At 73.6% G+C, this 56,777-nt stretch carries 51 protein-coding genes (1 of these 51 only partly in view); 18 read left to right on the top strand and 33 right to left on the bottom strand.

Translation table 11 applies throughout. The annotated features are described in order from the left end of the window. Window positions 1–78 precede the first annotated feature (78 nt). The 4 genes from Cch01nite_RS06250 (at window position 79) to acnA (ending at window position 6,576) form a co-directional block, all read left to right on the top strand. Window positions 79–2,082 carry an APC family permease gene (locus tag Cch01nite_RS06250; RefSeq protein WP_203749963.1) on the top strand — a complete coding sequence of 668 codons (2,004 nt, stop codon included), beginning with the start codon at window positions 79–81 and terminating at the stop codon, window positions 2,080–2,082. Then, the gene (locus Cch01nite_RS06245) at window positions 2,072–3,331 is read left to right on the top strand and encodes a class I SAM-dependent RNA methyltransferase (protein ID WP_239069972.1); all 1,260 of its coding nucleotides are present in this window, start codon (window positions 2,072–2,074) and stop codon (window positions 3,329–3,331) included. Before Cch01nite_RS06250 ends, Cch01nite_RS06245 begins: the two co-directional genes overlap by 11 nt. 100 nt (window positions 3,332–3,431) lie before the next feature. Continuing rightward, on the top strand, window positions 3,432–3,608 hold the full coding sequence (locus tag Cch01nite_RS06240) for a translation initiation factor 2 (RefSeq protein ID WP_203749961.1): 177 nt from the start codon (window positions 3,432–3,434) through the stop codon (window positions 3,606–3,608). 220 nt (window positions 3,609–3,828) lie between these two features. Further along, on the top strand, window positions 3,829–6,576 hold the full coding sequence (gene acnA, locus Cch01nite_RS06235) for an aconitate hydratase AcnA (RefSeq protein WP_203749959.1): 2,748 nt from the start codon (window positions 3,829–3,831) through the stop codon (window positions 6,574–6,576). Window positions 6,577–6,648: 72 nt separating this feature from the next. On the opposite strand, the gene Cch01nite_RS06230 is transcribed toward acnA, so the two are convergent. From Cch01nite_RS06230 to Cch01nite_RS06205, 6 genes are read right to left on the bottom strand one after another with little or no spacing between them, the layout of a single operon-like run. Next, window positions 6,649–7,557, bottom strand: coding sequence for an arginase family protein (locus Cch01nite_RS06230; protein ID WP_203749957.1), 909 nt, complete (start codon window positions 7,555–7,557; stop codon window positions 6,649–6,651). Window positions 7,558–7,611: 54 nt separating this feature from the next. After that, window positions 7,612–8,058 (bottom strand): DUF1801 domain-containing protein, encoded by a 447-nt coding sequence (locus Cch01nite_RS06225; RefSeq protein WP_203749955.1) that lies wholly within the window; start codon window positions 8,056–8,058, stop codon window positions 7,612–7,614. A gap of 22 nt (window positions 8,059–8,080) precedes the next feature. Beyond that, a complete protein-coding gene (locus tag Cch01nite_RS06220) occupies window positions 8,081–8,965 on the bottom strand; it encodes an aminoglycoside phosphotransferase family protein (RefSeq protein ID WP_203749953.1) in 885 nt (294 codons plus the stop codon). 8 nt (window positions 8,966–8,973) lie between these two features. Further along, on the bottom strand, window positions 8,974–9,585 hold the full coding sequence (locus Cch01nite_RS06215) for an NUDIX hydrolase (RefSeq protein ID WP_203750135.1): 612 nt from the start codon (window positions 9,583–9,585) through the stop codon (window positions 8,974–8,976). A gap of 59 nt (window positions 9,586–9,644) precedes the next feature. Continuing rightward, complete coding sequence (locus tag Cch01nite_RS06210) at window positions 9,645–10,337, bottom strand: type 1 glutamine amidotransferase (protein WP_203749951.1); 693 nt, start codon at window positions 10,335–10,337, stop codon at window positions 9,645–9,647. A gap of 5 nt (window positions 10,338–10,342) precedes the next feature. Further along, on the bottom strand, window positions 10,343–11,797 hold the full coding sequence (locus Cch01nite_RS06205) for a GuaB1 family IMP dehydrogenase-related protein (RefSeq protein ID WP_203749949.1): 1,455 nt from the start codon (window positions 11,795–11,797) through the stop codon (window positions 10,343–10,345). 218 nt (window positions 11,798–12,015) lie between these two features. On the opposite strand from Cch01nite_RS06205, the gene dxs reads away from it, so the two are divergent. From dxs to pflA, 3 genes are all read left to right on the top strand, one after another. Beyond that, on the top strand, window positions 12,016–13,893 hold the full coding sequence (gene dxs / locus Cch01nite_RS06200; RefSeq protein ID WP_203749947.1) for a 1-deoxy-D-xylulose-5-phosphate synthase: 1,878 nt from the start codon (window positions 12,016–12,018) through the stop codon (window positions 13,891–13,893). Between the two features lie 126 nt (window positions 13,894–14,019). Next, entirely contained in the window at window positions 14,020–16,293 is a 2,274-nt protein-coding gene (pflB, locus tag Cch01nite_RS06195; protein WP_203749945.1) for a formate C-acetyltransferase, read from the top strand. 51 nt (window positions 16,294–16,344) lie between these two features. Further along, window positions 16,345–17,241 (top strand): pyruvate formate-lyase-activating protein, encoded by an 897-nt coding sequence (pflA, locus tag Cch01nite_RS06190; protein WP_203749943.1) that lies wholly within the window; start codon window positions 16,345–16,347, stop codon window positions 17,239–17,241. A 23-nt stretch (window positions 17,242–17,264) separates the two neighbouring features. Here the strand turns inward: pflA and Cch01nite_RS06185 are convergent, their stop codons facing one another. Together Cch01nite_RS06185 and Cch01nite_RS06180 are read right to left on the bottom strand one after the other, a co-directional pair. Further along, window positions 17,265–17,927 carry a maleylpyruvate isomerase N-terminal domain-containing protein gene (locus Cch01nite_RS06185; protein WP_203749940.1) on the bottom strand — a complete coding sequence of 221 codons (663 nt, stop codon included), beginning with the start codon at window positions 17,925–17,927 and terminating at the stop codon, window positions 17,265–17,267. 66 nt (window positions 17,928–17,993) lie between these two features. Beyond that, window positions 17,994–18,428: a MarR family winged helix-turn-helix transcriptional regulator gene (locus Cch01nite_RS06180; protein ID WP_203749937.1), complete on the bottom strand. Its 435-nt coding sequence runs from the start codon at window positions 18,426–18,428 to the stop codon at window positions 17,994–17,996. Between the two features lie 81 nt (window positions 18,429–18,509). Here Cch01nite_RS06180 and Cch01nite_RS06175 point away from each other — a divergent pair, with 81 nt between their 5' ends. Then, entirely contained in the window at window positions 18,510–18,938 is a 429-nt protein-coding gene (locus Cch01nite_RS06175; protein WP_203749932.1) for a nuclear transport factor 2 family protein, read from the top strand. A gap of 112 nt (window positions 18,939–19,050) precedes the next feature. Then, entirely contained in the window at window positions 19,051–19,422 is a 372-nt protein-coding gene (locus Cch01nite_RS06170) for a DUF4180 domain-containing protein (protein ID WP_203749929.1), read from the top strand. A 57-nt stretch (window positions 19,423–19,479) separates the two neighbouring features. Here the strand turns inward: Cch01nite_RS06170 and Cch01nite_RS06165 are convergent, their stop codons facing one another. The 5 genes from Cch01nite_RS06165 to Cch01nite_RS06145 form a co-directional block, all read right to left on the bottom strand. Then, window positions 19,480–21,618, bottom strand: coding sequence for a 3-hydroxyacyl-CoA dehydrogenase NAD-binding domain-containing protein (locus tag Cch01nite_RS06165; RefSeq protein ID WP_203749926.1), 2,139 nt, complete (start codon window positions 21,616–21,618; stop codon window positions 19,480–19,482). Next, complete coding sequence (locus tag Cch01nite_RS06160; protein ID WP_203749923.1) at window positions 21,615–22,877, bottom strand: thiolase family protein; 1,263 nt, start codon at window positions 22,875–22,877, stop codon at window positions 21,615–21,617. The genes Cch01nite_RS06165 and Cch01nite_RS06160 overlap by 4 nt, the downstream gene beginning before the upstream one ends. A gap of 155 nt (window positions 22,878–23,032) precedes the next feature. Further along, window positions 23,033–24,343 (bottom strand): HRDC domain-containing protein, encoded by a 1,311-nt coding sequence (locus tag Cch01nite_RS06155; RefSeq protein ID WP_203749920.1) that lies wholly within the window; start codon window positions 24,341–24,343, stop codon window positions 23,033–23,035. 67 nt (window positions 24,344–24,410) lie between these two features. Beyond that, window positions 24,411–24,929, bottom strand: a complete 519-nt coding sequence (locus tag Cch01nite_RS22905; protein WP_275407171.1) for a LuxR C-terminal-related transcriptional regulator — start codon at window positions 24,927–24,929, stop codon at window positions 24,411–24,413. Between the two features lie 124 nt (window positions 24,930–25,053). After that, window positions 25,054–25,638, bottom strand: coding sequence for a DUF3000 domain-containing protein (locus Cch01nite_RS06145; protein ID WP_203749917.1), 585 nt, complete (start codon window positions 25,636–25,638; stop codon window positions 25,054–25,056). A gap of 169 nt (window positions 25,639–25,807) precedes the next feature. On the opposite strand from Cch01nite_RS06145, the gene gnd reads away from it, so the two are divergent. Both gnd and Cch01nite_RS06135 read left to right on the top strand, forming a co-directional pair. Then, window positions 25,808–27,259 carry an NADP-dependent phosphogluconate dehydrogenase gene (gene gnd / locus Cch01nite_RS06140; protein ID WP_203749914.1) on the top strand — a complete coding sequence of 484 codons (1,452 nt, stop codon included), beginning with the start codon at window positions 25,808–25,810 and terminating at the stop codon, window positions 27,257–27,259. Next, window positions 27,256–28,482, top strand: coding sequence for a carboxylate--amine ligase (locus tag Cch01nite_RS06135; protein ID WP_203749911.1), 1,227 nt, complete (start codon window positions 27,256–27,258; stop codon window positions 28,480–28,482). The genes gnd and Cch01nite_RS06135 overlap by 4 nt, the downstream gene beginning before the upstream one ends. 45 nt (window positions 28,483–28,527) lie before the next feature. Here Cch01nite_RS06135 and Cch01nite_RS06130 read toward each other — a convergent pair whose 3' ends face one another. From Cch01nite_RS06130 to Cch01nite_RS06095, 8 genes are all read right to left on the bottom strand, one after another. After that, complete coding sequence (locus Cch01nite_RS06130) at window positions 28,528–29,013, bottom strand: hypothetical protein (protein WP_203749908.1); 486 nt, start codon at window positions 29,011–29,013, stop codon at window positions 28,528–28,530. Beyond that, window positions 29,010–29,819: a dihydrofolate reductase family protein gene (locus Cch01nite_RS06125; RefSeq protein WP_239069964.1), complete on the bottom strand. Its 810-nt coding sequence runs from the start codon at window positions 29,817–29,819 to the stop codon at window positions 29,010–29,012. Before Cch01nite_RS06125 ends, Cch01nite_RS06130 begins: the two co-directional genes overlap by 4 nt. Before the next feature lie 71 nt (window positions 29,820–29,890). Then, window positions 29,891–31,111 carry a uroporphyrinogen-III C-methyltransferase gene (cobA, locus tag Cch01nite_RS06120; RefSeq protein WP_203749904.1) on the bottom strand — a complete coding sequence of 407 codons (1,221 nt, stop codon included), beginning with the start codon at window positions 31,109–31,111 and terminating at the stop codon, window positions 29,891–29,893. Beyond that, on the bottom strand, window positions 31,108–32,547 hold the full coding sequence (locus Cch01nite_RS06115) for a sulfate adenylyltransferase subunit 1 (protein WP_239069958.1): 1,440 nt from the start codon (window positions 32,545–32,547) through the stop codon (window positions 31,108–31,110). Before Cch01nite_RS06115 ends, cobA begins: the two co-directional genes overlap by 4 nt. Next, a complete protein-coding gene (gene cysD / locus Cch01nite_RS06110; RefSeq protein WP_203749902.1) occupies window positions 32,547–33,467 on the bottom strand; it encodes a sulfate adenylyltransferase subunit CysD in 921 nt (306 codons plus the stop codon). Before cysD ends, Cch01nite_RS06115 begins: the two co-directional genes overlap by 1 nt. Beyond that, window positions 33,464–34,159 carry a phosphoadenylyl-sulfate reductase gene (locus tag Cch01nite_RS06105; RefSeq protein WP_203749900.1) on the bottom strand — a complete coding sequence of 232 codons (696 nt, stop codon included), beginning with the start codon at window positions 34,157–34,159 and terminating at the stop codon, window positions 33,464–33,466. Before Cch01nite_RS06105 ends, cysD begins: the two co-directional genes overlap by 4 nt. Next, window positions 34,156–34,308 (bottom strand): hypothetical protein, encoded by a 153-nt coding sequence (locus Cch01nite_RS06100; RefSeq protein WP_203749898.1) that lies wholly within the window; start codon window positions 34,306–34,308, stop codon window positions 34,156–34,158. Before Cch01nite_RS06100 ends, Cch01nite_RS06105 begins: the two co-directional genes overlap by 4 nt. Further along, window positions 34,305–35,963 carry a nitrite/sulfite reductase gene (locus Cch01nite_RS06095; RefSeq protein WP_203749895.1) on the bottom strand — a complete coding sequence of 553 codons (1,659 nt, stop codon included), beginning with the start codon at window positions 35,961–35,963 and terminating at the stop codon, window positions 34,305–34,307. Before Cch01nite_RS06095 ends, Cch01nite_RS06100 begins: the two co-directional genes overlap by 4 nt. Before the next feature lie 458 nt (window positions 35,964–36,421). Here Cch01nite_RS06095 and zapE point away from each other — a divergent pair, with 458 nt between their 5' ends. Then, window positions 36,422–37,432, top strand: a complete 1,011-nt coding sequence (gene zapE, locus Cch01nite_RS06090; protein ID WP_203750126.1) for a cell division protein ZapE — start codon at window positions 36,422–36,424, stop codon at window positions 37,430–37,432. A gap of 40 nt (window positions 37,433–37,472) precedes the next feature. On the opposite strand, the gene treZ is transcribed toward zapE, so the two are convergent. From treZ to glgX, 3 genes are read right to left on the bottom strand one after another with little or no spacing between them, the layout of a single operon-like run. Continuing rightward, the gene (treZ, locus tag Cch01nite_RS06085; protein WP_203749893.1) at window positions 37,473–39,251 is read right to left on the bottom strand and encodes a malto-oligosyltrehalose trehalohydrolase; all 1,779 of its coding nucleotides are present in this window, start codon (window positions 39,249–39,251) and stop codon (window positions 37,473–37,475) included. Next, entirely contained in the window at window positions 39,248–41,758 is a 2,511-nt protein-coding gene (gene treY / locus Cch01nite_RS06080; RefSeq protein ID WP_203749891.1) for a malto-oligosyltrehalose synthase, read from the bottom strand. The genes treZ and treY overlap by 4 nt, the downstream gene beginning before the upstream one ends. Further along, window positions 41,755–44,007 carry a glycogen debranching protein GlgX gene (gene glgX, locus Cch01nite_RS06075; RefSeq protein ID WP_203749890.1) on the bottom strand — a complete coding sequence of 751 codons (2,253 nt, stop codon included), beginning with the start codon at window positions 44,005–44,007 and terminating at the stop codon, window positions 41,755–41,757. The genes treY and glgX overlap by 4 nt, the downstream gene beginning before the upstream one ends. Before the next feature lie 218 nt (window positions 44,008–44,225). On the opposite strand from glgX, the gene Cch01nite_RS06070 reads away from it, so the two are divergent. Beyond that, on the top strand, window positions 44,226–45,455 hold the full coding sequence (locus Cch01nite_RS06070) for an NAD(P)/FAD-dependent oxidoreductase (protein ID WP_203749888.1): 1,230 nt from the start codon (window positions 44,226–44,228) through the stop codon (window positions 45,453–45,455). Window positions 45,456–45,656: 201 nt separating this feature from the next. Here Cch01nite_RS06070 and Cch01nite_RS06065 read toward each other — a convergent pair whose 3' ends face one another. Both Cch01nite_RS06065 and Cch01nite_RS06060 read right to left on the bottom strand, forming a co-directional pair. Then, window positions 45,657–46,778, bottom strand: a complete 1,122-nt coding sequence (locus Cch01nite_RS06065; RefSeq protein WP_203749886.1) for a carboxylate-amine ligase — start codon at window positions 46,776–46,778, stop codon at window positions 45,657–45,659. Window positions 46,779–46,782: 4 nt separating this feature from the next. Next, window positions 46,783–47,670 (bottom strand): hypothetical protein, encoded by an 888-nt coding sequence (locus Cch01nite_RS06060; protein ID WP_203749884.1) that lies wholly within the window; start codon window positions 47,668–47,670, stop codon window positions 46,783–46,785. A 106-nt stretch (window positions 47,671–47,776) separates the two neighbouring features. Between Cch01nite_RS06060 and Cch01nite_RS06055 the strand changes: the two genes are divergently transcribed. From Cch01nite_RS06055 to Cch01nite_RS06040, 4 genes are read left to right on the top strand one after another with little or no spacing between them, the layout of a single operon-like run. Continuing rightward, on the top strand, window positions 47,777–48,988 hold the full coding sequence (locus Cch01nite_RS06055; protein ID WP_203749882.1) for a putative hexosyltransferase: 1,212 nt from the start codon (window positions 47,777–47,779) through the stop codon (window positions 48,986–48,988). Further along, window positions 48,985–49,749 carry a glycosyltransferase family 2 protein gene (locus Cch01nite_RS06050; RefSeq protein ID WP_239069954.1) on the top strand — a complete coding sequence of 255 codons (765 nt, stop codon included), beginning with the start codon at window positions 48,985–48,987 and terminating at the stop codon, window positions 49,747–49,749. The genes Cch01nite_RS06055 and Cch01nite_RS06050 overlap by 4 nt, the downstream gene beginning before the upstream one ends. Further along, a complete protein-coding gene (locus tag Cch01nite_RS06045; RefSeq protein ID WP_203749880.1) occupies window positions 49,746–50,597 on the top strand; it encodes a ChbG/HpnK family deacetylase in 852 nt (283 codons plus the stop codon). Before Cch01nite_RS06050 ends, Cch01nite_RS06045 begins: the two co-directional genes overlap by 4 nt. Beyond that, complete coding sequence (locus Cch01nite_RS06040; protein ID WP_203749877.1) at window positions 50,594–51,265, top strand: class I SAM-dependent methyltransferase; 672 nt, start codon at window positions 50,594–50,596, stop codon at window positions 51,263–51,265. Before Cch01nite_RS06045 ends, Cch01nite_RS06040 begins: the two co-directional genes overlap by 4 nt. 98 nt (window positions 51,266–51,363) lie before the next feature. On the opposite strand, the gene Cch01nite_RS06035 is transcribed toward Cch01nite_RS06040, so the two are convergent. Both Cch01nite_RS06035 and Cch01nite_RS06030 read right to left on the bottom strand, forming a co-directional pair. Next, entirely contained in the window at window positions 51,364–51,870 is a 507-nt protein-coding gene (locus tag Cch01nite_RS06035) for a Rieske (2Fe-2S) protein (protein ID WP_203749874.1), read from the bottom strand. Window positions 51,871–51,884: 14 nt separating this feature from the next. Then, window positions 51,885–52,460 (bottom strand): DUF6529 family protein, encoded by a 576-nt coding sequence (locus tag Cch01nite_RS06030; protein WP_203749871.1) that lies wholly within the window; start codon window positions 52,458–52,460, stop codon window positions 51,885–51,887. A 256-nt stretch (window positions 52,461–52,716) separates the two neighbouring features. Here Cch01nite_RS06030 and Cch01nite_RS06025 point away from each other — a divergent pair, with 256 nt between their 5' ends. Next, on the top strand, window positions 52,717–53,541 hold the full coding sequence (locus Cch01nite_RS06025) for a phosphatase PAP2 family protein (protein ID WP_203749868.1): 825 nt from the start codon (window positions 52,717–52,719) through the stop codon (window positions 53,539–53,541). A 10-nt stretch (window positions 53,542–53,551) separates the two neighbouring features. On the opposite strand, the gene Cch01nite_RS06020 is transcribed toward Cch01nite_RS06025, so the two are convergent. The 5 genes in view from Cch01nite_RS06020 to Cch01nite_RS06000 are tightly spaced (each overlapping or abutting the next) and all read right to left on the bottom strand, a layout consistent with a single transcriptional unit that may run on beyond the window. Next, on the bottom strand, window positions 53,552–54,448 hold the full coding sequence (locus Cch01nite_RS06020; protein ID WP_203749866.1) for a prenyltransferase: 897 nt from the start codon (window positions 54,446–54,448) through the stop codon (window positions 53,552–53,554). Next, complete coding sequence (locus Cch01nite_RS06015; protein WP_203749863.1) at window positions 54,445–54,771, bottom strand: lycopene cyclase domain-containing protein; 327 nt, start codon at window positions 54,769–54,771, stop codon at window positions 54,445–54,447. Before Cch01nite_RS06015 ends, Cch01nite_RS06020 begins: the two co-directional genes overlap by 4 nt. Continuing rightward, window positions 54,768–55,094, bottom strand: coding sequence for a lycopene cyclase domain-containing protein (locus tag Cch01nite_RS06010; RefSeq protein WP_203749861.1), 327 nt, complete (start codon window positions 55,092–55,094; stop codon window positions 54,768–54,770). The genes Cch01nite_RS06015 and Cch01nite_RS06010 overlap by 4 nt, the downstream gene beginning before the upstream one ends. Beyond that, on the bottom strand, window positions 55,091–56,683 hold the full coding sequence (gene crtI / locus Cch01nite_RS06005; RefSeq protein ID WP_203749859.1) for a phytoene desaturase family protein: 1,593 nt from the start codon (window positions 56,681–56,683) through the stop codon (window positions 55,091–55,093). The genes Cch01nite_RS06010 and crtI overlap by 4 nt, the downstream gene beginning before the upstream one ends. Beyond that, a protein-coding gene (locus Cch01nite_RS06000; RefSeq protein ID WP_203749857.1) for a phytoene/squalene synthase family protein crosses the window boundary here: on the bottom strand, window positions 56,680–56,777 show its 3' portion. 814 nt of this gene lie beyond the right edge of the window; only the last 98 of its 912 coding nucleotides appear in the window; the start codon falls outside the window, past its right edge; it ends in the stop codon at window positions 56,680–56,682. The genes crtI and Cch01nite_RS06000 overlap by 4 nt, the downstream gene beginning before the upstream one ends.

Here is a 56,777-nt window from a genome sequence, read left to right as displayed (position 1 = left end):
CAGAGCCGCACAGCCCCGGCGCGGCGTTCGTGGTCGCAGTGGTGCTCGGGGGCCTCCGGCGGCCTAGCATCAGTCATCGTGTCGGACCTCTCGGATGCCGCCAAGCGCTTGCTCCTCGGACGCCCCGTCCGCAGCGACCGGCTCGGCCACACCCTCTTGCCCAAGCGCATCGCCCTGCCGGTGTTCGCGTCGGACGCCTTGTCGTCCGTGGCGTACGCGCCCGACGAGATCCTGCTGACGCTCTCGCTCGCCGGCATGTCGGCGCTCGTGATCTCCCCGTGGGTCGGTCTCGGGGTCGTCGTCGTGATGCTCACCGTCGTGGCGTCCTACCGGCAGAACGTGCACGCGTACCCCTCGGGCGGCGGCGACTACGAGGTCGCGACGGTGAACCTCGGGCCGAACGCGGGCGTGACGGTGGCGAGCGCGCTGCTCGTCGACTACATCCTCACGGTCGCGGTGTCGATCTCGTCGGGCGCGCAGTACGCCGCGACGGCGCTGCCGGCCCTGCGGGGGCACGAGGCGGCGTTCGCGATCGCCCTGGTGGTCGTCATCACGCTCGCGAACCTGCGCGGCGTCAAGGAGTCGGGCAGCGCGTTCGCGATCCCGGTGTACCTGTTCATGCTCGCGATCGGCTCGGTCGCGGTCGTGGGCGGGGTGAGGTTCTTCCTGGGGACGCTGCCGATGGCGGCCAGCTCGCAGTTCGACCTCGCGACCGAGCCCGGGTTCTCCGACGGTCTCGCGGGGCTCGCGGGCTTCTTCCTCATCCTGCGCGCGTTCGCCTCGGGGTGTGCCGCGCTCACCGGTGTCGAGGCGATCAGCAACGGTGTGCCCGCGTTCAAGAAGCCGAAGTCGAAGAACGCGGCGACGACCCTGGCGCTGCTGGGCGGGCTCTCGATCACGATGATCATGTCGATCCTGCTGCTCGCACGCGCCACCGGGGTGGTGTTCGCCGACGACGAGGCCAACCAGCTGCTGCTGAACGGCGTGCCGGTCGGGGACTCGTACGTGCAGAACCCGGTGATCTCGCAGCTCGCCGAGACGGTGTTCCAGGGGTTCACCCCCGCGATCGTGTTCGTCTCGGTCGTCACCGGGTTCATCCTCGTGCTCGCCGCGAACACGGCGTTCAACGGGTTCCCGGTGCTCGGCTCGATCCTCGCCCGCGACGGATACCTGCCGCGCCAGCTCCACACCCGCGGCGACCGGCTGGCGTACTCCAACGGCATCGTGACCCTGGCGCTCGTCGCGATCGGCCTGATCTGGGCGTTCGACGCGGAGGTCACCCGGCTCATCCAGCTGTACATCGTCGGCGTGTTCGTGTCGTTCACGCTGAGCCAGCTCGGCATGGTGCGGCACTGGGGCCGCCTCCTGCGGACCGAGCCCAGCCCGGCCCGGCGTGCGCAGATGAAGCGGTCGCGCGTCATCAACACGATCGGGCTCGCGATGACCGCGACCGTGCTCGTCATCGTGCTGATCACCAAGTTCACGCACGGCGCGTACATCGCGATCATCGCGATGATCCTCGTGTTCGCGCTCATGAAGGGCATCCACCGGCACTACACGCACGTGCGGGCCGAGCTCGCGCTCGGTGACGACGCGGAGGCCACGCGCGCGCTGCCGTCGCGGGTGCACGCGATCGTGCTCGTCTCGCACCTGCACCGGCCGACGATGCGGGCGCTCGCGTACGCCCGTGCGTCGCGCCCGCACTACATCGAGGCCGTGACGGTGGGCGTGGACCCGGACGACGTCGAGCGGCTGCGCGAGCAGTGGGAGGCGATGAACCTCCCGGTGCCGCTCAAGGTGCTCGACTCGCCGTTCCGGGAGATCACCCGGCCGGTGCTCACGTACGTGCGCTCGATCCGCCGGGACAGCCCGCGCGACCTCGTCGTGGTGTACATCCCGGAGTACGTCGTGGGGCACTGGTGGGAGCAGCTCCTGCACAACCAGAGCGCCCTGCGGCTCAAGGGCCGGCTGCTGTTCACGCCCGGGGTCGTCGTCGCGTCGGTGCCGTGGCAGCTGGCGTCCTCCGAGGGGCAGACGGGGCTCGAGGACCCCATCCGGGGTACCGTTCCGCGTGGCTACTGACGCGATCGTCCCTGACCTGGTCGAGCTGGAGGTCGGGCCCGTCGCGCACGGCGGGCACTGCGTCGCCCGGCACGAGGGGCGCGTGGTGTTCGTCCGGCACACGCTGCCCGGCGAGCGGGTGCGGGCGCGGCTGACCGACGCGGGCGAGACGTCGAAGTTCTGGCGGGCCGACGCGGTCGAGGTGCTCGAGGCGTCGCCCGACCGGGTCCCGTCGGCGTGGCCCGAGGCCGGTCCCGGTGGTGTCGGTGGCGGGGAGCTCGCCCACGTGTCGCTGCCTGCGCAGCGGGCGTGGAAGGCGGCGGTGGTCGAGGAGCAGCTGCGCCGGCTCGCGAAGCTCGACCGTGCGGTCGAGGTGCGGCCCGCCCCGGGTGACGACGAGCGCGGCGGGCTGCGGTGGCGTACCCGCATCGACCTCGTCGCCGACGCGGAGGGCCGTGCGGCGATGCGGGGGTTCCGGTCGCACGAGCTGCACGCGCTGACGTCGATGCCGCTCGCGTCGGAGGCCATCGAGGAGCTCGACCTGTTCGGGCGCCGGTGGACCGCGGGCGCCGCGATCGAGGCGGTCGCTCCCGCCGACGGTGAGCCGCCCCTGGTGCTCGTCGACGGCGCACCGTTCGACCTGCGTCGCGGCAAGCCGGACCCGCGTCCCAACGCCCGGGTGGCGGTCCGTGAGCGCCTGCAGCTCGGGGAGCGCACGTACGACTACCGTGTGGCCGCCGCCGGTTTCTGGCAGGTGCACCGTGAGGCGCCTGCCGTGCTGGTCGGCGCGGTGCTCGCCGGGGTCGGTGACGTCGAGGGATCGGCGGTGCTGGACCTGTACTCCGGCGCGGGGCTGTTCACCGTCCCGCTCGCGGACGCCGTGGGGGAGTCGGGCGAGGTCATCTCGATCGAGGGCGACGCGCGGGCCGTGCGGGACGCGCGGCGCAACCTGCACGACCGGCCGCACGTCGAGCTGCACGCGGGGGACGTCGCGCGGGTCCTCACGGGCCGGCAGGACGCGGACTCCGACGTGGTGCACGCCGACGTCGTGGTGCTCGACCCGCCGCGCACGGGTGCCGGGCGACGGGTGGTCGAGGGGATCACGGCGCTGCGGCCCGAGCGTGTCGTCTACGTCGCGTGCGACCCCGCCGCCCTGGCGCGTGACATCGCGCTGCTCGGGGACGCCGGCTACGGGCTGGCCGACCTGCGGGCGTTCGACCTGTTCCCCATGACCCACCACGTCGAGGCGGTCGCGGTCCTCACCCGGTGACGTCCTGCCGACGCCGTCGGAGCGCGCGACGGGCGAGGCCCGCCGGACTACCGTGGAACGCGGAGCCGGACCGCGGCGGCCGGCGGAGAAGGAGCTGACGGTGAGCGAGCACGACGCGGCGCACCGGCTGGCCGAGGCGAGCCGGCTGGCGACGCAGGAGCTGCACAAGCAGGGCACGCCGGAGTACGACGCGCGGGCGCACCAGCGAGCCGTGGAGGCGGAGCGCAAAGCGCTGGACGCTCTCCAGAAGGAGAAGGACGGCAGCGGCTCCGCCTGACGGGCAGGACGTCGACCCCCGAGCCTCAGGGTGGCGTCGGGGGTCGATCTGCGCCACGACGTGGGCAGAGGTGCGGCGAAGCGCCTCCAGCATGTATCTTGACGTCGAGATAGTTTGCGACTGCCGCCGACGTAGGCTGGACGGTCGCACAGCCCCGCCGTCCGGGTGACCCCCATCCCCGGCAGCACCACCGGCACACTCGCCAGCGAAGGAGCCCCACGTGAGCAGCGTCGACAGCTTCGGTTCGAAGGGAACGCTCGAGGTCGGTGACGCCTCGTACGAGGTGTACCGCCTCTCCGCGGTCCCCGGGCTGGAGCGCCTCCCGTTCAGCCTCAAGGTGCTCGCCGAGAACCTGCTGCGCACCGAGGACGGCGCCAACATCACCGCCGACCACGTGCGCGCGCTCGCCGGGTGGGACCCGGACGCGCAGCCCGACACCGAGATCCAGTTCACGCCGGCGCGCGTGATCATGCAGGACTTCACCGGTGTGCCCTGCGTCGTCGACCTCGCCACCATGCGTGAGGCCGTCGTCGACCTCGGCGGCGACCCGACCCGGATCAACCCCCTCTCGCCGGCCGAGCTGGTCATCGACCACTCGGTGCAGATCGACGTCGCCGGCCGCGCCGACGCCTTCGAGCGGAACGTCGCCCTCGAGTACGAGCGCAACCGCGAGCGCTACCAGTTCCTGCGCTGGGGCCAGACGGCGTTCGACGACTTCAAGGTCGTCCCGCCCGGCACCGGCATCGTGCACCAGGTCAACATCGAGTACCTGGCCCGCGGGGTCATGGTCCGCGACGGCAAGGCCTACCCGGACACCTGCGTCGGCACCGACTCGCACACCACGATGGTCAACGGCCTGGGCGTGCTCGGCTGGGGCGTCGGCGGCATCGAGGCCGAGGCGGCCATGCTCGGCCAGCCCGTGTCGATGCTCATCCCGCGCGTCGTCGGCTTCAAGCTCACGGGCGTGATCCCGCTCGGTGTGACGGCCACAGACATCGTGCTCACGATCACGCAGAAGCTGCGCCAGCACGGCGTCGTCGGCAAGTTCGTCGAGTTCTACGGCGAGGGCGTCGCGGCCGTGCCGCTCGCCAACCGCGCCACGATCGGCAACATGAGCCCCGAGTTCGGCTCGACGGCCGCCATCTTCCCGATCGACTCCGTGACGATCGAGTACCTGCGCCTGACCGGCCGCTCCGAGGACCAGCTCGCGCTCGTCGAGGCGTACGCCAAGGAGCAGGGCATGTGGCTCGACCCGACGCTCGACTCGTACGTCGAGCCGGTGTTCTCGGAGTACCTCGAGCTCGACCTGTCCACCGTCGTGCCGTCCATCGCCGGCCCGAAGCGTCCGCAGGACCGCATCGAGCTGTCGCGGGCCAAGGAGCAGTTCCAGCGCGACCTGCCCACGTACGCGCCGGAGGCGGCCAACGGGGTCGACGAGGCCGAGGAGGAGTCGTTCCCGGCGTCCGACTCGCCCGCGATCACGTCGTCGGCGACCCGCGTCTACCCGACGACGGACTCCGAGGGTCGCCAGTTCGACCTGTTCCACGGCGCGGTCGCGATCGCGTCGATCACGAGCTGCACCAACACGTCGAACCCGTCGGTGATGATCGCCGCGGCGCTCGTCGCGAAGAAGGCCGTCGAGAAGGGCCTCACCGCCAAGCCGTGGGTCAAGACGTCGATGGCGCCCGGCTCGCAGGTCGTCACGAACTACTACGAGAAGGCCGGCCTGTGGCCGTACCTCGAGAAGCTCGGCTTCCACCTGGTCGGCTACGGCTGCGCGACGTGCATCGGCAACTCGGGCCCGCTCGACGAGAAGGTCTCGGAGACCATCCAGGAGCACGACCTGGCCGTCGCGGCGGTCCTGTCGGGCAACCGGAACTTCGAGGGTCGCATCAACCCCGACATCAAGATGAACTACCTGGCGTCCCCGCCCCTGGTCATCGCGTACGCGCTGGCCGGGACGATGGACTTCGACTTCGAGTCCGACCCGCTGGGCCGCGACGAGGCCGGGCACCCCATCTTCCTCAAGGACATCTGGCCGACGCCCGACGAGGTCCAGACGACCATCGACGCGTCGATCGACCGCGCGATGTTCACGAAGGACTACGCCGACGTGTTCACGGGCGACGAGCGGTGGCGTTCGCTGCCCACGCCGCAGGGCGACACGTTCGAGTGGGACCCCGAGTCGACCTACGTCCGCAAGCCCCCGTACTTCGAGGGCATCCAGGCGGCGCCGGCTCCGGTCGTCGACTTCCACGGCGCCCGCGTGCTGGCCAAGCTGGGCGACTCGGTCACGACCGACCACATCAGCCCGGCCGGCTCGATCAAGGCCGACAGCCCGGCCGGCCTGTACCTCGCCGAGCACGGTGTCGAGCGTCGTGACTACAACTCCTACGGCTCGCGCCGCGGGAACCACGAGGTCATGATCCGCGGCACGTTCGCCAACATCCGCCTGCGCAACCAGCTGGTGCCGGGCGTCGAGGGCGGGTTCACGAAGAACCTGCTCACGGGCGAGCAGACGTCGATCTACGACGCCGCGCAGGCCTACCAGGCGGCCGGCATCCCGCTGGTCGTGCTGGGCGGCAAGGAGTACGGCTCGGGCTCGTCGCGCGACTGGGCCGCCAAGGGCACCAGCCTGCTGGGCGTCAAGGCCGTCATCACGGAGAGCTTCGAGCGGATCCACCGCTCGAACCTCATCGGGATGGGCGTGCTGCCGCTGCAGTTCCCGGAGGGCGAGTCGGCCGACTCGCTCGGTCTCGACGGCACGGAGACGTTCGACATCACCGGTGTCACGGCGCTGAACGAGGGCACGACGCCGCGCACGCTCGCCGTGAAGGCGACGAAGGAGGACGGCACCGTCGTCGAGTTCGACGCCGTCCTGCGCATCGACACCCCCGGCGAGGCGGACTACTACCGCAACGGCGGCATCCTGCAGTACGTCCTGCGGCAGGTCGCCGGCGTCGCCTGACGTCCGGACCACGTGACACGCGCCCGGACCCCGACGGGGTCCGGGCGCGTTCGCGTCTGCCACGAACGACGGTCAGCCCTCCTGGGGGGTCTCCTCGTCGGCGAACGCGTGCGCGAGCAGCCGGACGAGCGTGCGCAGGTGCGTCCCGGCGGCGTCGTCCCGGTCGGGGTTGGCCTCGACGAGGACCAGGCCGCCGAACCCGGGGGAGCGGACCAGCCCTCGCAGCAGCGTCGCGAGATCGTCGGGCGCGAGCCCACGGCCGTAGGTCGGGATGTCGGCGAGGGGGAGCCGCAGGAAGTCGAGGACGTCGACGTCCAGATGGACGACGAAGCCGTCGTCCCCCTGAACCGTCGCCACCGCGTGCGCTGCCGCCGCGGAGGGGTCGGTCTCGACAACGGAGGCGGGCAGCCGCAGCGCCGGGACCTGCCCGTGCACGTCCTCCTCGTCGTCCGAGAAGCCCACGAACGCCAGCCGGTCGGGCGTGAGCAGCGGGCGGCGCGGACCGATCCCGGCGAGCGCGTCGTGCGCCCCGGGAAGGTCGAGCAGGTGCGCGACACCCATCGAGTCGGCGATCGGCTCGTCCGGGTGGTCGGCCGGCAGGTGGAGGTCCTGACCGCCGTCGACGTAAACGAGCCCGACGTCCTGACCGGCGTCCGCGAACGCTGCGAGGACGGCGAGGGTCACCGTGCACTCGCCGCCCAGGACGAGGGGTCGGTGCGCGTGCGCGAGGACGCCACGGACCGCGGCACGGGCCTCCTGCAGGACCTCGGCGACCCGTTCGGCGTCGTGCGGCGACTCGTCGCGCGGCGGGTCGTGACGCCAGCGCGCCACCGGCGTGTCGCCGTGGTCGACGAGCGGGACGCCGAGGGCGTCGGCGAGCCCGGCGGCGCGCAGGGCGGCCGGTGCCCGCTCGAGACCGGGGGCGTGCGCGGCGACGCTCGACGGGATGCCGACGAGCCCGAGCGGGGTGCCGGGAGCCATCTGGTCACTGTAGGGACGGGCTCCGACACGGTCAGGCGTCGCGACCGTGGTCGATCAGACGGAGGGGCCCGACAGGCGCCTGCCGAAGTCGCCGACCGTCAACGCCGCGTAGGACGCGCGCAGGATCGCCTCGAGCACGCCCAGGTCCACGTCGTCGAGGTCCTTGACGTACAGGCAGCCCCTGCCGGTCGTGTGCGGTCCGAGCCGTTCGAGCAGGTCCGCGTGCGTGTCGACCCCGTCGTTCAGGTACACCGTGGTCGCAGCCTTCCGGGGGGAGAAGCCGGCGGCGGCCATGTCGCCCTCGCGCCCGGTCGCGTACCGGTAGTGGTACGTGCCGAACCCGATGATCGAGGGGCCCCACAGCGTCGGCGCCTCACCGGTGACGCGCGAGAGCAGCTCGATCAACGTCCGTGCGTCACGCCGGCGCACGGGATGGGGCACGGCGTCGACGAACGCGTCGACGTCCGCGTCGGTGGGGCGGGTCTTCGGCTCGTCGGCCATGGCGCCAGTATCAGCGGCCCGGTCAGTCCTCGGCCAGAGCCTGCGCGAGGCCGTGACGGCCCATCGCGGCGAGCTCCGGGTACTCGTCGGGGTGCGCGAGCAACGACACCGACATCGACAGCGCCCAGGCCTGCGCCCGGCGCCACATCGCGTCGTCCCAGCCGCACCCCGCGTCCACGCGCGCCCGGAACCGGGCCCGGGCGTCGGCGTCGAACGTCAGCCACGCGGTGCTGAGGTCGCAGGCCGGGTCACCGGAGGTGAGGTCGCCGAAGTCGATGACCGCCCGCAGCGCGCCGTCGTGGACGAGCAGGTTCGCGGGATGCGGGTCGCCGTGCAGCCACAACGGCTGCCCGTCCCAGGTGGGTGCCGCGGCCAGTGCGTCGAACCGGGCCAGCACGCGCTCGGCACGACGGGGCACCACCGTGCGGGCCCGGTGCTCGACGGCCTGGCGGCGGGTCGCGAGCGGCACTCCCCGGAACGGGTTCCGGGGAGCGTCCACCGGGGCGGGCCGGTGCAGCGCGACGAACACGTCCGCGAGCTGCTCCGCCCAGGCGCCGCGTTCCTCGACGGGGGTCACGCCCGCGGAGACGGAGTCGAACCACGGCACGACGCTCCACGGCCACGGGTACCCGGCACCGGCGACCCCCACCCGGACGGGGACGGGCACGTCGACGGGGAGGTGCGGCGCGAGCACCGGCAGCCACTGCTGCTCGTGGATCACGAGCGGCACCGCGGACTCCCGCACGGGGAACCGGAGCGCCAGGTGGTCTCCGAGCCGCCACAGGGCGTTGTCCCATCCGGTCCCGACCCACCGCAGGGGCAGGTCGGCCAGGTCCGGGTGCTGCCGGCGCAGCAGGGTACGGGCGAGGTCCTCGGTGACGGTGACCTCGATCTTCGGGTGCGGCACGACGCTCCTCAGGTGCGGGGATCGACGAGCCTACGGGTGTCCCACGGCTCCGCCCAGCCGAGCGCGTCGAACATCCGGGACAGCACGATGGCGGTGAACCCCCACACCAGCACGTCGTCGACGACGAACGCCGGGGTGCGGACGCGACGGTCACCGCGCTCTTGCTCGACGCTCGCGCGGTTCGCCGGGTCCAGCAGGTCGGCGACCGGCACGCGGAACACGTCGACCGTCTCGCGGTGGTCGACGGCGGCGACCTGCGACGGCCGGGTCCACCACGCGGGCACGGGCGTGACGAGGTAGTTGCTCACCGGGAGGGCCAGCGGCGCGAGCGCGCCCAGCACCTCGACCCCGCTCGGGTCGAGACCGGTCTCCTCGACCGCCTCCCGCAGCGCCGCACCGGCGGCGTCGGCGTCCGTCGCGTCGATGCCTCCGCCCGGGAACGCGACCTGTCCGGCGTGGTGGCCGAGGGTCGCCGAGCGGCGCTGCAGCAGGACGTCGAGGTCGCGCGCCACCGCCGGGTGCGCCGCGTCCGCCGGCCGGTCGTCGAGGTGCCCGAACAGGACGAGCACGGCGGCGGGGCGGGCCGTGCCTGGGTCAGGCAGGACCCGGGCCGGGTCCATGCGCCAGTCGATCCCGCGCCCGCACAGGTCGACGAGCTCGGCCCGGGCGCCGGAACCGGTCACCCGCGGGCCCGGACCGACTCGCCGAACGTCGCGAACGCCTTCTCGGCGGCGGGGACGAGGGTCGGCAGGTGGGTCGCGCCGTCGGCCCGGACGACCTCGATCTCGTCCGCGTCGAGGTCGTCGGCCATGTCCCGGGTCGCGAGCCAGAGGTCGAGCATCCCCACGTCGACCTCGGGGTGGAACTGCAGACCGAGCGCGCTCCCGGCGCGGAACGCCTGGACGGGAGTTGCGGCCGTCGAGGCCAGAAGCGTCGCCCCGACCGGCAGCCCGACGGAGTCGGAGTGCCAGTGCAGCACGGTCGGCCGGACCCCGAGCGCGCCGAGCACGGGGTCGTCGGCGACGACGTCGACCGGTCCGAACCCGATCTCGGTGCCGGTGCGACGGTGCAGGTGCGCGCCCAGCGCGAGGCCCAGCAGCTGCATCCCGAGGCACACGGCGAGCACGGGGACGTCGGCGTCGACGGCCGCCGCGAGGAGCCGGCGCTCCGCGGCGAGGCCGGGGTGGCCGCGGTCGTCGTCGGCGTCCATCTGGCCGCCCATGACGACGATGCCCGACAGGGCGTCGAGCGCGGGCAGCCGCGGGTCGGCCACGTCCAGCACGGTCCGGACCTGCACCGGAGCGTCGAGCGCGGGCGCGATCCGGCCCGGCCCCTCGTGCGGGGCGTGCGTCAGCACCAGGACGGGACGCATGCCGCTCACCAGCCGTCGGGCAGGGGGCGCCCCTCCTCGTAGCCGGCGGCCGACTGGATGCCGACGTTCGCGCGCTCGTGGAGCTCGTCGAGCGTCGTGGCACCCACGTACGTGGCCGCCGAGCGGACCCCGGCGGTGATGTGGTCGATGAGGTCCTCGACGCCCGGGCGACGCGGGTCGAGGAACATCCGCGACGAGGAGATGCCCTCCTCGTACAGCGCCTTGCGGGCCCGGTCGAACGCCGAGCCGCCGCGCGTACGGGCGGCGACGGCACGGGCGGACGCCATGCCGAAGCTCTCCTTGTAGAGGCGGCCGTTGCCGTCCTCGTGCAGGTCGCCGGGGGACTCGTGCGTGCCCGCGAACCACGAGCCGACCATCACCTGGGAGGCACCGGCGGCCAGGGCGAGCGCGACGTCGCGCGGGTGCCGGACGCCGCCGTCGGCCCACACGTGCTTGCCGAGCCGGCGCGCCTCGGCGGCGCACTCGAGCACGGCCGAGAACTGCGGACGACCCACGGCGGTCATCATGCGCGTCGTGCACATCGCGCCTGGGCCGACGCCGACCTTGACGATGTCCGCACCGGCGGCGATGAGGTCGCGGGTGCCCGCGGCGGTGACGACGTTGCCGGCGACCACGGGGACCTGCGGGTCGAGCGAACGGACGGCGCCGAGCGCGTCGAGCATCTTGCGCTGGTGGCCGTGCGCCGTGTCGACGACGAGCACGTCGATCCCGGCGTCGAGCAGCTCGGCGGCCTTCGCCTTGACGTCGCCGTTGATGCCGACGGCGGCGGCGACCCGCAGGCGGCCGTTCGCGTCGACCGCGGGCGTGTAGATGGACGAGCGCAGCGCGCCGACCTGCGTGAGCACGCCGACGAGCTCGCCGTCGCGGACGACGGGGGAGAAGCGGCGGCGTGAGCCGTGCAGCTGCTCGAACGCCGCCTCCAGGCCGCGGACGCCGCCCTGCTCGACGACCGCGAGGTCGACGGTCGTCGGGTGGGCGGTCATGACGTCGGCCACCTGGGTGAACCGGTCGACGCCCTGGCAGTCCGCCTCGGCGACGACGCCGACGGGCCGGCCGTCCTCGACGACGACGGCGGCGCCGTGCGCGCGCTTGCCGATGAGGGTCAGCGCGGTGTGCACGGTGTCGTGCGGCGAGACGACGACGGCGCTCTCGACGACGGTGTGCCGGGCCTTCACGGACGACACGACGTCGGCGACGACGTCCGTCGGGATGTCCTGGGGGATCACGGCGATGCCACCGCGGCGGGCGACCGTCTCGGCCATCCGACGGCCGGCGACGGCGGTCATGTTCGCGACGACGATCGGGATGGTGGTGCCGGTGCCGTCGACGGACGCGAGGTCGACGTCGAACCGGGAGGTGACCTCCGAGCGGGACGGGACGAGGAAGACGTCGCCGTAGGTGAGGTCGGAGGTGGCCGCGTGGCCGGGCAGGAAGCGCATGGGTATTTTCCCCTTTCCGGTCCATGGTAGTCGGTCGTCCAGGGCCGACCCCAGGACCCGGCCCCGGACCGCAGGGACCTCGCGGTCTCTTCACGCAGCCTCCACCACCGGACGCCGGTCGCGGCGGCGAGGGGGACGGATCGCGTCCTAGAGTGTGGGCAAGCCTTCGGCAGTCCGCACCGTGCGGCATCGTCGCCGCACCGAGGAAGGAGGCCGCCATGGGACAGCTCGACAGCATCGGGTCGCCTGCCGACGTGCGCGCGCTCACCCCCCGCCAGGTCCAGGACCTCGCGGACGAGATCCGCACGTTCCTCGTCGAGCAGGTCTCCCGCACGGGCGGTCACCTCGGACCGAACCTCGGCGTCGTCGAGCTCACCATCGCGCTGCACCGCGTGTTCGAGTCGCCGCTCGACACGATGGTCTTCGACACCGGCCACCAGGCGTACGTGCACAAGCTGCTGACCGGGCGTTCCGACTTCTCGCAGCTGCGCCGCAAGGGCGGCCTGTCGGGCTACCCGAGCCGCGCCGAGTCCGAGCACGACGTCGTCGAGAACTCGCACGCGTCGACCGCGTTGAGCTGGGCCGACGGCATCGCGAAGGCGAACCAGCTGCAGGGTCGCGGGGATCGTTCCGTCGTCGCCGTGATCGGCGACGGCGCCCTCACCGGCGGCATGGCGTGGGAGGCCCTGAACAACATCGCGGCGGGCCAGGACCGCCGGCTGGTGGTGGTCGTCAACGACAACGGCCGGTCGTACGCGCCGACGATCGGTGGCCTCGCGCACCACCTCGACACGCTGCGCACGACGCAGGGGTACGAGAACGTCCTGTCCTGGGGCAAGCGCACGCTGCGGCGCTCCGGGACGCCGGGCCGGATGGCGTACGACGCGCTGCACGGCCTGAAGAAGGGCATCAAGGACGTCGTCGCGCCGCAGGGCATGTTCGAGGACCTCGGCATCAAGTACGTCGGACCGGTCGACGGGCACGACGAGCCTGCCGTCGAGCGCGCGCTCGTCCGGGCGAAGGCGTTCGGCGGGCCGGTCATCGTGCACGTCATCACCGAGAAGGGCCGCGGGTACACGCCGGCCGAGCAGGACATCGCCGACCGGTTCCACGCGGTCGGGCGGATCCACCCCGAGACGGGGCTGCCCCTCGCGCCGTCGCGGTTCGGGTGGACGAGCGTGTTCGCCGACGAGATCGTGCGGATCGGCCGGCGCCGCAAGGACGTCGTCGCGATCACCGCGGCGATGCTCCAGCCCGTGGGGCTCGCCCCGTTCGCCGAGGAGTTCCCCGAGCGGGTGTTCGACGTCGGCATCGCGGAGCAGCACGCGGCGACGTCGGCCGCGGGCATGGCCTTCGGCGGGCTGCACCCCGTGGTGGCCGTCTACGCGACGTTCCTGAACCGCGCGTTCGACCAGGTGCTCATGGACGTGGCCCTGCACCGCGCCGGCGTCACGTTCGTGCTGGACCGGGCCGGGCTCACCGGCGACGACGGCGCGAGCCACAACGGGATGTGGGACATGGCGATGCTCGGTGTGGTGCCGGGCCTGCGCCTCGCGGCGCCCCGCGACGAGCAGACGCTGCGCGTCGCGCTGCGCGAGGCGGTGGACGTCGACGACGCCCCCACGGTGGTGCGGTACCCCAAGGGTGCGATGGGCGACGAGATCCCGTCGCTCGAGGACGTGGACGGTGTCGACGTCCTCGCCCGGCACGGCGGGCAGGGGCCGTCCGTGCTCGTCGTCGGCGTCGGTGCGATGGCGTCCACCGCGCTGCGGACCGCCGAGATCCTCGCCGCGCACGGGCTGCGCGCCACCGTCGTCGACCCGCGCTGGGTCATGCCGGTCCCCGCAGCGCTCACCAAGCTCGTCGGGGAGCACGACCACACCGTGACGATCGAGGACGGCGTGGTCGACGGTGGGGTCGGCGCGCTCGTCGGGCAGCGCTGCCGCGAGGCGGGTATCTCGACGGCGGTGCAGGCCGTGGGGATCCCACGCCAGTTCCTCGACCACGCGACCCGGGAGCAGCTCGTCGGCACCCTGCGGCTGCGCCCCGAGGATGTGGCCCGGGACGTGCTGACTGCACTCGGGAAGGCCGTCTGACCTGCGCATTCGCCACGGGCTGGTGTGACCTGCGCCTCTCTCTGGCCCCGCCGGGTCGAAGGTCCTAAGACATCCCATCATTTGCTTCATAGCGTCGGGTTATCGACCACCCCACGAGGAGCAAAGATGTCGACCACCACCGCCCACAGCCGCGAGGACCTCGCGAGCGCCACGCCTGCCGCCTGGAGCGGTTTCACGTCGGGTCCGTGGGCGGACCACATCGACGTGCGCGACTTCATCCAGCGCAACTACACCCCGTACGAGGGTGACAGCGCGTTCCTCGCAGGCCCGACCGCCCGGACGACGGGCATCTGGGACCGGCTCTCGGCGATGTTCCCGGCCGAGCGCGAGAAGGGCGTCTACGACGTCGACCAGCACACCCCGTCGACCATCACGTCGCACGCCCCGGGCTACATCGACGAGGCGAACGAGCTCATCGTGGGCCTCCAGACGGACGCGCCGCTGAAGCGCGCGATCATGCCCAACGGCGGCTACCGGATGGTCGAGAAGTCGCTCGAGACGTACGGCTACGAGCCCGACCCGCGGGTCGGCGAGATCTTCGGCAAGTACCGCAAGACGCACAACGACGGCGTCTTCGACGTGTACCCGCCGGCGGTCCGGGCCGCGCGCAGCAGCCACATCATCACGGGCCTGCCCGACGCCTACGGCCGCGGCCGGATCATCGGCGACTACCGCCGCGTCGCCCTGTACGGCGTCGACGCGCTGATCGCCGCGAAGAAGCTCGAGCGGGCCGAGCTCGACATGGAGCGCTCCGTCGAGGACGTCATCCGCGACCGCGAGGAGAACGCGGAGCAGATCCGCGCGCTCGGCGAGCTGAAGGCCATGGCCGCGTCCTACGGCTACGACATCTCCGGGCCGGCGACCACGGGCCGTGAGGCCGTGCAGTGGCTGTACTTCGCGTACCTGGCCGCGGTCAAGGAGCAGAACGGCGCGGCGATGTCGCTGGGCCGCACCTCGACGTTCCTCGACGTCTACCTGCAGCGCGACCTCGAGGCGGGCGTCCTCACCGAGGAGCAGGCGCAGGAGCTCGTCGACGACTTCGTCATCAAGCTGCGGATCGTGCGCTTCCTGCGCACGCCCGAGTACGACGCGCTGTTCTCCGGCGACCCGACCTGGGTCACCGAGTCGATCGGCGGGATCGGCGAGGACGGCCGGCCGCTCGTCACCAAGACGTCGTTCCGGTACCTGCAGACGCTCTACAACCTGGGCCCGGCCCCCGAGCCGAACATGACGGTGTTCTGGAGCGACAAGCTCCCCGAGGGCTTCAAGCGGTACTGCGCGCAGGTGTCGATCGACACCTCCGCCGTGCAGTACGAGTCCGACGACCTCATCCGTGCCGACTGGGGCGACGACGCGGCCATCGCGTGCTGCGTGTCGCCGATGAAGGTCGGCAAGCAGATGCAGTTCTTCGGCGCGCGGGTCAACCTCGCCAAGGCGCTGCTGTACGCGATCAACGGCGGCCGCGACGAGGTCTCCGGCAAGCAGGTCGCACCCGTCGCCGCGCCCGTCGAGGGCGAGCTCCTCGACTACGACGACGTCATGGCGAAGTTCGACGTGATGATGGACTGGCTGGCCCAGACGTACGTCGACGCGCTCAACTGCGTGCACTTCATGCACGACAAGTACGCCTACGAGCGCATCGAGATGGCGCTGCACGACCGCGAGATCCTGCGGACGATGGCCTGCGGCATCGCCGGCCTGTCGGTCGTCGTCGACTCGCTGTCGGCCATCAAGTACGCGACCGTCAAGGGCCTGCGGACCACGGACGGGCTCGTCACCGAGTACAGCGTGACCGGCGACTTCCCGACCTACGGCAACGACGACGACCGCGCCGACGAGATCGCCGTGTGGATCGTCAAGACGTTCATGCAGAAGATCCGCCAGTACCCGACGTACCGCAACGCCCTGCACACGCAGTCCGTGCTGACGATCACGTCGAACGTCGTCTACGGCAAGGCCACCGGCTCGACGCCCGACGGCCGCCGCCTCGGCGAGCCGTTCGCCCCGGGTGCCAACCCGATGAACGGCCGCGACACGCACGGCATGCTCGCCTCGGCGCTGTCCGTCGCGAAGCTGCCCTACTCGGAGGCGCAGGACGGCATCTCGCTGACGTCCTCGGTCGTGCCCAGCGGGCTCGGCCGGACCCCCGAGGAGCAGGTGACGAACCTCGTCGGTCTGCTCGACGCGTACACCCTGTCCTCCGGGTACCACATGAACGTCAACGTGCTGAACCGCGAGACGCTCCTGGACGCCATGGAGCACCCGGAGAACTACCCGCAGCTCACCATCCGGGTCTCCGGGTACGCGGTGAACTTCGTGCGGCTCACCCGGGAGCAGCAGCTCGACGTGCTGTCCCGCACGTTCCACGGCGCGGTCTGACGGTCTGACCCCGCACCGACCGACCCGCACGACGCACGAGGAGACGCGACCATGAGCACCGCGACCGACGAGCGGCAGACCGGCGCACCAGTGGTGCCGCTCGGCATGCCGCTCGTCGGCGGGGCGCTCGGTCGCGTCTCCGGTGCGGGCACCGAGGGCCTGGCCGTCGACGACGAGCGGGCACGGTCGCAGCGGTTCGCCGCCGTCCGGTCCGGCGAGATCGGCTCGGTCCACTCGTGGGAGCTCGTCACCGCGGTCGACGGCCCGGGGACGCGGATGACCACGTTCCTCGCCGGCTGCCCGCTGCGGTGCCTGTACTGCCACAACCCCGACACGATGGAGATGCGCCGCGGCACCGACGTCGCCGCCGACGAGATCCTGCGCCGGGTCGCCCGCTACCGCGGCGTCATGAAGGCCACCGGCGGCGGCCTGACGATCTCCGGCGGCGAGCCGCTCATGCAGCCCGCGTTCGTCCGCCGTCTGCTGCGCGGCGCGAAGGCGATGGACGTGCACACGGCGATCGACACGTCCGGCTTCCTCGGCTCGGCGTGCACCGACGAGATGCTCGACGACGTCGACCTCGTCCTGCTCGACGTCAAGTCGGGCGACCCCGACGCCTACCGTCGCGTGACGGGGCGGGAGCTGCAGCCGACGCTCGACTTCGGCCGCCGGATCGCCGGTCGTGGCGACACCGAGATCTGGGTGCGCTTCGTGCTGGTCCCCGGGCTCACCGACGAGGAGGACAACGTCGAGCGCGTCGCCGCGTACGTCGCGTCGCTCGGTGGCGCCGTCACCCGCGTCGAGGTGCTGCCCTTCCACCAGATGGGCCGCGACAAGTGGGAGGAGCTCGGGATGCGCTACGAGCTCGACGAGACCCAGCCGCCGACGCCCGAGCTGGTCGAACGCGTGCGCGGGCAGTTCCGCGACCACGGGCTCACGGTCTACTGACCGGTCGGTGACCGGCCGCGTCGTCAGAACGCGCTGATCGACCCCGGCGCCCGCTGCGGGCGGGTGAGCGTGCGGACGAGGGCGTCCTGCCCGTGCCGGCGCAACGACAGGTCCGTGAGCAGTGTGAGGACCGGCCCCAGCGTCTCGGGGGCGAACGCCGGCACCGGGACGTCGACGCTGGCCGCCAGGTCGTCGCTGTGCACGACGATCTCCATGAGCCGCGTGACGAGGAAGTCGTCCGTCCGCAGGGCCGTCCCCGTCCACGGCAGGCCCACCGTCGGGGCCGCCGCCGCGAGGGTGGCCGCCAGGGCGTCGCGCGCCTCCCGGGCCGCGGCCACCGCCGCGTCCTGCCCCGCCGTCGCCTGCTCGGCGCCGCGCTCGCGGACCCCGACGTTGGCCGGCCCGTCGAGGTCCTGCTGCAGCCACGCCGCCCGCGCGTAGTGCTCGTCGAGGGAGATGGGCTCGATGTCGGGCGCCGGTGCGGCGAGCACCTCGACCACCCGCTGCGGCTGGTTGACGAGGTGCCACGCCAGCGCGCCGACGGTCATGCCGGCGCACGACGACTCGTCGTCCCAGCGGGCGCCCACCTCAGGCCGTGCGACGAGGTTCGCGAGGAGGTCGACGGCGGGCACGAGCGCTCCGCGGTCGAGGGTGCCGGCGAGGGACAGGGGAGGCAGCGTCGTCATGGGCTCATCCTTCCGTGCGCGACGAGCCGTCGCCGGACCGTCCGTCGTCGCGGTCCTCGTGCAGGGTCAGACGCCCGCGACCCGGGCCAGGAGGGCGGCGAGCTGGTCACGCTCCGCAGTGCTGAGCCCGGCGAGGAGCTCGTCCTGGGCGGCGTGCGCCGCGGCGTCGAGCGCGGCGAGCCTCACCTGCCCCTCGGTCGTGACCCGCACGACGTTGCGGCGCCGGTCGTGCGGGTCCGGGGTCCGGTCGAGCAGGCCGTCGGCCGCGAGCGCAGCGACAGCGGCGGCGACGTCGCTGCGGTCGAGCCCGACCCGTCGGCCGAGGTCCGCCTGGCTCATCGGACCGAACTCGGCGAGCGCGGCGAGCATCGTGAACTGCGTCCGGTGGCCGCCGACGGCCCCGAAGTGCCGGGCGACGACGTTCCGGGCCTGCAGCGCGACCTGGCTCACCAGCCAGCTGGGCAGGGCGCGCACGCGCGCCGGGGCGTCCCACGTCTCCATGGCTCGCACTCTAGATCGTTGGCGCCACCTCCTGTTATCGTTGGTCGTGCCAACATTGGTACCACCAACGAAGAGGCTGTGATGACACTCGCATCGCTCCAGGACCGGCTCGACCACCTCGACCTCGTCGCACGTCTCGGTGCCTGCCTCGACGAGCACCGCTTCGACGACCTGCGTGCGCTGTTCACCGACGACGCCACGGTGGCGACCCCGGGTGGGACCGCCGACGGCGTCGACGCCGTCGTCGCCCAGGCCACCCGCAACCACCAGGGCTACGCACACCTCCAGCACCGGCTGACCGACGTGCTCGTCGAGCTCGCCGGTGACACCGGCGCCATGCGCGCCAACCTGGCCGCCCGGTTCGCGACCGCCGACCTCGAGACGGTGCTCGAGCTGGGCGCCGTCTACCGGCTCGCGACCCGGCGCACGGCCGGGGGATGGCGGCTCGCCCGGCTCGAGATCGTGCCCCTGTGGCGCGTCGGCGCCGCCCCGGTCCCGGTCGTCGCGTGACGGCGGCCGTCGTCGCCGGACGACGGTCGAGCCCCGGAAGCGCGGGTGCCGGCCTGGTCGAGGGCGGCATTGCGGTGGACGGCACCCAGGGGATGCTCCCTAGGGTCGTGCCATGCGCATCGAGGAGCACGGCGACGTCCGGGTGCAGTACCTGGACCACGACGGACCGGTCATCTCCAGCTCGGCGGACGCCTCCGACCTCATCGGCAACGCCTGGGCGCAGGACGCCGGGGTCGTCGCGGTGCCGGTCGGTCGCCTCGACCCGGAGTTCTTCCGGCTCAGCTCGCTCGTCGCCGGGGAGTTCCTGCAGAAGGCCGTGAACTACCACGTGCAGATCGCGGTGATCGGGGACATCACCGAGTACGTCGAGCGCAGCGACGCCCTGCGCGACTTCGTGTACGAGTCGAACCGCGGCGACCACGCCTGGTTCCTGCCCGACGAGGCGGCGCTGGCCGCCCGGCTGGCCGCGTCGCCGCGGCGCTGACGACGACGAGGGCCCCCGGACCGTGACGGTCCGAGGGCCCTCGTGCGTGCCGCGGGGTCAGCCGGCGGCGGGGACGTTCGCGACGCCGTCCGGGAGCAGGCGGCGCCCGAGGACCTTCTCGGAGTACCCGGTGCGGTCCAGGTACGGCGTGATCCCGCCGAGGTGGAAGCCCCACCCGGCGCCGAGGATCATGCACAGGTCGATCTGCTGCGGCGTGGCGACGACGCCCTCGTCGAGCATGTGGCCCACCTCGACGGTGAGCGCGGTGAGGACGGAGTCGAGCACCCCCGCCTCGTCGAGCGGCGTGCCGGACACCGCGCCCTCGCGGGCGTCGTCGAACACGGCCTGGATGGCCGGGTCGACGGGCTTCGGCAGGCCCTTGGCGGGTGCGGGGAGAACGACGCGCGTCCCGTCGGCGACCAGCTTCTCGAGCCCGGGGGACCGGGGGAACCGGTCGCCGAGGTCCTCGCGCAGCGACGTGAGGACGTGCAGGCCGACCGCCGGACCGACGAGGTCGAACAGCTCGAACGGCGGCATCGGGAGCCCGAGCGGCCGCAGCGCGCGGTCGGCGACCTCCACCGGGGTGCCGTGCTCGACGGCGTCGACGATCACGCCGAGCAGCAGCACGAGCAGCCGGTTGACGACGAAGCCGGGCCGGTCGGCCACGAGCACCGCCGTCTTGCGCAGCTTGGACACGACGGCGAACCCGGTGGCGAGCGCCTCCAGCGACGTGTGCTCCGCCTGCACGACCTCGACGAGCGGCATCGCGGCGACGGGGTTGAAGAAGTGCAGCCCGACGACGCGCTCCGGGTGCTGCAGGTCCGCCGCCATCGCGGTGATCGACAGCGCGGACGTGTTCGTCGCGAGGATCGTCGTGGGGGAGACGACGGTCTCCAGCTCGGCGAACACGCGCTTCTTCAGGTCGAGGATCTCGGTGACCGCCTCGATGACGAGGTCGCACGACGCGAACTCGTTCAGGTCCGTGGTGCCGTGCACCGACCCGAGCAGGCGCGCACCGGCGGCCTCGCTCATCCGGCCGGTCGACGTGAGGCGCTCCACGGTCGACCGGACCGCCTCGAGGCCCTTGGCCACGCGCTCCTCGTCGAGGTCCCGCATGACGACCGGCACGCCGAGCCGCTGCGCGAACAGCGTCGCGATCTGTGCGGCCATGAGGCCGGCGCCGACGATCCCGACCCGGGTCACGGGCTGGGCGAGCGACCGGTCGGGCGCCCCGACGGGACGCTTGCCGCCCGAGACGAGACCGAACGCGTACACCGACGCGCGCATCTCGTCGCTCATGAGCAGGTCGGCGAGCGCCTCGTCCTCCGCGGCGAACGCCGAGTCACGGTCGGCGTCCCGCGCCGCGGCGACGAGGTCGAGCGCGCGGTACGGCGCCGGTCGCGAGCCGTGGATCACCGCGTCGAGCCGCTGCCGGGCCGCCGCGACGACGCCGTCCCACACCGGGGCCGGGTCGAGCGGGCGACGCTCCACGACGACCTCGCCGGCGACGACGCGCGCCGCCCACCGGATCGACTCCTCGAGGAAGTCGGCCGGGTCGAGCACGACGTCGACGAGCCCGATCGAGGCCGCCTCCGTCGCCGAGTACGGCTTGTTCGCGGCCGGACGCGTGAGGATGACGTCGAGCGCCTTCTCCACGCCGACGAGCCGCGGCACGAGATACGCGCCGCCCCAGCCGGGTACGAGGCCCAGGCCGGTCTCCGGCAGCGCGAGCGCCCGCACGTCGGACGCCGCGGTGCGGTAGTGGCAGTTGAGCGCGAGCTCGAGACCGCCGCCGAGCGCGACGCCGTTGACGAACGCGAACGTCGGCACGCCCATGTCCTGCAGCAGCGCGTACGCGGTGTGCCCGCCGCGACCGAGCTCGAGCGCGGCGTCGCGGCCCGTCAGCGCGGTGGCCTGTGTGAGGTCGGCGCCGGCCGCCAGGAAGTACGGCTTGCCGGTCACCGCGACGGCGACGAGCTCGCCCGCCGCGACCCGGTCCCGGACGCCGGTGAGCGCCGCGGTGAGCTCGGCCATGCCGAGCGGGCCGAGCGTCGACGGCTTCGTGTGGTCGAGGCCGTTGTCGATCGTCACGAGCGCGAGCGTCCCGGCGCCGCCGGGCAGCGCGACGTCGCGGACGTGGGCGTGCGTGACGCGCTCGGCGCGCGGAGCAGCGGCGGTGTCGGTCGTCGCGGTCACTTCGCGTCCTCCTCGATGTCGGTCGGGCCGACCGTCGGCTCGTAGTCGGGGTGGTGCGGGTTCTCCCAGATGACGGTGCCGCCCTGGCCGAGCCCGACGCACATCGTCGTCAGGCCGTACCGGACCTCGGGGTGCTCCTCGAACTGGCGGGCGAGCTGCGTCATGAGGCGGACGCCCGACGAGGCGAGCGGGTGCCCGACGGCGATCGCACCGCCGTAGGGGTTCACGCGTGGGTCGTCGTCCGCGATGCCGAACGCGTCGAGGAACGCGAGCACCTGCACGGCGAACGCCTCGTTGATCTCGAACAGGCCGATGTCCTCGATCGTCAGGCCGGCGCGCTCGAGCGCCTTGACGGTGGCCGGGACCGGGCCGATGCCCATGATCTCGGGCTCCACGCCGGCGTACGCGAACGAGACCATCCGCATGCGCGTCGGCAGGCCGAGCTCGGCGGCGGTGTCCTCCGCGGCGAGCAGGCACGAGGCGGCGCCGTCGGTGAGCGGGGCGGCGGTGCCGGCCGTGACGCGGCCGCCGGGACGGAACGGCGTCGCGAGCTTCTGGATCGCCTCGACCGTGGTGCCCGGGCGGGGCGGCTCGTCGGCGGTGGCCAGGCCCCAGCCGTGCTCCGGGTCGCGCAGCGCGACGGGGACCAGGTCGGGGTCGATCTTCCCGGCGGCGAGCGCGGCGGCGTACTTGTCCTGGCTGGCGACGCCGTACGCGTCGGCGCGCTCACGGGTCAGCGCGGGGAAGCGGTCGTGCAGGTTCTCGGCGGTCACGCCCATGTTGAGCGCGTCGTTCGCGACGAGCCGCTCGGACAGGAAGCGCGGGTTGGGGTCGGCGTCGAAGCCCATCGGGTGGTGCCCCATGTGCTCGACACCGCCGGCGAGCGCGACGTCCTGCGCACCGACGCCGATCGCGGCGGCGACGTTCGTCACGGCGGTCATCGCACCGGCACACATCCGGTCCACGGCGTACCCGGGGACCGTGCGCGGCAGGCCGGCGAGGACGCCGACGGTGCGGCCCAGGGTGAGGCCCTGGTCGCCCTGCTGCGTCGTGGCCGCGATGGCGACCTCGTCGATGCGCTCCGGTGCGAGCTCCGGGTGGCGCCGCAACAGCTCGCGGACGGTCTTGACCGCGAGGTCGTCGGCGCGGGTGTGCGCGTAGATGCCGTCCTTGCGGGCGCGGCCGAACGGGGTGCGGACCCCGTCGACGAACACGACGCGGCGGACGCGGGGTGCAGGACGTGCGGATGCGGTCGGCATCGAGCCTCCAGGGCGGGACGACGGTGTCCAGGGATGGCGTTCTTGGCACTTGCACAGGCCCGACGAACGGGCCACCGACGGCCGACGCTACCCGGGACCTAGGTCCCTTGCCAGCCGAAGTTACCGAAGAGTAACACTGGCGAGCGGTGTCCGGTTCAGGCTGTCGGCAACGCCTCGAAAGCCGCCGCGACGCGGTCCGCGACGAGCTCCACCTGCCACGGTCGCGCGCCGCCGGCCTGCAGGAACTCGGCGATCGACGCGGCGTCCAGCGACGCCGGCGGCGTCCAGCACAGCCGCCGCAGCAGGTCGGGCTGCAGCAGGTTCTCCGCCGGGACCGTGTACGTCGAGGACAGGTCCGCGACCACGTCCCGGGCTGCCGTCAGCCGCGCCGCGGCCGCCGGGTCCTTCTCCGCCCAGGCCCGCGGCGGCGGGGGAGCGTCGCTCTTCGGGCCGCGCACCGACGGCAGCTCGCTGTCGGGGACCGCGAGCCCGCGGTCGATCGCCTGCTGCCACAGCGTCGCCCGACGCCGGGTGCCCTTGCCGGAGAACGCAGGCAGGGCCGTCAGCGCCGGGACCGACCGCGGCAGGGCCTGGGCCGCCGCGACGATCGCCGCGTCGGGCAGGACGCGCCCGGGCGAGATGTCGCGCTGGCGGGCGTTCTGGTCGCGGGTCAGCCACAGCTCACGCACCACCGCGAGGCGACGGGCGTCCCGGATCGTGTGCAGACCGGACACGCGGCGCCAGGGGTCCACCCGGGCCGGCGCCGGGGGAGCCGAGCGCACCGCCTCGAACTCCTGGGCCGCCCACTCCGCCTTGCCGGCCACCGCCAGACGCTCCGCGAGGACCGAGCGCAGCTCGACGAGCACCTCGACGTCCAGCGCGGCGTACCGCAGCCAGTCGGCGGGCAGCGGGCGCGTCGACCAGTCGACCGCCGAGTGCTCCTTGGCGAGCCCGAGGCCCAGCGCGTCGGCGACGACGGCCGCGAGCCCCACCCGTTCCATGCCCAGCAGGCGGGCGCCCAGCTCGGTGTCGAAGATCCGGGTCGGCCGCATGCCCTGCTCGACCAGCCCGGGAAGGTCCTGCGACGCGGCGTGCAGCACCCACTCCACGCCGACGAGCGCGTCCGACAGCGCCGACAGGTCCGGCAGGGCGACAGGGTCGATGAGCGCGGTGCCCGCTCCCTCGCGGCGCAGCTGCACGAGGTACGTGCGCTGCCCGTAGCGGTAGCCCGAGGCGCGCTCCGCGTCCACGGCCACGGGCCCGGTCCCGGCGCCGAACGCCGCGACGACCTCGGCGAGCGCCTCCGGCGTGTCCACCACGGGCGGGATGCCGTCGGCGGGCTCCGTCAGCGGGGTGACGTCCGGCACCGTCGGCTGGTCGGCCTCGGCGTCGGGGGAACCGGCGTCGAGGTCGACGGCCTCGGGAGAGCCGGCCTCAGGGGTGCCGGCGGAGACGTCGGGCTGCATGGGCACCACGGTAAGCGACACGGGCGCGCCGTTCGCGCAGGCAGGCGCGGTGCGCCGCCCGGCCCGGTCAGTCGATGACGCCCGCACGGATCGAGATCGCGACGAGCTCCGCACGGTCGCCCGTGCCCAGCTTGCGGGAGATGCGGGCGAGGTGGCTCTTCACCGTCAGGGCGGACAGGCCGAGCTCGTCACCGATCGCGCGGTTGCTGCACCCGTCGGCGACGTGGCGCAGCACGCTGATCTCCCGCGCGGTCAGCTCCGGCAGCGTCGGCCGCGGCGGCAGGGGGGCGACCGCACGGCGCAGGCTCGGCGCCGTCATCCCGGCGACCGCACCACGCAGGCCGCCCGCGAGGAGCACCCCGAGCTCGGACCGGCTCGCCCGCCGTGTGAGGACCACCACACGGTGGGCCCCGCGGCGGCGCAGGTTGCGCACGAGCACGGTCCCGTCGCCGTCGGCGACGTCGGTCACGACGACGCACATCTGATGGCCGGGGGGTGCGGTGGCGCGCCTCACGGTCGGGACGGTGTGCCCCGCGAGGCTCCGGCGGACCGGGGCGACGTCGCGGCGCAGGGGCTCGATGCTCACGAACGATCCATCGGCAGGGCACCCCGGGTACTTGAGGTGCCGCCCGGGGGACCAGTGGGCGATACGTGGGAGCGCTCCACGGGCGTGGAGGCACCCGCCGCCGGGGACGGACGTCAGACGGCGGTCAGCGACGAGGGGCGAGCGGCACGACGCCCTCGGGCAGCGGCGGCAGGCCGGCCGCGGTGCACAGCAGGGTCGCCCACGCGCGCAAGTGCGGTCCGAGGTCCTCGCCCGCGGCGGTCCAGGACGCCCGGATCTCGAGCTCGGTCTGCTCGGACCGGCGCTCGAGCGCGCCAAAGCTCTGCGACAGCACCCGGGTCACGGTCCCACCCGCGGCGTGCGGCGTGAGGCCGGCCGACTCGAGCGCGTCCGAGAACCAGGACCAGGCCACCTCGGCGAGCAGCGGGTCGGCGCCGACCTCGGGCTCGAGGGTGCAGCGCACCAGCGTCACCAGCCGGAAGGACCCTTCCCACGCCTCCTGACCGTCGGGGTCGTACAGCACGACGAACCGGCCGGAGGCGAGCTCGGCGGCGTTGACGGATCGGCGGGCCGTGCGGACCTCGGCGGTGAGCGCGGCGGTGAACGGGGCGATCCGGGCAGGTCCGGGCACCTCGTCGAGGATCACCTCGGGCCGGACGGCGACGCCTCGTAGCGACCGCAGGGCACGGATGAACTCAGCGGGGACGTCGTCGGGTCCGGCGGGGGTCACGGGTGGACTGTACGGCCGGGCTGTCCGTCTCGCGGTCCGGCACGCCGCTTCGACGAGTGTGGTGCGCGACTAGGCTGACCCGCGCACCCACTACTCCGGTCGACGCTCCGTGGCATGCCGTACGCGCGCACTGCACACGTCGACCGTCGACCGAAGGAGCACTCCCCGCATGGCGAACAGCACCGCGACCGGAACAGCGCAGATCGGCGTCACCGGACTGGCGGTGATGGGCCGCAACCTCGCCCGCAACTTCGCGCGGAACGGCTACACCGTCGCGGTGCACAACCGCTCCTACGCCAAGACGCAGTCGCTGGTCGAGGACCACGGCGACGAGGGCACGTTCGTCCCGTCCGAGTCCGTCGAGGACTTCGTCGCGAGCCTCGCCCGCCCGCGCAAGGTCGTCGTCATGGTCAAGGCCGGCGGCCCGACGGACGCGGTGATCGACGAGCTCGTGCCGTTCCTCGAGGAGGGCGACATCGTCGTCGACGCGGGCAACGCGCACTTCCCCGACACGATCCGCCGCGAGGCCGCGCTGCGCGAGAAGGGCCTGCACTTCGTCGGGTCCGGCGTCTCCGGCGGTGAGGAGGGTGCACTGCTCGGCCCGTCGATCATGCCCGGCGGCACCGCCGAGTCGTACGAGTCGCTCGGTCCGATCCTCGAGAAGATCTCGGCCAAGGTCGACGGCGTGCCGTGCTGCACCTACGTCGGTCCCGACGGTGCCGGTCACTTCGTCAAGATGGTGCACAACGGCATCGAGTACGCCGACATGCAGCTCATCGCCGAGGCGTACGACCTGCTCAAGCAGGGGCTCGGTGCGTCCGCCGCGGAGATCGGGCAGATCTTCGCCGAGTGGAACACGGGCGACCTCGAGTCGTTCCTCATCGAGATCACCGCCGACGTGCTGCAGCACGTGGACGCCGAGACGGGGTCGGCGTTCGTCGACGTCGTGCTCGACCAGGCGGAGCAGAAGGGCACCGGCCGCTGGACCGTGCAGAACGGCCTCGACCTCGGCGTGCCGATCACCGGCATCGCGGAGGCGACGTTCGCCCGGGCGCTGTCCGGGTCGGTCCCGCAGCGGACCGCCGCCGTCGGCACGCTGCCCGCGCACACCACGCCGTGGGAGATCAGCGACCGCGACGCGTTCGTCGAGGACGTGCGGCTCGCGCTGTACGCCTCGAAGGTCGTCGCGTACTCGCAGGGCTTCGACCAGATCGCCGCCGCGTCCGCGGAGTTCGGCTGGAACATCGACCGCGGTGCGATGGCCCGCATCTGGCGCGGGGGCTGCATCATCCGCGCGCGGTTCCTCAACCGGATCACCGAGGCGTACGAGCGAGACGGGAACCTTCCGCTGCTGCTCGCCGACGAGTACTTCACCGGTGCCGTCGGCAACGGCGTCGAGGCGTGGCGGCGGATCGTCGCCGGCGCCGCGCTGCACGGTGTCCCGACGCCCGCGTTCGCGTCGTCGCTGTCGTACTACGACGGCGTGCGCGCCGAGCGGCTGCCCGCCGCGCTGATCCAGGCGCAGCGCGACTTCTTCGGCGCGCACACCTACCGGCGCACCGACCGCGAGGGCACGTTCCACACGCTGTGGTCCGGCGACCGCACCGAGCAGGACGCGTGAGCGGGGAGCTCCAGCCGGTCATCCTCGGCGCCGACATCGGCGTCTACGCGCTGGCCCGGTCGTTCCACGAGCAGTACGGCGTCCAGTCCGTCGTGGTGGCCGGTGCGGCCCTCGGGCCGGTCCAGCACTCGCGGATCGTGCGGCACGAGATCGTCGCCGACGGGCACGACCCCCGGCAGCTCGTCGACCGGCTGCTCGAGGTCGCCCGGCACCTGCCCGACCGCCGGCTGCTGCTCATGGCGAACTCGGACTGGCTCGTGCGCGTCGTCGTGCAGCACCGCGAGGAGCTCGAGAAGTTCTACGCCGTGCCGTTCCTCTCGCAGGAGCTGCTCGACCAGATCTCGGACAAGGCGACCTTCGCCGAGATCTGCGATCGGCTCGGCATCTCGGTGCCCCGCACGATCGTGCAGGACTTCGCGACCGGTGCGGCCGACGTGGCGGTGGACCTCGAGTTCCCCGTCATCGCGAAGGCCGCGAGCAGCGCCGACTACCAGGACGTCGAGTTCGCGGGCAAGAAGAAGGTCTTCGAGATCGCGACGCCCGCCGAGCTCGCGTGGCTGTGGGGTGCGCTGCGGGGCGCCGGGTTCCAGGGACGGTTCGTCGTCCAGGAGCTCGTGCCCGGCGACGACACGCAGATGCGGTCGATCACGGCGTACGTCGACAGCCACGGCGAGATCACGCTGCTCTGCTCGGCGCACGTGCTCCTCGAGGAGCACACGCCGTCCGGGCTGGGCAACCCCGCGGCCATGATCACCGACCGCGACGACGCCATGCTCGACCAGGCGCGCACGTTCCTGGCGGCCACCGGGTACCGGGGGTTCGCCAACTTCGACGTCAAGGTGGACCCGCGCAGCGGGCAGTTCCGGTTCTTCGAGGTCAACCCCCGGATCGGCCGGAACAACTACTACGTCACCGCCGCCGGTGCGAACCCCACCCGGTTCGTCGTGGAGGACGTCGTCGAGGGCCGGTCGGTGCCGCCGGTCGTCGTCGACCGGGAGGTCCTCTACGCCGTCGTGCCGCACAGGCTCCTGCTGCGGTACGTGCGCGACCCGCAGCTCGCCGCGCGTGTGCGCCGGCTCGTCAAGAGCAAGGCCGTGGCGCACCCGCTGAGCTACCCCGGGGACCTGTCGCCGCGTCGCCGGCTCTACATCCTGATGGCCCTGGTCAACCAGGTGCGCAAGTTCCGCAAGTACTACCCGGAGGTCACGTCGACGGGGTTCTGACCGCCGGACGGCCCCGACCCTCCGCGGGTCGGGGCCGTCCGTGCGTCAGCCGAGCTCGCTGGTCCCCGCGTACAGGTGCAGGACGGGGACCTGCAGGTCCTCGCGGGCGCGGGACGCCCAGTCGCGGTGCAGCGTGTCCTCGACGGCGTGCGGGTAGGTGACGACCGCGACCTCGCGGACGTCGCCCGCGGCGACCGCCTCGCGGAGCGCCGGCAGCGGGTCGTCCGCGACGACGGACCCCGTGGCCTCACGGCCGGCCGCCGCGAACGCCGCGAGGGTGCCCTCGAGCTGCTCGGTGGCCGTGGCCCTGGCCTGGTGCTCGCTCGGCTCCTTGCCGCGTGCACGGTCCCACGCGTTGCGGATCTCGCCCATGCTCAGGTCGTCGATGATCGTCGAGATCAGCGGACGCTCGCTGTCGGCGGGGACGATCACCCGGTAGGCGAGCACCTCGCCCTCGTGGAGCGACAGGAGGTGCTGCACGTCGGCGGCGGCCAGGGTGTCCTCGACGAGGACCAGGATGGTGTCGGTCACGCGCCGAGCCTAACGACCTGCCACCGACCCAGCAGCACGCCGCCGGCGTGCAGCAGGTGCAGGGGGCGCAGCTCGCGGGCGGGATCGAGCCACATCGGCAGGTCGACCACGCGGGGGGCGGGCCCGCCGACGAGCACGGGGCTGAACGTCTGGCACAGCTCGTCCACGAGATCGGCGCCGAGGAGCTGGCCGAGCAGGGTGGGCCCGCCCTCCGTGAGCACGTGGGACAGCCCGCGGGCGCCGAGCGCGGCCAGGGCGACCCGCAGGTCCACAGCGCCGGGCACGTCGGCCTCGGTGACGATGACCCGCTCCGCGCCGATGCGGTCCCGCAGCTCGCCGAGCCTCGGGCACGTCCCCGTCGTCAGCAGCATCGGGGGACGCTCGCCGTCGAGCAGGGCGTCCGGCACGTCGCCCGACGCCGACACGATCGCGAGCTCGATCTCCGGGGACCGGCCGAGCGCGGTGCGGGCCTCCCGGAGCTCGTCGGGGACGGAGAGCGCCCGGTACTGCTCGGCGCGTGCCGTGCCCGCGCCGATGAGCACGACGTCCGCGAGGGCGCGCAGCACCCGGAACACCCGGAAGTCGGCGGGGTCGTTGATCGAGCCGGACCGGTGGTCGGCGCCGGTCGCGCCACCGTCGACCGAGCTCACCATGTTGGCGCGCACGTGCACGCCGCGGGGCGGGTCGAGCGGCAGCCGGTCGGTGAACGCGCCGAGGAGCTCGGCCTCGTCGGCGCGGGGCTCGAAGCGGGTGCCGGCGCGTTCGAGGGGGAGCAGGACGTCGAGGGCGGGGAAGTCGTCGGGCACGTCGTTCACCCTAAGCGTCGGCGTGCCGGGTTCGCCGGGTCTGTCCGCCAGGGTGGGCGGGCGTCCTGCGGTCAGTGCGTCCGTGGACCCGGGCCGAGCACGTCGGCCAGGGCGGCCACGTCCCCGACGACGACGACAGCGGGGTTGCCGACGCCGCGGGCCAGCGCCTGCTCGGCGATGTTCGCGAGCGTCCCGACGGTCGTGCGCTGGTCGGGCAGCGTGCCGCGCTCGACGACCGCGACCGGCGTGGACGGGTCGCGTCCGTGCTCGACGAGCGACCGCGCGTGCCCCGCGAGCTGGGCGACGCCCATGAGCAGCACGAGGGTGCCGTCAAGACGGGCCAGGGTCGCCCAGTCGGGGGCCCGGTCGTGCGCGGACAGAATCGTGACCTGCCGGGACACCCCACGGTGCGTGACCGGGATGCCGGCGGCGCCGGGCACCGCGATCGCGCTGGTCACACCCGGCACGACCTCGACCGGGACACCGGCCTCGAGGCAGGCCTGGACCTCCTCGCCGCCGCGTCCCAGGACGAACGGGTCGCCGCCCTTGAGCCGGACCACGCGCAGGCCGGCGCGGGCACGCTCCACGAGCACCTCGTTGATCTGGGTCTGCGTGAGGGTGTGGGCGTGCGGTGACTTGCCGGCCTCGATGACCTCGACGTCCGCGTCCAGCTGCGACAGCAGCGCCCGCGGCGCCAGCCGGTCCACGACGACGACGTCCGCCTCCGCGAGCGCGCGCCGGCCCCGCGTCGTGATCAGCCCGGGGTCGCCGGGGCCGCCGCCGACGAGCGTGACGGTCCCCGTCGCGGCGGGCCGCTGCCGGCGCAGCGGGAGCTCGCCCGTGTCGAGCAGCAGCGCGAGGGCGGACCTGAGCCGGGCGGCGCGACGCGGGTCGCCCCCGGCGCCCACGGCGACGGTGACGTCACTGGCACGGGCGACGGCCGGGGTCCAGGCGCTCGACGCCCCCGCGTCGTCGGCCCGGACGCACCACAGCCGGGCCGCCTCGGCGTCGGACGCGACCGCGTCGTCGACCTGGCTGACCCCGGTCGCGGTGTGCACGAGCCAGGCGCCGTCGAGGTCGGTCGCGAGGTACTCCCGGGCGTGCCAGCGGACCGCGCCGCCGGTGACGAGCTCGGCCAGGTCCTCGCACAGGGCGGGCGCGACGACGTGCACGTCGGCGCCGTCCTCGACCAGCCGGACGGTGCGGCGCGCCGCGACGGGACCGCCGCCGACCACGACGACCCGGCGGCCGTGCAGGTCGAGGAGCAGCGGGTGCCGCGGCGCGTCCGTCATATCCCGGCCCCCGCCAGCCAGTCGTCGTCGTGCGCGCCCGGGGGAGGCGTGGGGGTCAGGCGGTCGAGCAGCGTCGGACCGACGAGACCCGCGGCGAGCGTGGTGCCGTCCGCGGGGTCGACGAGCAGGAACCCGCCGGTGCGGCGGTGCTCCGCGTAGTCGTCGAGCACGACCGGCTCCGCGAGTCGGACCTTCACCCGCCCGATGGCGTTGAGCGTGAGCGCCCGGGGTGCGACGTCCGACGACGTGTCCGTCGCGTCGACGGCGTGCAGCGTGTCGACGCCGTCCCACACCTCGACGGTCTGCGTGTCCACGTCGAGCCGCGCGTTGACCTCGCGCAGCAGCGCCCGGACGGTGCGGGTGCCGATGCGCACGAGCACGCGGGCGCCGAGCACGCTGCGCCGCTCGGCGAGCCAGCACACCGTGCCCTCGAGGTCCTGGCCCACCGTCACGGTGGACCCGGACGGCACGAGCACGTCGCCGCGGGCCACGTCGACGTCGTCGGCGAGGCGCAGCGTGACGGACTGCGGCGCGTGGGCCTCGTCGAGCGGGCCATCGAACGTGTCGATCCCCGTGATGGTGCTCGCCTTGCCGGAGGGCAGCACCGTGACCTCGTCGCCGACGCGCACGACACCCGAGGCGATCCTGCCGGCGTACCCGCGGTAGTCGGGGTGCTCGGGCGTGCGCGGCCGGATGACGACCTGCACGGGGAACCGGAACGCCTCGGTGTGCGCGTCGCGGTCGACCGGGACGGACTCCAGGTGGTCGAGCAGCGTCGGGCCGTCGTACCAGGGCGTACGCGCCGAGCGGTCCACGACGTTGTCACCGTCGAGCGCCGACAGCGGCACCGCCTGCACGTCCGTGAGGCCGATGGCCGCGGCGTACTGGGCGAAGTCGTCGGCGATCGTCCGGAACGTGGTCTCGTCGAAGTCCACGAGGTCCATCTTGTTCACTGCGAGCACCACGTGCGGGACGCCGAGCAGCGCGGTGATCGTGGCGTGCCGGCGGGTCTGCTCGAGGACGCCCTTGCGGGCGTCGACCAGAACGATCGCGAGCTCGGCCGTCGACGCGCCGGTCACCATGTTGCGCGTGTACTGCACGTGGCCGGGCGTGTCCGCCAGGACGAACGCGCGCCGGGCCGTCGAGAAGTAGCGGTACGCCACGTCGATCGTGATGCCCTGCTCGCGCTCGGACCGCAGCCCGTCGGTGAGCAGCGCGAGGTCGACGGCGCCGCCGCCGCGGGCCGCGGTCGCCGCCTCGACGGCGGCCAGCTGGTCGGCCAGCACCGACTTCGTGTCGTAGAGCAGCCGGCCGATCAGGGTGCTCTTGCCGTCGTCGACCGAGCCCGCCGTCGCGAGGCGCAGCAGGTCCCGCTGTGCGTGGTCGGTCGCCGTGTCGTCAGCGGTGGCGGGCAGCGTGCTCGTGTCCGTCGTCATCAGAAGTAGCCCTCGCGCTTGCGGTCCTCCATGGCGGCCTCCGAGGCCCGGTCGTCTGCGCGCGTCGCGCCGCGCTCGGTGAGCCGGCTCGCGGCCACCTCGGCGATCACGTCCGCGACCGTCGTCGCGGTCGACTCGACGGCACCCGTGCAGCTCATGTCGCCGACGGTGCGGTAGCGCACGACCCGCGTCTCGAGCGTCTCGCCGGCGCGCGGGCCGCCCCACTCGCCGGGGGCGAGCCACATGCCGTCGCGGGCGAACACCTCACGCTCGTGCGAGTAGTAGATCGACGGGAGGACGATCTCCTCGCGCTCGATGTACCGCCACACGTCGAGCTCGGTCCAGTTCGACAGCGGGAACACGCGCACGTGCTCGCCGGGCTTGTGCCGGCCGTTGTACAGGTCCCACAGCTCGGGGCGCTGCCGGCGCGGGTCCCACTGCCCGAACTCGTCGCGCAGGGAGAACATCCGCTCCTTGGCGCGGGCCTTCTCCTCGTCGCGCCGGCCGCCGCCGAACACGGCGTCGAAGCGGTGCGTCGTGATGCCGTCGAGCAGCGGCACGGTCTGCAGCGGGTTGCGCGAGCCGTCGGGACGCTCGACCACGCGGCCGTCGTCGATCGCGTCCTGCACGCTCGCGACGACGAGGCGCAGGCCCAGCTCGTCGACCGTGGCGTCCCGGTAGTCGATGACCTCGGGGAAGTTGTGGCCGGTGTCGACGTGCATGAGCGTGAACGGCACCGGCGCCGGCCAGAAGGCCTTGCGCGCCAGGTGCAGCATCACGATCGAGTCCTTGCCGCCGCTGAACAGCAGCACCGGCCGCTCGAACTCGCCGGCGACCTCGCGCATGACGTGGATCGCCTCGGACTCGAGGGCGTCCAGCTGCGTCAGGCCCGTGCGGGCGGGGGTCGTGACCGTCGTCATGTGTGCAGACCGCATTCCGTCTTGGAGGTGCCGGACCAGCGGCCGGCCCTCGGGTCCTCACCGGGGGCAACTGCGCGCGTGCACGGCGCGCAGCCGATCGAGGCGTAGCCCGCCTGGCGCAGGGGGTTGAGCACCACGTGGTGCTCCTCGACGTAGGCGTCCACGTCGGCCTGCGTCCAGGCGGCCAGCGGGTTGAGCTTGACCTTGTCGCGCTTGACGTCCCAGCCGACGACCGTGATGTCGGTGCGCGTCGGGGCGTCCTCGCGACGCATCCCGGTCACCCAGGCCGTGTACGGCGCGAGTCCTCGCTCCAGGGGCTCGACCTTGCGGAGCGCGCAGCACAGGTTCGGGTCGCGGTCGTGCAGGCGGGGGCCGTGCTCGGCGTCCTGCTCGGCGACCGTGCGCAGCGGCAGGATCGTGCGCAGCGAGATGTTCGTGAAGTCGGCGTAGTAGTCGCGCGTGCCGAGGGTCTCCGCGAAGTGGTAGCCGGTGTCGAGGAAGATCACGTCGATCCCGGGCACGGCCTTCGCGGCGAGGTCGACGAGCACCTCGTCGCCCATGGACGACGCGACCACGAGGTCGGACCCGAACGTCCGGCCCGCCCACGCGAGGATCTCCGACGGGTGGGCACCCTCGAGGTCCCGGCCGGCGTCCTCGGCGAGCTGCCGCAGGTCGGTGGTGTCGACGGTCATGCGCTGGTCACCCCCACGAACTTCAGCGCGAACGCCCGGGCGCAGGAGCGGCACTCCCACTCGCCGTGCCGTTCGCTGGCCGGCCACAGGTCCTCGCTCGCGCAGAACGGGCAGTAGTACGGCACCGCACGCTGGGCGGACTCGCTCATCGCAGGTCCTCCTCGTCGGCCCGGTGCACCCACTGCGCGAACAGCTCGCCCTCGGTGCGCTGCTCGTCGAACTTCGTCGCGACCCGCTCGATGTAGTCGGGCAGCTCGTGGGCCGGCACGCGCAGGCCGCGCAGCGTCTTGCCGAGCCCGCTGGTCAGGCCGAGGCCGCCGCCGAGGTGGACCTGGTAGCCGTCCTCGCCGCCCGCGAGCGCGCCCTTGAGGCCGATGTCGGCCGTCTGGATGCGGGCGCACGAGTTCGGGCAGCCGTTGAGGTTGATCGTGATGGGCTGGTCGAAGGTCGGCAGCCGCTCCTCGAGCTCGCCGACCAGCGCCTTCGCGCGGGCCTTCGTCTCGACGATCGCGAGCTTGCAGAACTCGATGCCCGTGCACGCCAGCGTCCCGCGGCGGAACGTCGAGGCGGTGCGCACGGCCAGGCCGGCCTCCTCGAGGCCGTCGACGAGCGTGTCGACCTTGTCGGGCGCGACGTCGAGGACCACGAGCTTCTGCTCGACGGTCAGCCGCAGCCGGTCGGAGCCGGCAGCCTCGATGAGGTCCGCGAGCTGGGACAGCAGCGGGCCGGAGACGCGGCCGACGACCGGCGCGGCGCCGACGTAGAAGTTGCCGTCGTTCTGCGGGTGCACGCCGACGTGGTCGCGGCGGCCGGTCGGCGGCGGGGGCGGCTCGGGGCCGTCGGGCAGCGAGTACCCGAGGTACTCGCCCTCCAGCACCTCGCGGAACAGCTCGGCACCCCAGTCGGCGACCAGGAACTTCAGGCGGGCGCGGGTACGCAGGCGGCGGTAGCCGTAGTCGCGGAAGATGCCGACGACGCCGGTCCACACCTCGGGGACCCGGTCGAGCGAGACGAACGCGCCGAGCCGCACGCCGAGCTTCGGGTTGGTGGACAGCGCGCCGCCGACCCACAGGTCGAAGCCCGGGCCGAGCTCGGGGTGCACGACGCCGACGAACGCGACGTCGTTGATCTCGTGGGCGACGTCCTGGTGCGGGGAGCCGCTGATCGCGGTCTTGAACTTGCGGGGCAGGTTCGAGAACGCGGGGTCCCCGATGTACCGCTCCGCGATCTCCCGGACCGCGGGGGTGCCGTCGATGATCTCGTCGGCCGCGACGCCCGCGACGGGGGAGCCGAGGATGACGCGCGGGGTGTCGCCGCAGGCCTCCTGCGTGGACAGCCCGACGGCCTCGAGCCGGCGCCAGATCTCGGGCACGTCCTCGATGCGGATCCAGTGCAGCTGGATGTTCTGCCGGTCGGTGATGTCCGCCGTGGTCCGGCCGAACTCGGTGGAGATCTCCGCGATGGTGCGCAGCTGCTGCAGGCTCAGGGCGCCGCCGTCGCAGCGCACGCGGAGCATGAAGTACTCGTCGTCCAGCTCGTGCGGCTCGAGCGTGGCCGTCTTGCCGCCGTCGATGCCGGGCTTGCGCTGCGTGTACAGACCCCACCAGCGCATGCGACCGCGCAGGTCCTCGCCGGGGATCGACGCGAAGCCCTCGCGGGAGTAGATGGTCTCGATCCGGTGCCGGACGTTGAGGCCGTCGTCGTCCTGCTTGAACTTCTCGTTGCCGTTGAGGGGCTCACGCTGGTCGAACGCCCACTGGCCCTCGGGGCGGGCTGCGGGCGGGGCGATCCTGGTCTGCGCCATAGGGCGCTACCTCCAGGGGATCATGGACGTGCGGCTGCACCCACCGTCTGCGAGGGACGGAGCTCGGGACGCAGACCGCGCGCCCGAGGGGGGACGAGGGGGCGGGGTCAGTCGATCCGCGGACAGCAGCAGCACATGCACGGGTCCGCGATGCCGGCGCACATGGGCCGACACGAGGCGAGGAACCCGGACGTGATCACCGCACGAGGTTGTCATGCGAACGGCGCCAGCGGGAGCCTGCGTCCGGATGGTGAGATCTCTTCCCGAGATATGGGACGGCCGTCCAGAACGGGTGTATCGGCCCCGTCGGCGACACGCCAGGCGCGGCTCACCGTGAGCCTCGTCACCCCCGCGCGAGCCGCCCCCGACGCGGTCGTACGCTTTCTGGCGTGACCCTCCCGGACGGTGCCCACCTCGTCGCGCCCGCGACGGCCCGCACGGAGCCGTCCGAGCGGCACATGCTGCCCTCGCTGACCGAGCGGCGCCCGGTCGTCACCTCGGACCGGCTGCTCGCCGAGCTCGTGCCGCCCCGCCACTTCGCCGACGCGTCGTTCGACTCGTACGTGCCCGACGCCGCGCACCCGTCCCAGCGTGCCGCGGTCGAGCGCCTCCGGGCCGCCGCGCGCACGATCCCGTCCGGCGGGCGGCGCGCGGGGCTGTTCCGCAAGGCCGCCGAGCCGGTCGCCGTGTACCTCGACGGTGGGTTCGGCGTCGGCAAGACCCACCTCCTCACCGCCCTGGCGCACGCGGTCGGGACGCACGACTCCGCCTACGGCACATTCGTCGAGTACACCAACCTCGTCGGGGCGCTCGGCTTCCTGCCCACCGTCGAGGCGCTCGCCACCCGCAGGCTCGTCTGCATCGACGAGTTCGAGCTCGACGACCCCGGCGACACCGTGCTCATGAGCCGGCTGCTGCGCGAGCTCACCGACCGCGGCGTGTCCCTCGCCGCCACGTCGAACACCCTGCCCGGCTCCCTCGGCGAGGGCCGATTCGCCGCCGACGACTTCCTGCGCGAGATCCAGGCGCTCGCCGCCCGGTTCGAGGTGCTGCGCGTCGACGGCGACGACTACCGGCACCGCGCCGTCGTGACGGACGCCGACGGGCTCGGCGAGGACACCGTCCGCGCCGCCGTCGCCACCCGCCCGGACGCGACGCTCGACGACTTCGAGCAGCTGCTCGACCACCTCGCGACCGTGCACCCCAGCCGGTACGGCGCGCTGCTCGACGGCGTCGGCCTCGTCGGGCTCACCGGGATCGGGCCCGTGCCCACGCAGGACGTCGCCCTGCGGCTCGTCGTGCTCGTCGACCGGCTCTACGACCGGGACGTCCCGGTGCTGCTCGGCGGCGCGGGGGAGCAGGCGCTGTTCTCCGCGGAGATGCTCGCCGGCGGGTACCGCAAGAAGTACTACCGGGCGCTGTCCCGCCTCGGGTCGCTGGCCGCCGACGGGGCAGCACTGCTCGGCTGACCGCCGGCGGGCTCAGCCGGCCGGGGCTCAGCCGGCGGCCTCAGCCGGCGGGGGGCACCAGGACCGCGACGGAGCGTGGGCCGAGGCCCACGACGACGCCGTCGCCGTCGACCGTCACCGTCACGGGCTCCCACGCCTCGGCCAGGTCCACGGGCCCGTCGACGTCGAGGCGGACCGGGCGCGGTGCGTCGGACAGGTTCGCCACGACCCTCGCCGCTCCGCGCCGCAGCACGAGCCAGCCCCGGAACGGCCCGTCGTCGGAGCCGTCGCCCCAGGCGAGGTCCGTCGCCGCCAGGTCGCCGGACGCGAGGTCGGGCACCGAGCGGCGCAGCGCGACGACCCGCCGGTACCAGTCGAGGACGCGGGCGTGCGGTTCCGACGTGGTCTCGGACCGGTCGAGCACGCTGCGCCGGAACGTGTCCGGCGACTGGGGGTCGGGGACGTCGATGTCCGAGCCGTACAGGTCGCGCCACCCGTGCCCGCCGAACTCCTCTCGTCGCCCTCGGCTCACCGCCGCCCCGAGCTCGGCGTCCGGGTACGACGTGAAGTACTGCCAGGGCGTCGACGCGCCCCACTCCTCGCCCATGAACAGCATCGGCGTGAACGGCGACAGGACGACGAGGGCTGCCTCGACGGCGAGCAGCCCGGGGTCCAGGCGCGCGGACGGCCGGTCGCCCAGCGCCCGGTTGCCCACCTGGTCGTGGTTGGAGGCCGCCACCACGAACCGGTGCCCGTCGGTGCCGGCCGGGACGGGCCGGCCCCAGGTCCGCCCGCGGAACGTCGACCACGTCCCCGCGTGGACGAACGCGCCGGTCAGGGCCGTGCGCAGCACCTGCGGGGAGCCGAAGTCGACGTAGTAGCCGTGCCGCTCTCCGGTGACCAGCGCGTGGATCGCGTGGTGCACGTCGTCGGCCCACTGCGCGGTCATCCCGAGGCCGTCGGGGGTCGGCGTGACCGTCGACGGGTCGTTGAGGTCGGACTCCGCGACGAGGGACAACGGCCGGCCCAGCTCGACGCCCAGGGCGGCGACCTCGTCGGACAGCTGCGCCAGGAGGTGACGGGGCGACCCGTCGACCAGCGCGTGCACCGCGTCCAGCCGCAGCGCGTCGAGGTGGAAGTCGCGCAGCCACCCGAGGGCGCTGTCGCACACCCACCGGCGCACCTCCTCGGCGCCGTCCTGGTCGAGGTTCACGGCGGCGCCCCACGGCGTGTGGTGCGCGTCGGTGAAGTACGGGCCGAACTCGGCGAGGTAGTTGCCCGACGGCCCGAGGTGGTTGTGCACCACGTCGAGGCACACGCCGAGCCCGCGGGCGTGCGCGGCGTCGACGAACCGGTGCAGCGCGGCCGGGCCGCCGTAGGGCTCGTGGACCGCCGAGATCGCCACGCCGTCGTAGCCCCAGCCGCGCGGCCCGTCGAACGCCGCGAGCGGCATCAGCTCGACGACGTCGACCCCGAGGGCGACGAGCTCGTCGAGGTGCTCCGCGGCCGCGTCCAGGGTCCCGCCGGGGGTGAACGTGCCGACGTGCAGCTCGTAGAGCACCCGCCCGCGGACGTCGACGCCCGACCAGCCGTCGTCCGTCCACGTCCACGCCGACGGGTCGAGCACGCGGCTCGGAGCGTGCACCCCGGCCGGCTGCCAGCGGCTGCGGGGGTCCGGGCGCACCGGCCCGCCGTCCAGCGAGAAGCCGTAGTCCGTCCCCGGCGAGAGGTCCTCGCCGCGCCACCAGCCGCCGCCGGCCCGGGCCAGCGGTCGACGCTCGTCCGTGGCCGGCAGCACGACGTCGACCCGGCCGGCAGCCGGCGCCCAGACCCGCGTCACTCGACCGCCCTCACCAGCAGCGCCACGGGCAGCCGGTCGAGCAGCGGCGCGACCTCGACCACGCCGCCGGCGACCGGACGGTCGGACAGCACGTCGTGCCACTCGCCCTCGGGCAGCGCGACCGTGTGGTCCGCCCAGCCGCCCAGCCGGTCCACCGCGGCGGCGAGCCGGGTGGCGACGACCGCGACCTGCGGGTCGCCGTCGACGGTGCGGGCGTACGTGAGGCTGTGACCCGACGAGTGCGCCAACGGGAGGAACCCGCTGCCGGGGCCGACGAACGCCTCGCGGACCTCCCGGCGGACGCGCAGCGCGCGCGATGTCACCAGCAGCTTCTCGTCGGCGAGGTCCCGCGGGCCGGCGCCGTCGTCGAGCCGGGCGAGCCGTTCCGCGAGCGCCTCGTGGTCGACGGGCCTGCGGTTGTCGGGGTCGACGAGCGTCACGGTGGGGACCTCGGTGCCCTGGTAGACGTCCGCCACGCCCGGCACGGTCAGCTGGACGAGCTTCGTGCCGAGGGACGCGGCCCGGACCGCCGCACGCGTGCGCACCTCCCACGCGGCGAGCAGGTCGCGTGCCACCGGGTCGTCGAGCGCGCGTCGGGCCGCCCCCAGCACGGCGCTCTCGTACGCCGCGTCGGGGGTCGTCCAGGTGGTGTGGCTCTTCGCCTCGCGGATGGCCTTGGTGAGGTACTCGGCGAGCCGGTCGGCGGAGATCGGGCCCTCCGGGGTCCACGTTCCGGCGAGCGTCTGCCACAGGAGGTACTCGGTGCGGCCGTCGAGCAGCGCCGAGCGGTACGGCGCGGACGTCGCACGCAGGGCGTCGACGAGCTCGCCCCACTCGTGCGGCAGCTCGCTGAGCACGCCGAGCCGCGCACGCGTGTCCTCGCTGCGCTTCGTGTCGTGCGTGGTGAGCGTCGTCATGCCGAGCGGGGAGACGACCTGCAGGTGCGCGGCCCACGCCGCGAGGTCCGTCGGCGTCAGCGCGAACCGTTCGGGCTCCCCGCCGACCTCGCACAGGCCCACGAGGTGCGTCCAGCGATAGAACGCGGTGTCCTCGACGCCCTTGGCGGTGACCGCGCCGCACGTCTGCTGGAACCGGACGACGAGCTCGTCGCGGCGACGCCCCCGGGTGAGTCCCGCGCTGCCGACCTCACGGCCCAGGAGCAGGTCGACGAGGACGTCCATCGTGGCGGCCCGCTCGGGGGACAGGCGGGCCCGCGCGGTCCGGGCGGCCTGCTCGACGACGTCCACGGCCTCGGCGGGCGCGGCCTGACCGGGGACGACGTAGGCGCGGTACCGGTCGAACGCGACGAGGAGCTCGACGAGGCAGTCCTCGAGCGCCCGCCAGGTGTGGTCGCGCAGGCGCAGGTCCTCCCGGCAGATCCCCGCCGCGAGCGCCGTCAGCCGCCGCACCTCCGCGTACAGGGGCCCGTCGACGATCTCGCGCTTGGCGGCCTCCGCGATCGCCGGGAACGCGTCCGAGGTGTCTCCGGTGAGCCGGTGCATGACCGCACCGAGCTGCGCGGCGCCGCCGGGGTCGACGAACGTCTGCTGGATGCGCCACAGGCCGTCGTACCCCGTGGTGCCCGCGGTGTCCCAGTCGGGCGGGAGCTGCTCCTCGCCCTGCAGGATCTTCTCGACCACCACCCAGGCCCCGCCGCTCGCCTCGCGGAGCCGGGCCAGGTACCCCGCGGGGTCGGCGAGGCCGTCGGGGTGGTCGATGCGCAGGCCGTCGAGCGTGCCGTCGGCGAGCAGGGACAGCACGAGCGCGTGGGTCGCGTCGAACACCGCCGGGTCCTCGACGCGGACCGCGACCAGGGTGCCCACGTCGAAGAACCGCCGGTAGTTGAGCTCCTCGTCGGCGACGCGCCAGTACGCCAGGCGGTACGGCTGCCGTTCGACGAGCTCGATGAGCGGCAGCTGCTCGGTGCCCGGCAGGACGGGGAACACGTGGTCGTGGTAGCGCAGCACCGTGCGCGGGCCGTCGCCGGGCACGTCGACCTCGTCGAGCCGCAGCTCGTCGCGGGCCAGCACGGCGCCGATCCGGTCGCCGAGGATCGGCATGAGCACGTCGCCCTCGCCCGCCGACCAGTCGACGTCGAACCACGACGCGTACGGCGACGACGCGCCCTCGCTCAGCACCGACCACAGCGGGCGGTTGTGCCACACGGGCGTCGGGACCGCCATGTGGTTCGGCACGATGTCGAGGACCAGGCCGAGGCCGGCGCCGTGCGCGGCGTCCGCGAGCCGGCGCAGCGCCGCCAGCCCCCCGAGGGTCGGGGCGATCTCGTCGTGGTCGACGACGTCGTAGCCGTGCGTCGACCCGGGGGCCGCCGTCAGGACGGGGGACAGGTAGACGTGCGTCACGCCGAGGCGGGCGAGGTACGGCACCTGGGCCGCGACGTCGTCGAGCGTCAGGTCGGCGCCCAGCTGCACCCGGTACGTCGACACCGGCACCGGCCTGCCCTCCGCGGGCAGCCGGCGTGCCGGGGTCGCGCGCGCGTCCGTCACGTCGACGTCCGCGACGAGCCGCTGCGGCGGCGGGGCGGGTCCTGGGGCACCGGCAGGTTCTGGGCGCCCTTCGTCATCTTCGAGGCCTCCCGTGACGCGTCCGCGATCGCGCCGCTGCCCGACGCGGTCGGGCCCGCCTCCAGGGGCGGACGTGTGAAGACGACGACGGACCGGCCCGAGAGCGTCAGCGCCTCACCGGCGGCCGCGGTCGCCCCGGGGGAGAACTTCGAGTCCGTGTCGATCACCGCCGTCCAGATCGCGCTGTAGTCGTCCTGCGGCAGCGTGAACGTCGCGTCGTCGGGCTGGCCGTTGAACAGCACGAGGAAGCTGTCGTCGACGATCTCCTCGCCCCGGCTGTCCGGCTCGGCGATCGCGTCGCCGTTGAGGAACACCATCACGGCCCGCGCCTGGGCCGCCTGCCACTCCGCGTCCTCCATGTGCGTGCCGTCCGGCGACAGCCACGCGATGTCACGCAGGTCGGACTCACCGCCCCGCTCCGGGAGGCCGGCGAAGAAGCGGCGCCGACGGAACACCTGGTGCTGGCGGCGCAGCCGCACGAGCCGCTGGGTGAACTCGAGGAGCCCGGTCCGGGCCTCGTCGAGGTCCCAGTCCACCCACGCGAGCTCGTTGTCCTGGCAGTACACGTTGTTGTTGCCCTGCTGCGTGCGGCCGAGCTCGTCGCCGTGCGCGATCATCGGCACGCCCTGGGACAGCAGCAGCGTGGTGAGGAAGTTGCGCTGCTGACGGCCGCGCAGCACGTTGATCTCCGGGTCGTCCGTCGGCCCCTCCGCGCCGCAGTTCCACGAGCGGTTCCAGCTCTCGCCGTCCCGGTTGCCCTCGCCGTTCGCCTCGTTGCGCTTCTCGTGGAACGACACCAGGTCGGCGAGCGTGAACCCGTCGTGCGCCGTGACGAAGTTGACGCTCGCGATCGGCGCCCGGCCGGTGTGCTCGTACAGGTCCGAGGAGCCCGACAGCCGGCTCGCGAACTCGCCGAGCGTCGACGGCTCGCCGCGCCAGAAGTCCCGCACCGTGTCGCGGTACTTGCCGTTCCACTCCGACCACAGCGGCGGGAACCCGCCCACCTGGTAGCCGCCGTCGCCGACGTCCCACGGCTCCGCGATGAGCTTGACCTGGGAGATCACCGGGTCCTGGTGGACCAGGTCGAAGAACGCCGACAGGCGGTCCACCTCGTGGAACTGGCGGGCCAGCGTCGCCGCGAGGTCGAACCGGAACCCGTCCACGTGCATCTCGGTGACCCAGTAGCGCAGCGAGTCCATGATGAGCTGCAGCACGTGCGGCGAGCGCATGAGCAGCGAGTTGCCCGTGCCGGTCGTGTCGAAGTAGTGCGCCGGGTCGCTGTCGACGAGCCGGTAGTAGTTGGCGTTGTCGATGCCGCGGAAGCTCAGCGTCGGGCCCTGGTGGTTGCCCTCGGCCGTGTGGTTGTAGACGACGTCGAGGATCACCTCGATGTCGGCCGCGTGCAGCTCCTTGACCATCGTCTTGAACTCCTGCACCTGCTGACCGGGCTGCGTGTAGGCCGCGTACCCGTTGTGCGGTGCGAAGAACCCGATCGTGTTGTAGCCCCAGTAGTTCGACAGGCCCTTCTCGACGAGGCTCGGGTCGTTGACGAACTGGTGCACCGGCATCAGCTCGACGGCCGTCACCCCCAGCGTCGTCAGGTGCTCGATCACCGCCGGGTGCGCCATGCCGGCGTACGTGCCGCGCAGCTCCTCGGGCACGGCCGGGTGCAGCTTCGTCAGCCCCTTCACGTGCGCCTCGTAGACGACGGACTCGTGGTACTCGTGGTCCGGCGGCCGGTCGAAGCCCCAGTCGAAGTACGGGTTGATGACGACGGACGTCATCGTGTGCGGCGCCGAGTCGTCCTCGTTGACCTCGTCCGGGGCGTCGAAGCGGTACGAGTACAGCGACGGGTCGCCGTCGACCTGCCCGTCGATCGCCTTCGCGTACGGGTCGAGCAGGAGCTTCGACGGGTTGCACCGGTGCCCGCGCGCGGGGTCGTACGGGCCGTGCACCCGGTACCCGTACCGCTGGCCGGGCATCACCGCGGGGAGGTACCCGTGCCAGACGAACGCGTCGACCTCGGTGACCTCCAGCCGCGTCTCGGTGCCCTGCTCGTCGAAGAGGCACAGCTCGACGCGCTCCGCGACCTCCGAGAAGAGGGCGAAGTTCGTCCCGCTGCCGTCGTACGTCGCACCGAGGGGGTAGGGGCGTCCTGGCCAGATGCGCATCTGCCCAGGGTGCCAGCAGCGTCCCTGGTCGGCGCGGGGTGCGGGACGATGTGTGGCGCGTCACATCCGGCACCACCTCCGACGCTGCATCGGAGCGCTGCGCGCAGCAACGCCGGGCGCTTCGCGCACTTGCACCTGCACGTCGGGGCTGGTGCGCTGGGGCCGTCCGGCGTCGCGGTCGACAGGACCCGGCGCGGCGCGAGCGACGGAGGTCTCCCGTGAGCGGTCGGGTCGTGGTGGTCGGCGCGGGACTGGCCGGGGCGAAGACGGTCGAGGCGCTCCGAGCGGGCGGGTACGACGGCACCGTCACGCTGATCGGCACCGAGACCGACCGGCCCTACGAACGGCCCCCGCTGTCCAAGGGGTACCTGCAGGGCAACGAGGAGCGGGACGCCGCCTTCGTGCACCCCGCCGACTGGTACGCGACGCACGACGTCGAGCTGCGTCCCGGCACCACCGTCACCTCGCTCGACCTGGCTGCCCACGACGTCGTCGACGCCGCCGGCGGCCGCACCGGCTGGGACCACCTGGTCCTCGCGACCGGTTCCGAGCCGCGCCGGCTCGACGTCCCGGGGGCGGACCTCGACGGCGTCCTGTACCTGCGCACCCTCGGCGACAGCGACCGGCTGCGCGCCGCGCTCACCCCCGGACGCCGCGTGGTCGTCGTCGGCGGCGGGTGGATCGGGCTCGAGGTCGCCGCCGCCGCCCGGAGCGCCGGCTGCGACGTCAGCGTCCTGGTGCGCGACCCGATGCCCCTGCTGCACGTCCTCGGCCCCGAGCTCGCCGCGATGTTCGCCGACCTGCACCGTGCCAACGGCGTCGACCTGCGCACCCGGACCGAGGTCGCCGAGGTCGTCGCGACCGGCGACGGCACCGGCGTGGGAGCGGTCGTGCTCGCGGACGGGACCCGCGTGGACGCCGACGTCGTCGTGGTCGGCGTCGGGGCCGCCCCGCGGGTCGGGCTGGCACGCGACGCGGGTCTGACCGTCGAGGACGGGGTGGTCGTCAGCGCCCACCTGCGCTCCTCGCACCCGCAGGTGCTCGCCGTCGGCGACATCGCCCGTGCCGCGCACCCGCTGCTCGGCACCCACGTCCGGGTCGAGCACTGGGCCAACGCGCTGAACCAGCCGGCCACCGCGGCCGCCACGGTGCTCGGCCGCGACGAGCCGTACGACCGGCTGCCGTACTTCTTCACCGACCAGTACGACCTCGGCATGGAGTACGTGGGGTGGGTGGGGCCGCACGGGTACGACGAGGTCGTGGTACGAGGCGACGTGGGCAGCCGCGAGCTCGTCGCGTTCTGGCGTCGGGAGGGGCGGGTCGTCGCCGGCATGAACGTCAACGTGTGGGACGTCGTGGACGACGTGCAGGCGCTGATCCGGTCCGGTGCCGTCGTCGACCGTGACCGGCTCGCCGACCCCGACGTGGCGCTCGCCGACCTCGTGTGACGGTCGGTCCGACCCGAAACGATTCCGACCTCCCGCACGCGTCTGACCTGCTGGTACGTTCCGTGTCGTCGCTGGGACGAGCGACCACGGGGCACCCGTCGCCGGCGTCTGGCGAGCCGCTCGCGGCGGGTCACTCGGTCGGCGGGAGCGGCTCTGTACCTCCCGTCGACCGAGGCGTCCACGACCGCGCCGCGGCCGCCGTCAGTCCTGGGTCGTCGCCGGCACCGTCCGGTCGACCGCGCGGCGCACGACCTCGTCGTCCTGCGCGCCCTCCGCCCGCCACGCGAGCTGCTCGACGGCGCCGTTGCCGCGGCGCAGCACGTGACCCAGCTGGCGCTCCACGAGCTCCAGGTCCCCGGCGTCGACGAGCGCGTCGCGCACGTGGTCGACGAGCTCGCCGATCACGTCGACCGCGGGCCGGGGGAGCCCGGCCGCGGGGCTCACGAGCTCGCCGGAGAGGCCCGACCGCGCCGCCCGCCACGTCGCCGCCCGCAGGAGCTCGGTCCGCGGGTGACCGTCGTGACGCCGGCCCTGGCGCACCGCGGTCTCCGCGAGCGCCCGGACCAGGCCCGCCTGGAGGACGGCGTCGGCGGGATCGAGGCACACGTCCGCGACCCGGACCTCCACGGTCGGGTAGTGCGCCGACAGCCGGGCGTCGAAGTAGATCATCCCGTCGTCCAGGATCGTGCCCGACCGGAGCAGGTCGGCGACGACCCCGTGGTACCCGGCGCCGTCCCCGAACGGTGCGGTGGGTCCCGCCGTCGGCCACCGGCCCCACACCTGCGAGCGGTAGCTCGCGTAGCCGGTCGTCCGGCCCTGCCACGACGGGCTGTTCGCGCTGAGCGCCAGCAGCACCGGGGTCCACGTGCGCAGGTGGTCGAGGACGACGACCCCCTCGTCGTCGTCCGCCACCTCGACGTGCACGTGGCACCCGCACGTGAGCTGCTCGCGGGCGGTCTGGCCGAAGCGGGCCCGGATCTCCAGCGCCCGGCGGTCGGCGAGGACCGTGGACTCGACCGGCTGCGGGGCGGTGCCGAGGGCCGCGATCCGGGCGCCGGCCCGGCGGGCGTAGGCGTCGGCGAGCTCGCGCCCCGCCCGCACCTCGGCGAGGAGGTCGCGCAGCGAGTGCCGGGGACGCGTCGAGATCTCGACCTGCTCCTGCTTGAACTCCTTCTCGATCGACCCGCCGGGCTCGTCGGTGCCCGGTCCCGGCACGGCCGGCGGGTCGAGGGACGCGAACCGCAGCACGGCGCCCGAGACGGCCTGCGGCACGCCGTCGGGCGTGACCAGCAGGAACTCCTCCTCGACCCCGAGCGTCCGCACCCGCTCAGTGTGGGCGAGCGGCGGCGGTCCCGCCCGGCGCGGGGTCGTCGACGGCGCGGTCGGGGAGGGCCGCGTCGGGCGTCCCCGCACGTGCCACCAGGACCGCACCCGCGACCACGAGCGTGAAGGCGACGGCCGCGAGCCACTCGTGGCCGGCCTGTGCCCGGTCGCCGGCCAGGACGATCCCGACCACGGCGCTCACGACGGTCTCGACGCCGACCATGAGCGCGGTGACCGTGACGACCGGCGCACGCCGCAGGGCGAGCGCCGACAGACCGAGCCCGGTCACGCCGGCGACCGCCGCGCACCACGCGGCGGGTTCGGTCAGCAGGTCCGCCGGGCGCAGGCCGGGCAGGGTGCGAGCGGCGAGCGCGAGCACCGAGAACGACCCCCCTGCGAGGCACGCCAGCAGGAGGCCCCGTCCCGTCGTGGCCCGGCCCAGGCCGGCTGCTGCACCCGCCGCCACGAGCACGACCGTCGCGACGACGACGACCACGGTCGTCGTGCCGCCGGTCGTCGCCGGCGTCACCTCGACGGACAGCGCGAGCACGACGAGCCCCGCCGCGGTCGCCCCCAGCCCCACCCACTCGGGTGCGCGCAGGCGGGCGCCGAGCACCAGCACCGACAGCACCGCCGCCACGCCGAGGCTCGACGCGCGTCCCGCCTGCACGACGAAGAGGGGCAACGAGCGCAGGGCGACGGCCGCGAGCACGAAGCCGGACGCGACCAGCAGCATCGCGACGAGGTACACCCGATCCGTGGCCAGACGCCGCACCATCGACGTGCCGAGGCCGACGTCCGGGGGCAGCCGACGGGCGGCGACGGCCTGCAGCACGATCGCCGTGCCGGAGCACACGGCCGCCGCGGCGACGCACACCAGCGCACCTAGCACACTGGACCTCCTGGGCGAATCGGACGTGGACCGGACCTTCTGGAGGCCGGGGACACCCTATGCTCCCCCCGTCGACGAATCCGTCGACATCATGCGAGGGGGTCCGGTGGTGCAGACGGCGGAGCGTGCGAGCGCGCCCACGGTCGCGACGCCACGTGCCCCGACGGCCCGCGTCCTCGGTGCCTTCGTCCTGGTCGCTGCCGTGCTGGCGGCCGTCGTGACCGCGGCCGACGGCGGACGGCAGAACCCGGACCCGACGCTGCGGGCGCCGTCGTGGCTCGACGGCTGGTACCAGTACGACGCGGGCTGGTACCGGCACATCGTGGAGTCCGGGTACTCGTACACGCCGGGACAGCAGTCGTCGATCGCCTTCTTCCCCGTCTACCCGATGGGCGTGCGCGCGCTGCGTGCAGTGGTCGACGACACCCAGACAGCCGGCACACTGCTCGCGCTCCTCGCCGGTGCCGGCGCCGTCCTCCTCTTCGCGCGATGGGCGTGGACGCGGCTGCCCCGGCGTTCCGCGGTGGCGGCCGTCGGCGTGCTCCTGCTCTACCCGTACGCGATGTTCCTCTACGGCGCGATGTACGCCGACTCGCTGTTCCTGCTGTGCGCGATCGGCTCGTTCGTGCTCCTGGAGCGTCGGTGGTACCTCGCCGCGGGGCTGGTGGGCGCGCTCGCCACGGCAGGCCGACCCGTGGGCGTGGCGGTGGTGGTCGGCCTGGTGGTCCGCACGATCGAGCTGATCGCCCAGGACCGGGCCGCGGGCGACGGGCCGGTCGGCCCGCGGGACCTCGTGCAGGCGGTCCGCGGCGTGCGACCGCGCCACCTGGGCGTCCTGGCGTCCGTCCTCGGCATCGCCGGCTGGTGCGTGTACCTGTGGCTCGCGTTCGGCAACCCGGTCGCGTTCGTCGCCGTCGAGTCGGCGCCTGGCTGGGACCAGGGCGCCGGGCCGCGGACGTGGCTCAAGATCGCCTACGCGGGCACCCTTGTGAAGGGCCCGCGCGACATCGCGATCCTGCTGACGATCCAGGCGGTCGTCTGCCTGTGCGCCGTGCTGCTGCTGCGCCGGGTGTGGCAACGTTTCGGGTGGGGCTACCTCGCGTACGCCGCCGTGGTGCTGGCGATCCCGATCCTCGGCACCAAGGACTTCATGGGGACCGGCAGGTACGCCCTCGTCGCGTTCCCGGCGCTCGCCGCCGCGGGTGACTTCCTCGCGACCCGACGTCGCCGCTGGGTGCTCGTCGCCGTGCTGTGCGCGAGCGCCGCCCTGCTGCTCGTCCTGACCTGGCTCTTCGGAAGATCTGTAGAGGTGTCGTGACCGTCCACCACGAGCCGTTCAAGCGGCTGTCGATCTTCTTCCCGATGTGGAACGAGGAGCTGTACATCCGTCGCGCGATCGACGCCGCGCGCCTCGAGTGCGAGGAGCTCGTCGCGAGCGGCCAGGTCCTCGACTACGAGCTGGTCGTCGTCGACGACGCCTCGACGGACCGGACCGGCGCCATCGCGGACGAGCTGGCCGCCGAGGACCGCCACGTCGTCGTGGTCCACCACGAGCGCAACCGCAAGCTCGGCGGCTCCATCAAGAGCGGCTTCGCCACGGCGTCCGGCGACGTGGTCCTCTACACCGACGCGGACCTGCCGTTCGAGATGACCGAGGTGTCCCGGGCGCTGCGGGTGCTGCGCACGTACGAGGCGGACATGATCAGCGCCTACCGGCTGGACCGGACCGGCGAGGGACCTCGTCGGGCCGTGTACTCGTTCCTCTACAACGGCCTCGTGCGGCTCCTGTTCGGGACGCGGCTGCGGGACATCAACTTCGCGTTCAAGCTGTGCCGTCGCGAGGTCCTCGACCACGTGAGCCTCGTGAGCGAGAGCTCGTTCATCGACGCGGAGCTCGTCGTCCGCACGCAGAAGGCCGGGTTCCAGATCCTGCAGATCGGGGTCGACTACTTCCCGCGGACGCGCGGCGTCTCGACGCTGTCGTCCGTCGCGGTCATCCGGGCGATGGTGCGGGAGATGTTCCAGCTCCGTCGCGACCTGCGGGGCATCTCGCCGGTCGTGGCGCGCGGTCACTCGTGACCCGTCTGCTCATCGTCACCGCCGACGACCTGGGCCTGACCGTCGGCGTGAACGAGGCGGTCCGGCGCGCGCACGTGGACGGGGTCGTGACGGCGACGTCGGTGCTCGCGGTCGGTCGCGCCTTCGACGACGCGGCCGCGATGCTCCGGGACCTGCCGGCGCTCGAGGTCGGGGCGCATCTCGCGATCGTGGGGGAGGACCCGCCGCTGCTGTCGGCGCGTGAGGTGCCGACGCTCGTCGACGCGACGGGCCGGTTCCCCCTGAGCTACCGGACCGTGGTGGCCCGCGGACTGGCCGGACGCATCGACCCCGACGACGTCCGGCGCGAGCTGGCGGCCCAGCTCGAGCGGGTGCGTGGCATCGGCGTGCCCGTGACGCACCTCGACACGCACCAGCACACGCACCTGTGGCCCACGGTGGGGAAGGTCGTCGCCGAGCTCGCCGTCGCGGCGGGCGTGGCGGCCGTCCGCCTGCCGCGCAGCCACCGGCACGGTCCCCTCGGGCTCGGCGTCTCGGTGCTGGCGGCCCGGACGGCGCGGACGCTGCAGCGCGCCGGTCGCGTGTCGCCGGGCGACTACGCCGGGCTCGACGAGGCGGGCAGGCTCGACGTCGCACGCTTCGGTCGCACGTTCGACGCCGTCGCCCGCCGCGGCGCGGCCTCCGTCGAGATCAACGCCCACCCGTCGGTCCCGGACGACCCGGACCTCGGACCGTTCGACTGGTCGTACCGCTGGGCCGACGAGCTCGCCATGCTCACGGACCCGGCCGTGCGCCGCCGGATCGAGTCCGCGGGGTACAGGCTCGGCGGGTTCACGGACCTCGGGCCGACCGACGGAAGGACGACATGACGACACGACGGCCGGACGCACCGGGACGGCAGGCGCTCGCCCTCTTCCGTGGCGCACCGCTCGGCGTCCGCGTGCACACCCGGGTCCGCTGGTTCAGCGCACCGTTCCCGGCCATCGCCGCCGCGCTCCCGGCCACCGGCCGCATCCTCGAGATCGGCTGCGGGCACGGGCTGTTCAGCGCCTACGCGGCCCTGGCGGGGCCGGGCCGCGAGGTGCTCGGGGTCGACATCGACGCCGACAAGATCGCGCACGGCCGTGCAGCCGTCCAGGGGGTGGAGCGGCTCGAGCTCGCGGTCGCCCCCGACGGGGAGGTGCCGGCGGGACCGTGGGACGCCGTGGTCGTCGTCGACGTGCTGTACCTCCTGCCGGCCGACGCGCAACGGCAGCTCCTCGCCGAGGCGGCGTCCCGGCTCGCGCCGGGCGGGATGCTCGTGGTGAAGGAGATGGGCACGACGCCGCGGTGGAAGGCCCGCTGGAACGCGTTCCAGGAGACGTTGTCGGTCAAGGTGCTGCGCATCACCGAGGGTTCGTCGTTCGACTTCGTCCCGCCCGAGACGACCGCCGGCTGGCTGACCGACCTCGGCCTGTCCGTGCAGGCCCACCGGCTCGACGCCGGCCGCGTGCACCCGCACCACCTGCTCGTGGCCCGGCGCGGCGCCGGCGGCTGACCGGCGTCACACGAGGAGCCCGGCGACCAGCGCACCGAGCACGAGGCCCGCACCCGCGAGCCAGACCAGCGTGGGCAGCCGGTCGACGAGTCGCCGCCTCACGTCCTCACCACCTCCCCGTCGCGCACCTCGACGGCCACCGGCGGCAGAGGCGTGCTCGCCGGTCCCTGCACCACGTCGCCGGTCGTCGCGTCGAACGCGCTGCCGTGGCACGGGCAGTGGATCTCGCCGCCGCGCACGTCCCGCACGAGGCACCCCTGGTGGGTGCACACCGCGGAGAACGCGTGCACCGTCGCGCCGTCCCGCGTGAGCACGACCTTCTGGTCGGCGAGGACGAGCCCGCCGCCGTCGGGCACGTCGTCGAGCGGCGCGAGGCGGTCCGAGGCGGAACCGTGACCTGAGCTGTCACCGCCGCCACCTCCGCTGTCGTCGCTGCCCCCGTCGTCCCCGCCCCCGTCGTCCGACCCCGGGTACCCGACGGGCCCCGACCCTGCCGCGGGCGCGATCGCCTGGAACCCGACGAACCCCACGACGCCGGCCACGACCACGACCCCCGCCCCTTCGAGGACCGCGCGCCGGCCCGGACCGGGCGCGTCGTCGTCCATCTCCGCCTCCCTGCTCACACCAGCGCGTACCCGGAGCGGGTGAAGAACCACAGCGCCGAGCTGAACCAGACGACGAGCAGCGTCGCCGCCAGCAGGCCGCCGAGCAGCGGGACCGTCCCACGAGGCAGGGACGGCAGCCGCAGGGCGAGCATCTTCGCGGCGAACACCCCGTACAGCAGGCAGCCGGCGACGGCGTGGACGACGACGCGGGCGTCGTCGTCCGTGACCCCGAGCGACCAGACACAGTGGAACATCACGGGGAGGGTGAGCAGGAACGCGACGGTGCCGGTCCACCGGTGCACGGGGGAGACCCAGCGTGCGGACGGGTCGACACCGGGCAGGCGTCCCCACATGGCCAGGGCGCTGAGGACCTGGACGACGACGAGCACCGCGGCGGCGGTCGTCAGCCACGCCTTCATCTGCAGCATGCCGCTGAACCCGAGCGTCGTCAGGGCCGCACCGTTCCCCGGGTGCACGCGCGCGTAGGCGGCGAGGCCCGCGGAGACGGCGAGCCCCAGGGCCCCGACGGCGGCGAGCGCCCACTGGCGCGTCGGCGTCACGCGTTCGTCGACCGCTGCCGCCCCGCCCATGCCGACCTCCCGCCGCACGTCCCGTCCAGGTATGCACCCGCCGTGGTGCCGGGCGCAAGGGCTGCACCGGGATGCGGCGTTGCTCACGTCCCCCGTGCGGCGACTACCACGAGCGCATGACCTGCGGATAGCCTGCTGGCTACATGTGTCAGAACATGTCTCGCCGCACGCGCTCGACAAGGGCCTGACGGCTGCGCCTCGCCCCCGGGGTGCGCTGCTCGGACCGCCAGGCGCCGTCACCAGACGAAGGACGTCCGTGGTCACCGCCACCCAGGCCGATCGGCCCGCCACCACCCGCTCGCGGGCCGCCGCGCTGCGGGAGCTCGCGCTCGTGGTCGGCCTGTACGTCGCGTACAGCGCCACGCGGCTCGCCGTCGGGGGGCAGTGGGGTGCGGCGCGCGAGCACGCCGACCAGCTGCTGCGCGTCGAGCGCGACCTGCACCTCGACGTCGAGCTGTGGCTCAACACGATCGTGACGCCCGTGACGTGGCTCGCGGTCCCGTCGTCGTACTGGTACGCGACGATGCACTTCGTCGTGACGCCGGCCGTCCTCGTCCTGCTGTACCGGAAGCACCCCGTGCTGTACCGGCCCGCCCGGACCGCGCTCATGGCGGCGACGCTCGTCGCGCTGCTCGGCTACTACTTCTTCCCGACCGCGCCGCCGCGCCTCGTCGGCGGCGGCTACGTGGACACGCTCTCAGCGACCTCGCAGTACGGCTGGTGGCCGTCGGCCGCCGAGGCCGCGGCGGGCGGGGGCTCGGTGACGAACCAGGTGGCGGCCATGCCGTCCATGCACGTCGGCTGGGCGCTGTGGGTGAGCATCGTGCTCGCGGCGCTGGCGCGACGGTGGTGGCTCAAGGTGCTCGCGTTCGGCTACGTCGCGACGACGACGTCGGTCGTGGTGCTCACAGCGAACCACTGGGTGCTCGACGCCGTGGCCGGCGTGGTGCTCGTCGGGGCGTGCTGGGTCGTCGCGTCCCGGGCGCACCGGCCGCCGCCCGCGTCGACCCAGGCCCCCGTGCACGACCTGCGCCGTCCGCTGGACGAGGTCGACGACGGTCGGACGCTCGCCGCGAGCTGACGCTGGTTCGTCACGTGCGCAGCGCGGCGACGATCAGGGCTTGCGTGAGCAGGAACCCGGTGGCGAGGTTGAGCCAGAGGAACCGGCGCCACCCGCGGTGGGCCTGCTCGCAGTCGGTGTCGTCGAGGTGCCGGTAGGGCGCCACCGAGGCCAGGTAGGGGAGCGGCACCACGGCGGCGAGCGCGGCGGGTGGTCCCGCGGTGAGCATGAGGACGGCCGACACCGCGTACCCGCCCATCGCGAGGCGGACGGTGCGCCGAGCACCCAGCGCGGTCGCGATCGACGCGATCCCCGCGCCGCGGTCGGCCGTGATGTCCTGGACGGCGCCGAACGCGTGCGACGCGGCGCCCCACAGGAAGAACGCCGCCAGCGTCGCGACGACGGGCGCGGTGAACCGGCCACCGGCCAGGGCGATCCCGAGCACGGCGGGACTCACGAAGTGTGTGCTCGACGTGACCGAGTCGAGGAACGGACGCTCCTTGAACCGCAGCCCGGGGGCGGAGTACGCGACCACGGCGAACACGCTCACGGCGAGCACGGCACCCGACGCGAGCCCGCCCGCGGCGAGCAGGACGACGAGGAACGGCACGTTCGACGCCACCGCGGACCACAGGGTCGCGCGGTGCCACCGGTCGTCCAGGACGGCCCCCTCGATGCCGCCCTTGCGCGGGTTGGCGAGGTCGGACGCGTAGTCGAACACGTCGTTCAGGCCGTACATCAGCAGGTTGTACGGGACGAGGAAGTACAGCGTGCCGACGGCGAGCAGCCAGCCGGGCTCGCCCCCGGCGAGCAGGTACGCGACGGCGAACGGATAGGCGGTGTTGATCCAGCTCAGCGGTCGCGACGCGAGCAGCACCTGGCCGAGCCCGGCGAGCGGTCCGGGTCGCGCGGTGGTCGCGGTCGTCACGCGTCGACCTTCTCGCGGACCCGCACCGGGGTGAGCAGCACCCAGACGGACGGCAGGGCGAGCGCGGCAGCGACGGGCCACGCGAGGTCCTCGACGGGGGCGCGCCACACCTGGGCACCGAGCAGCGTCGCGGGGTCGTACCGGAAGAGGTCGGCGCCGATCATCACGCTGTCGAACACGACCGTGAGCACGACCAGCACGGCGAGCGTGACGACGACCGGCACGCCGAACGGCGTCCCCCGCAGGCGCGCCGCGCGGGCGCCGACGACGGCCAGCACGGCGGCGGCGGCGAGGACGACGAGGCCGGGCTGCACGTACGTCACGAGCTCGCCCGACGTGCGGTGACGAGCCGGTGCGCGGCGGTGAACACGACCATCGTCAGGTAGGAGAGGAACGTCACGAACACGAGCTCCTCGACGGGCAGGTGCGGTGCGACCTCGACGCCCAGCAGGGCCCGGCCGTGCCCCCGCGCGACGGCGCCGTGGGAGATCGTGACCGCGTCCCAGCACAGGAACAGCGTCACGCCGACGGCGAGGACCGTGAGCGCGCGGCGCGGGCTGTCCCAGACGAACAGCCGGTGCCGGGCGTCGAGCAGCACCACGCCGGCCAGGGACACCAGCAGCGCCGCCAGGTACCAGCCCCTCATCGGGACCCCCGGACGGGCGCCGGGCGGGTGGGGGCCAGCGGTGCGGGGAGCGGCCCGGACGAGCGGTCGCCGCGCAGCCGCTTGACCGCGAGCTCGGCGCTGATCAGGCACATCGGCAGGCCGACCCCGGGGATCGTCGAGCCCCCGGCGTAGAGCAGGCCCTGCACCTTCGAGGACGCGTTGCGGCCGCGCCACCAGGCGCTCTGGCGCAGCACGTGGGCGGGGCCGAGGGCGCCGCCCGACCAGGACGACAGGTCGCGGGCGAAGTCCGCCGGGCCCACGGTGCGGCGCACGACGACACGTTCGGCGAGGTCGGGGATGCCGACGACGCGCGCGAGCAGGTCGATCGCGGCGTCCGCGACCTGCTCGACGACGGGGTCGCCGCCGCCGCCCAGCGTGACGTCGGCCGGCACGGGCACCAGGAGGAACAGGTTCTCGCTGTCGGGCGGCGCCACGGTGGGGTCGGTGCGCGACGGGGCGCACACGTACATGGACGCCTCGTCGGGCACGCGCCGGCCCGGGCCGAACACCGCGTCCACGTTGGCCCGCCAGTCGGCGGCGAAGACCAGGGTGTGGTGGGTGAGCTCGGGGACACGACCGCGGACGCCCAGGTGGACGAGGACCGCACCGGGGCCGGGGTCGCGGTTCGCCCACCACCGTTCCGGGTAGGTGCGCAGGTCCGGGGGCAGCAGCGCCGTCTCGAGGTGGTGCAGGTCGCCCGCGCCGACGACGACGTCCGCGTCGACCACGTGCTCGTGGCCGTCGTCGTCGACGACCTGCACGCCGCTCACCTGGGGCGTGGGCGCCGTCGTGGTCAGGATGCCCACGACCCGGGCGCCGGTCCGGACCGATGCACCCTCGCGCTCGGCGAGCCGCCGCAGCGCGTCGACGAGGGTGCCGAAGCCGCCACGCGGGTACAGGACGCCGTCGGCCAGGTCGGCGTGGCTCATGAGGTGGTAGAGCGCGGGCGCCCGGTCAGGTGCCGTGCCGAGGAACACGGCCGGGTAGCCGAGCACGCGGCGCAGCCGCTCGTCCCGGAACCGGTGCGCCACGTACCCGTCGAGCGACTGCAGGACGAGCGGCAGCAGGCGACCCGCCCGGCGCAGGAGCGCGGGCGACAGGAGCCGGGGCAGCGACTGGAACGTCGAGTACAGGAGGTGCTCCAGGGCCACCTCGGTGGTGATCCGCGCGGACTCGAGGTACCGGCGCAGCCGCGCGCCGGCGCCGGGTTCGACCGCCTCGAACAGCTCCACGGAACGGTCGGCGTCGGAGTGCAGCTCGAGCGGCTCGGCGCCGCTCGCGAACCAGGCGCGGTAGGCGGGGTCGAGGCGCACCAGGTCGAGCTCGGCGTCGGCGCTGGTGCCGAGCAGGGCGAAGAAGTGCTCGAAGACCTCGGGCATGAGGTACCACGACGGTCCGGTGTCGAAGCGGAACCCGGCGCAGTCCCAGGTCCCGGCCCGCCCGCCGACCTCGGCGCGCTGCTCGAGCACCTGCACGTCGTAGCCGTCCCGGGCGAGCAGGGCGGCCGTCGCCAGGCCGGCCACCCCGGCGCCGACGACGACGGCGCGCGTGCCGGTCCCGCGCCTCACGGCCGAGCCGTCCGGGTGGGCAGGAGTCGCTCGGTCACCTGCCCGAGGAGGATGCGCCCGACCACGAGCGCCTTCACGGGGCCCGGGACGCGCA

The organism is Cellulomonas chitinilytica (assembly GCF_016862675.1).
GTDB lineage: Bacteria > Actinomycetota > Actinomycetes > Actinomycetales > Cellulomonadaceae > Cellulomonas > Cellulomonas chitinilytica.
Note: the sequence above shows the minus strand (reverse complement) of the source record. Positions and strands in the feature narration are given on the sequence as shown.

Excerpts from the sequence above, each read along its gene's own strand:
- Cch01nite_RS06185 (WP_203749940.1), bottom strand. The coding sequence starts at position 17,927 with ATGACGACGCTGCCTCCCCTGTCCCTCGCCGGCACCCTCGACCGCGGA.
- Cch01nite_RS06155 (WP_203749920.1), bottom strand. The coding sequence starts at position 24,343 with ATGCAGCCCGACGTCTCCGCCGGCACCCCTGAGGCCGGCTCTCCCGAG.
- Cch01nite_RS06100 (WP_203749898.1), bottom strand. The coding sequence starts at position 34,308 with ATGAGCGAGTCCGCCCAGCGTGCGGTGCCGTACTACTGCCCGTTCTGC.
- Cch01nite_RS06105 (WP_203749900.1), bottom strand. The coding sequence starts at position 34,159 with ATGACCGTCGACACCACCGACCTGCGGCAGCTCGCCGAGGACGCCGGC.
- Cch01nite_RS06115 (WP_239069958.1), bottom strand. The coding sequence starts at position 32,547 with ATGACGACGGACACGAGCACGCTGCCCGCCACCGCTGACGACACGGCG.
- Cch01nite_RS06210 (WP_203749951.1), bottom strand. The coding sequence starts at position 10,337 with ATGCGTCCCGTCCTGGTGCTGACGCACGCCCCGCACGAGGGGCCGGGC.
- Cch01nite_RS06160 (WP_203749923.1), bottom strand. The coding sequence starts at position 22,877 with ATGCCGACCGCATCCGCACGTCCTGCACCCCGCGTCCGCCGCGTCGTG.
- Cch01nite_RS06225 (WP_203749955.1), bottom strand. The coding sequence starts at position 8,058 with ATGGCCGACGAGCCGAAGACCCGCCCCACCGACGCGGACGTCGACGCG.
- Cch01nite_RS06230 (WP_203749957.1), bottom strand. The coding sequence starts at position 7,557 with ATGGCTCCCGGCACCCCGCTCGGGCTCGTCGGCATCCCGTCGAGCGTC.
- Cch01nite_RS06205 (WP_203749949.1), bottom strand. The coding sequence starts at position 11,797 with ATGCGCTTCCTGCCCGGCCACGCGGCCACCTCCGACCTCACCTACGGC.
- dxs (WP_203749947.1), top strand. The coding sequence starts at position 12,016 with ATGGGACAGCTCGACAGCATCGGGTCGCCTGCCGACGTGCGCGCGCTC.
- pflB (WP_203749945.1), top strand. The coding sequence starts at position 14,020 with ATGTCGACCACCACCGCCCACAGCCGCGAGGACCTCGCGAGCGCCACG.
- Cch01nite_RS06180 (WP_203749937.1), bottom strand. The coding sequence starts at position 18,428 with ATGGAGACGTGGGACGCCCCGGCGCGCGTGCGCGCCCTGCCCAGCTGG.
- Cch01nite_RS06215 (WP_203750135.1), bottom strand. The coding sequence starts at position 9,585 with ATGGACCCGGCCCGGGTCCTGCCTGACCCAGGCACGGCCCGCCCCGCC.
- Cch01nite_RS06035 (WP_203749874.1), bottom strand. The coding sequence starts at position 51,870 with ATGGACGACGACGCGCCCGGTCCGGGCCGGCGCGCGGTCCTCGAAGGG.
- Cch01nite_RS06175 (WP_203749932.1), top strand. The coding sequence starts at position 18,510 with ATGACACTCGCATCGCTCCAGGACCGGCTCGACCACCTCGACCTCGTC.
- cysD (WP_203749902.1), bottom strand. The coding sequence starts at position 33,467 with ATGACGACGGTCACGACCCCCGCCCGCACGGGCCTGACGCAGCTGGAC.
- cobA (WP_203749904.1), bottom strand. The coding sequence starts at position 31,111 with ATGACGGACGCGCCGCGGCACCCGCTGCTCCTCGACCTGCACGGCCGC.
- gnd (WP_203749914.1), top strand. The coding sequence starts at position 25,808 with ATGGCGAACAGCACCGCGACCGGAACAGCGCAGATCGGCGTCACCGGA.
- Cch01nite_RS06010 (WP_203749861.1), bottom strand. The coding sequence starts at position 55,094 with ATGAGGGGCTGGTACCTGGCGGCGCTGCTGGTGTCCCTGGCCGGCGTG.
- pflA (WP_203749943.1), top strand. The coding sequence starts at position 16,345 with ATGAGCACCGCGACCGACGAGCGGCAGACCGGCGCACCAGTGGTGCCG.
- zapE (WP_203750126.1), top strand. The coding sequence starts at position 36,422 with ATGCTGCCCTCGCTGACCGAGCGGCGCCCGGTCGTCACCTCGGACCGG.
- Cch01nite_RS06095 (WP_203749895.1), bottom strand. The coding sequence starts at position 35,963 with ATGGCGCAGACCAGGATCGCCCCGCCCGCAGCCCGCCCCGAGGGCCAG.
- Cch01nite_RS06170 (WP_203749929.1), top strand. The coding sequence starts at position 19,051 with ATGCGCATCGAGGAGCACGGCGACGTCCGGGTGCAGTACCTGGACCAC.
- Cch01nite_RS06040 (WP_203749877.1), top strand. The coding sequence starts at position 50,594 with ATGACGACACGACGGCCGGACGCACCGGGACGGCAGGCGCTCGCCCTC.
- Cch01nite_RS06030 (WP_203749871.1), bottom strand. The coding sequence starts at position 52,460 with ATGGGCGGGGCGGCAGCGGTCGACGAACGCGTGACGCCGACGCGCCAG.
- glgX (WP_203749890.1), bottom strand. The coding sequence starts at position 44,007 with ATGCGCATCTGGCCAGGACGCCCCTACCCCCTCGGTGCGACGTACGAC.